The organism is Rhodococcus sp. 06-221-2 (assembly GCF_002258365.1).
GTDB classification, from domain to species: Bacteria; Actinomycetota; Actinomycetes; order Mycobacteriales; family Mycobacteriaceae; genus Rhodococcoides; species Rhodococcoides fascians.
This window is the reverse complement of sequence record NZ_NOYJ01000016.1, coordinates 1-57,671: the sequence shown is the minus strand read 5'-3', so window position 1 is coordinate 57,671 and position 57,671 is coordinate 1. Positions and strand designations below refer to the sequence as shown.

Annotated in this window: 54 protein-coding genes, 1 pseudogene and 1 riboswitch (1 of these 56 running past the window's edge); of the genes and pseudogenes, 43 read left to right on the top strand and 12 right to left on the bottom strand. The window is 65.6% G+C overall.

Annotated elements, in window-relative coordinates; all coding sequences use genetic code 11:
- The 3 genes from CH281_RS07770 to CH281_RS07760 form a co-directional block, all read left to right on the top strand.
- Positions 1-1,001, top strand: partial view of a hypothetical protein gene (locus tag CH281_RS07770; RefSeq protein WP_094693654.1) — the 3' portion only. It extends 253 nt beyond the left edge of the window; only the last 1,001 of its 1,254 coding nucleotides appear in the window; the start codon falls outside the window, past its left edge; its stop codon occupies positions 999-1,001.
- 23 nt (positions 1,002-1,024) lie between these two features.
- A complete protein-coding gene (locus tag CH281_RS07765; protein ID WP_094693652.1) occupies positions 1,025-2,029 on the top strand; it encodes an aldo/keto reductase family protein in 1,005 nt (334 codons plus the stop codon).
- 63 nt (positions 2,030-2,092) lie between these two features.
- The gene (locus tag CH281_RS07760; protein ID WP_052053288.1) at positions 2,093-3,454 is read left to right on the top strand and encodes an NAD(P)/FAD-dependent oxidoreductase; all 1,362 of its coding nucleotides are present in this window, start codon (positions 2,093-2,095) and stop codon (positions 3,452-3,454) included.
- 53 nt (positions 3,455-3,507) lie between these two features.
- On the opposite strand, the gene CH281_RS07755 is transcribed toward CH281_RS07760, so the two are convergent.
- Entirely contained in the window at positions 3,508-5,349 is a 1,842-nt protein-coding gene (locus tag CH281_RS07755; protein WP_032382166.1) for a flavin-containing monooxygenase, read from the bottom strand.
- 92 nt (positions 5,350-5,441) lie between these two features.
- Positions 5,442-6,557 carry a hypothetical protein gene (locus CH281_RS07750; RefSeq protein ID WP_094693650.1) on the bottom strand — a complete coding sequence of 372 codons (1,116 nt, stop codon included), beginning with the start codon at positions 6,555-6,557 and terminating at the stop codon, positions 5,442-5,444.
- 180 nt (positions 6,558-6,737) lie between these two features.
- On the opposite strand from CH281_RS07750, the gene CH281_RS07745 reads away from it, so the two are divergent.
- Genes CH281_RS07745 through CH281_RS07730 form a run of 4 tightly spaced genes read left to right on the top strand, consistent with a single transcriptional unit; the run spans position 6,738 to position 12,012 of the window.
- Positions 6,738-7,796 carry a 2,3-butanediol dehydrogenase gene (locus tag CH281_RS07745; protein WP_032364498.1) on the top strand — a complete coding sequence of 353 codons (1,059 nt, stop codon included), beginning with the start codon at positions 6,738-6,740 and terminating at the stop codon, positions 7,794-7,796.
- Entirely contained in the window at positions 7,793-8,560 is a 768-nt protein-coding gene (locus CH281_RS07740) for an acetoin reductase (protein ID WP_032406583.1), read from the top strand. Before CH281_RS07745 ends, CH281_RS07740 begins: the two co-directional genes overlap by 4 nt.
- A 44-nt stretch (positions 8,561-8,604) precedes the next feature.
- Positions 8,605-9,933, top strand: coding sequence for a GAF domain-containing protein (locus CH281_RS07735; RefSeq protein WP_094693648.1), 1,329 nt, complete (start codon positions 8,605-8,607; stop codon positions 9,931-9,933).
- Between the two features lie 21 nt (positions 9,934-9,954).
- On the top strand, positions 9,955-12,012 hold the full coding sequence (locus CH281_RS07730; RefSeq protein WP_094693646.1) for an FUSC family protein: 2,058 nt from the start codon (positions 9,955-9,957) through the stop codon (positions 12,010-12,012).
- Positions 12,013-12,078: 66 nt separating this feature from the next.
- Here the strand turns inward: CH281_RS07730 and CH281_RS07725 are convergent, their stop codons facing one another.
- Positions 12,079-13,161 (bottom strand): serine hydrolase domain-containing protein, encoded by a 1,083-nt coding sequence (locus CH281_RS07725; protein WP_230072944.1) that lies wholly within the window; start codon positions 13,159-13,161, stop codon positions 12,079-12,081.
- A 460-nt stretch (positions 13,162-13,621) separates the two neighbouring features.
- On the opposite strand from CH281_RS07725, the gene CH281_RS07720 reads away from it, so the two are divergent.
- The 9 genes and pseudogenes from CH281_RS07720 to CH281_RS07680 all read left to right on the top strand — a co-directional run bounded on the left by CH281_RS07720 (position 13,622) and on the right by CH281_RS07680 (position 20,304).
- A complete protein-coding gene (locus tag CH281_RS07720; RefSeq protein WP_052053279.1) occupies positions 13,622-14,803 on the top strand; it encodes a sensor histidine kinase in 1,182 nt (393 codons plus the stop codon).
- Positions 14,800-15,461, top strand: a pseudogene (locus CH281_RS07715) (response regulator). The gene CH281_RS07720 and the pseudogene CH281_RS07715 overlap by 4 nt, the downstream one beginning before the upstream one ends.
- Before the next feature lie 88 nt (positions 15,462-15,549).
- The gene (locus CH281_RS07710) at positions 15,550-16,176 is read left to right on the top strand and encodes a HEAT repeat domain-containing protein (protein WP_094693644.1); all 627 of its coding nucleotides are present in this window, start codon (positions 15,550-15,552) and stop codon (positions 16,174-16,176) included.
- Between the two features lie 9 nt (positions 16,177-16,185).
- Positions 16,186-17,187 (top strand): HEAT repeat domain-containing protein, encoded by a 1,002-nt coding sequence (locus tag CH281_RS07705; RefSeq protein WP_032391334.1) that lies wholly within the window; start codon positions 16,186-16,188, stop codon positions 17,185-17,187.
- A complete protein-coding gene (locus CH281_RS07700) occupies positions 17,184-17,531 on the top strand; it encodes a cupredoxin domain-containing protein (RefSeq protein ID WP_032369371.1) in 348 nt (115 codons plus the stop codon). The genes CH281_RS07705 and CH281_RS07700 overlap by 4 nt, the downstream gene beginning before the upstream one ends.
- 13 nt (positions 17,532-17,544) lie before the next feature.
- A complete protein-coding gene (locus tag CH281_RS07695) occupies positions 17,545-17,949 on the top strand; it encodes a DUF2752 domain-containing protein (RefSeq protein ID WP_032391335.1) in 405 nt (134 codons plus the stop codon).
- Positions 17,950-18,062: 113 nt separating this feature from the next.
- Positions 18,063-18,260: a hypothetical protein gene (locus CH281_RS07690; RefSeq protein WP_027494394.1), complete on the top strand. Its 198-nt coding sequence runs from the start codon at positions 18,063-18,065 to the stop codon at positions 18,258-18,260.
- 140 nt (positions 18,261-18,400) lie between these two features.
- On the top strand, positions 18,401-19,057 hold the full coding sequence (locus tag CH281_RS07685) for a GntR family transcriptional regulator (RefSeq protein ID WP_032369373.1): 657 nt from the start codon (positions 18,401-18,403) through the stop codon (positions 19,055-19,057).
- The gene (locus CH281_RS07680) at positions 19,054-20,304 is read left to right on the top strand and encodes an MFS transporter (RefSeq protein ID WP_052053281.1); all 1,251 of its coding nucleotides are present in this window, start codon (positions 19,054-19,056) and stop codon (positions 20,302-20,304) included. Before CH281_RS07685 ends, CH281_RS07680 begins: the two co-directional genes overlap by 4 nt.
- 23 nt (positions 20,305-20,327) lie before the next feature.
- Here CH281_RS07680 and CH281_RS07675 read toward each other — a convergent pair whose 3' ends face one another.
- Entirely contained in the window at positions 20,328-20,975 is a 648-nt protein-coding gene (locus CH281_RS07675) for a DUF6518 family protein (RefSeq protein WP_230591870.1), read from the bottom strand.
- A gap of 98 nt (positions 20,976-21,073) precedes the next feature.
- On the opposite strand from CH281_RS07675, the gene CH281_RS07670 reads away from it, so the two are divergent.
- On the top strand, positions 21,074-21,694 hold the full coding sequence (locus tag CH281_RS07670; RefSeq protein ID WP_032391336.1) for a hypothetical protein: 621 nt from the start codon (positions 21,074-21,076) through the stop codon (positions 21,692-21,694).
- Positions 21,695-21,777: 83 nt separating this feature from the next.
- Here the strand turns inward: CH281_RS07670 and CH281_RS07665 are convergent, their stop codons facing one another.
- Complete coding sequence (locus tag CH281_RS07665; protein WP_032391337.1) at positions 21,778-23,115, bottom strand: M1 family metallopeptidase; 1,338 nt, start codon at positions 23,113-23,115, stop codon at positions 21,778-21,780.
- 6 nt (positions 23,116-23,121) lie between these two features.
- Positions 23,122-27,066, bottom strand: coding sequence for a Pls/PosA family non-ribosomal peptide synthetase (locus CH281_RS07660; RefSeq protein ID WP_256983429.1), 3,945 nt, complete (start codon positions 27,064-27,066; stop codon positions 23,122-23,124).
- Positions 27,067-27,261: 195 nt separating this feature from the next.
- A riboswitch (SAM riboswitch) is annotated at positions 27,262-27,377 on the top strand.
- 54 nt (positions 27,378-27,431) lie between these two features.
- Here CH281_RS07660 and CH281_RS07655 point away from each other — a divergent pair.
- Both CH281_RS07655 and CH281_RS07650 read left to right on the top strand, forming a co-directional pair.
- Positions 27,432-28,763 carry an aminotransferase class V-fold PLP-dependent enzyme gene (locus CH281_RS07655; RefSeq protein ID WP_094693642.1) on the top strand — a complete coding sequence of 444 codons (1,332 nt, stop codon included), beginning with the start codon at positions 27,432-27,434 and terminating at the stop codon, positions 28,761-28,763.
- A 154-nt stretch (positions 28,764-28,917) separates the two neighbouring features.
- Positions 28,918-29,421 (top strand): hypothetical protein, encoded by a 504-nt coding sequence (locus CH281_RS07650; RefSeq protein ID WP_032391360.1) that lies wholly within the window; start codon positions 28,918-28,920, stop codon positions 29,419-29,421.
- Positions 29,422-29,432: 11 nt separating this feature from the next.
- On the opposite strand, the gene CH281_RS07645 is transcribed toward CH281_RS07650, so the two are convergent.
- The 3 genes from CH281_RS07645 to CH281_RS07635 all read right to left on the bottom strand — a co-directional run bounded on the left by CH281_RS07645 (position 29,433) and on the right by CH281_RS07635 (position 31,971).
- A complete protein-coding gene (locus tag CH281_RS07645; RefSeq protein WP_032369378.1) occupies positions 29,433-29,906 on the bottom strand; it encodes a YbaK/EbsC family protein in 474 nt (157 codons plus the stop codon).
- Between the two features lie 86 nt (positions 29,907-29,992).
- A complete protein-coding gene (alc, locus tag CH281_RS07640; protein WP_032391339.1) occupies positions 29,993-30,964 on the bottom strand; it encodes an allantoicase in 972 nt (323 codons plus the stop codon).
- A gap of 11 nt (positions 30,965-30,975) precedes the next feature.
- Positions 30,976-31,971, bottom strand: coding sequence for a hypothetical protein (locus CH281_RS07635; protein WP_032391340.1), 996 nt, complete (start codon positions 31,969-31,971; stop codon positions 30,976-30,978).
- Positions 31,972-32,109: 138 nt separating this feature from the next.
- On the opposite strand from CH281_RS07635, the gene CH281_RS07630 reads away from it, so the two are divergent.
- Positions 32,110-32,688 (top strand): TetR/AcrR family transcriptional regulator, encoded by a 579-nt coding sequence (locus tag CH281_RS07630; protein WP_032373887.1) that lies wholly within the window; start codon positions 32,110-32,112, stop codon positions 32,686-32,688.
- Between the two features lie 28 nt (positions 32,689-32,716).
- Positions 32,717-32,941, top strand: a complete 225-nt coding sequence (locus tag CH281_RS07625) for a DUF6480 family protein (protein WP_027494384.1) — start codon at positions 32,717-32,719, stop codon at positions 32,939-32,941.
- 10 nt (positions 32,942-32,951) lie between these two features.
- Here the strand turns inward: CH281_RS07625 and CH281_RS07620 are convergent, their stop codons facing one another.
- Positions 32,952-33,449, bottom strand: coding sequence for a 2-oxo-4-hydroxy-4-carboxy-5-ureidoimidazoline decarboxylase (locus tag CH281_RS07620; protein WP_094693640.1), 498 nt, complete (start codon positions 33,447-33,449; stop codon positions 32,952-32,954).
- A gap of 120 nt (positions 33,450-33,569) precedes the next feature.
- Between CH281_RS07620 and CH281_RS07615 the strand changes: the two genes are divergently transcribed.
- The 3 genes from CH281_RS07615 to CH281_RS07605 all read left to right on the top strand — a co-directional run bounded on the left by CH281_RS07615 (position 33,570) and on the right by CH281_RS07605 (position 36,070).
- A complete protein-coding gene (locus tag CH281_RS07615) occupies positions 33,570-34,397 on the top strand; it encodes a crotonase/enoyl-CoA hydratase family protein (protein WP_032369381.1) in 828 nt (275 codons plus the stop codon).
- 1 nt (position 34,398) lies between these two features.
- Positions 34,399-34,863: a MarR family winged helix-turn-helix transcriptional regulator gene (locus CH281_RS07610; protein WP_032391341.1), complete on the top strand. Its 465-nt coding sequence runs from the start codon at positions 34,399-34,401 to the stop codon at positions 34,861-34,863.
- A gap of 130 nt (positions 34,864-34,993) precedes the next feature.
- Positions 34,994-36,070, top strand: coding sequence for a GGDEF domain-containing protein (locus CH281_RS07605; RefSeq protein ID WP_032369418.1), 1,077 nt, complete (start codon positions 34,994-34,996; stop codon positions 36,068-36,070).
- A gap of 86 nt (positions 36,071-36,156) precedes the next feature.
- Here the strand turns inward: CH281_RS07605 and CH281_RS07600 are convergent, their stop codons facing one another.
- Together CH281_RS07600 and CH281_RS07595 are read right to left on the bottom strand one after the other, a co-directional pair.
- The gene (locus CH281_RS07600; protein WP_027494379.1) at positions 36,157-36,615 is read right to left on the bottom strand and encodes a PAS domain-containing protein; all 459 of its coding nucleotides are present in this window, start codon (positions 36,613-36,615) and stop codon (positions 36,157-36,159) included.
- A 64-nt stretch (positions 36,616-36,679) separates the two neighbouring features.
- A complete protein-coding gene (locus tag CH281_RS07595; RefSeq protein WP_027494378.1) occupies positions 36,680-37,171 on the bottom strand; it encodes an inorganic diphosphatase in 492 nt (163 codons plus the stop codon).
- Positions 37,172-37,349: 178 nt separating this feature from the next.
- Here CH281_RS07595 and dacB point away from each other — a divergent pair, with 178 nt between their 5' ends.
- The 19 genes from dacB to CH281_RS07495 all read left to right on the top strand — a co-directional run bounded on the left by dacB (position 37,350) and on the right by CH281_RS07495 (position 57,554).
- Entirely contained in the window at positions 37,350-38,720 is a 1,371-nt protein-coding gene (gene dacB, locus CH281_RS07590; RefSeq protein WP_052053284.1) for a D-alanyl-D-alanine carboxypeptidase/D-alanyl-D-alanine endopeptidase, read from the top strand.
- Positions 38,717-39,793 carry a zinc-dependent metalloprotease gene (locus tag CH281_RS07585; RefSeq protein WP_052053289.1) on the top strand — a complete coding sequence of 359 codons (1,077 nt, stop codon included), beginning with the start codon at positions 38,717-38,719 and terminating at the stop codon, positions 39,791-39,793. The genes dacB and CH281_RS07585 overlap by 4 nt, the downstream gene beginning before the upstream one ends.
- A gap of 16 nt (positions 39,794-39,809) precedes the next feature.
- The gene (tilS, locus tag CH281_RS07580; RefSeq protein WP_179274137.1) at positions 39,810-40,763 is read left to right on the top strand and encodes a tRNA lysidine(34) synthetase TilS; all 954 of its coding nucleotides are present in this window, start codon (positions 39,810-39,812) and stop codon (positions 40,761-40,763) included.
- Positions 40,764-40,774: 11 nt separating this feature from the next.
- Positions 40,775-41,326, top strand: a complete 552-nt coding sequence (gene hpt / locus CH281_RS07575) for a hypoxanthine phosphoribosyltransferase (RefSeq protein ID WP_027494374.1) — start codon at positions 40,775-40,777, stop codon at positions 41,324-41,326.
- 307 nt (positions 41,327-41,633) lie between these two features.
- Positions 41,634-44,459, top strand: coding sequence for an ATP-dependent zinc metalloprotease FtsH (gene ftsH / locus CH281_RS07570; RefSeq protein ID WP_052053285.1), 2,826 nt, complete (start codon positions 41,634-41,636; stop codon positions 44,457-44,459).
- A 207-nt stretch (positions 44,460-44,666) separates the two neighbouring features.
- Complete coding sequence (folE, locus tag CH281_RS07565; protein ID WP_080735587.1) at positions 44,667-45,293, top strand: GTP cyclohydrolase I FolE; 627 nt, start codon at positions 44,667-44,669, stop codon at positions 45,291-45,293.
- Between the two features lie 19 nt (positions 45,294-45,312).
- Positions 45,313-46,161, top strand: coding sequence for a dihydropteroate synthase (folP, locus tag CH281_RS07560; protein WP_230598181.1), 849 nt, complete (start codon positions 45,313-45,315; stop codon positions 46,159-46,161).
- On the top strand, positions 46,158-46,559 hold the full coding sequence (gene folB, locus CH281_RS07555; RefSeq protein ID WP_045841635.1) for a dihydroneopterin aldolase: 402 nt from the start codon (positions 46,158-46,160) through the stop codon (positions 46,557-46,559). The genes folP and folB overlap by 4 nt, the downstream gene beginning before the upstream one ends.
- Positions 46,556-47,065 carry a 2-amino-4-hydroxy-6-hydroxymethyldihydropteridine diphosphokinase gene (gene folK, locus CH281_RS07550; protein WP_032364478.1) on the top strand — a complete coding sequence of 170 codons (510 nt, stop codon included), beginning with the start codon at positions 46,556-46,558 and terminating at the stop codon, positions 47,063-47,065. Before folB ends, folK begins: the two co-directional genes overlap by 4 nt.
- Entirely contained in the window at positions 47,062-47,532 is a 471-nt protein-coding gene (locus CH281_RS07545) for a DUF3180 domain-containing protein (protein ID WP_032369421.1), read from the top strand. The genes folK and CH281_RS07545 overlap by 4 nt, the downstream gene beginning before the upstream one ends.
- A gap of 90 nt (positions 47,533-47,622) precedes the next feature.
- Entirely contained in the window at positions 47,623-48,855 is a 1,233-nt protein-coding gene (locus CH281_RS07540; RefSeq protein WP_080735588.1) for a DUF6779 domain-containing protein, read from the top strand.
- A 114-nt stretch (positions 48,856-48,969) separates the two neighbouring features.
- Complete coding sequence (locus CH281_RS07535; protein ID WP_032391344.1) at positions 48,970-49,884, top strand: Rossmann-like and DUF2520 domain-containing protein; 915 nt, start codon at positions 48,970-48,972, stop codon at positions 49,882-49,884.
- Positions 49,881-50,789, top strand: a complete 909-nt coding sequence (gene panC / locus CH281_RS07530; RefSeq protein WP_094693636.1) for a pantoate--beta-alanine ligase — start codon at positions 49,881-49,883, stop codon at positions 50,787-50,789. Before CH281_RS07535 ends, panC begins: the two co-directional genes overlap by 4 nt.
- Positions 50,790-50,793: 4 nt before the next feature.
- Positions 50,794-51,225, top strand: coding sequence for an aspartate 1-decarboxylase (gene panD / locus CH281_RS07525; protein ID WP_027494364.1), 432 nt, complete (start codon positions 50,794-50,796; stop codon positions 51,223-51,225).
- A 4-nt stretch (positions 51,226-51,229) separates the two neighbouring features.
- Entirely contained in the window at positions 51,230-52,030 is an 801-nt protein-coding gene (locus CH281_RS07520) for a type III pantothenate kinase (RefSeq protein ID WP_027494363.1), read from the top strand.
- A 161-nt stretch (positions 52,031-52,191) separates the two neighbouring features.
- Positions 52,192-52,761, top strand: a complete 570-nt coding sequence (locus tag CH281_RS07515) for a cysteine dioxygenase (RefSeq protein WP_080735589.1) — start codon at positions 52,192-52,194, stop codon at positions 52,759-52,761.
- Entirely contained in the window at positions 52,758-53,180 is a 423-nt protein-coding gene (locus CH281_RS07510) for a rhodanese-like domain-containing protein (RefSeq protein ID WP_032364474.1), read from the top strand. Before CH281_RS07515 ends, CH281_RS07510 begins: the two co-directional genes overlap by 4 nt.
- 36 nt (positions 53,181-53,216) lie before the next feature.
- On the top strand, positions 53,217-54,740 hold the full coding sequence (gene lysS, locus CH281_RS07505; protein ID WP_032391345.1) for a lysine--tRNA ligase: 1,524 nt from the start codon (positions 53,217-53,219) through the stop codon (positions 54,738-54,740).
- A gap of 273 nt (positions 54,741-55,013) precedes the next feature.
- Positions 55,014-57,554, top strand: a complete 2,541-nt coding sequence (locus CH281_RS07495; protein WP_032391346.1) for an ATP-dependent Clp protease ATP-binding subunit — start codon at positions 55,014-55,016, stop codon at positions 57,552-57,554.
- Positions 57,555-57,671 lie beyond the last annotated feature (117 nt).

The window sequence follows — 57,671 nt, the reverse complement described above, 5'->3', positions numbered from 1 at the left end:
CCGAGGTGGTGGCAGGCGGAGTTCTATTGGGATGCACTGCAGTACGGGCGAGCGGTGTACGAGTTCGACAAGCGTTGTTGATCGGGTCGTTCCTCGTCGGACTACTCAATGTAGGCGCGGTCGAGGCCTTGCAGCATCCGAGTATCCCGCGTCGCTACGCCGACTACCTCACCGAATCCGATATCGGCCCGCCGGTGGTCGTTCCGGTGCTGTGCGTACTGGTCGTAATTGCAGTGGCCTGGGCAGCTCTTGTCGACCGCAGCGACGACCATGCGCCACCGGAACGGAGCATCCGACCGATCGGGGCGATACTACTGATCTCGATCGGTGGCTTGCTGCTCAATATGTTGTTCGTGCAGATGCTGTTTCGAGCTGAAGACGGCTTCGGTGGAAGCTGGTACTTCGGCCTCGTCGTCGTACCGGTGTTGTTCGGTGCTGCCGCTCTGCTACCGGGTCGCGGAGGCATTCTTGTGCTCGCCGGGACAGCCGTGTTGCTCACCTCGACCACCACCGCTGGGGTGGGCGTCGATGTGTCGGACGGTATCTGGGTGCTCGGGCTCGTGGCAATCACGGCAGTTGCGGTGACAGTGGGCGCGGCACTCGGGCTGCGCTGGGGTCGACCGATCTTCGGCTTCGCGACCCTGGCGGTGGTGTGTACGACCGCGCTGTTCGAACGCCCCCCGTGGGACAACGTGCACTACGCGGCAAGTCTGGTGATCTTCCCGGCCGCTGCGGCCTACCTGTACGTGGCGTGCACGCCGGCTACTCACACTCCCTCGCCCCCCACGCCCTTGACCATCGGCCTCGCGGTACCGGTGGCAATCACGGTGCCGATGGTCGTCACCTACGGTTGGACGGCGTACACGCCGCTCACATCCGCCCTCCACCACTCGACGTGGCCCAGTGCCGAGCTGTGGCTCTCGACGGGCGCGGCAGTGCTAGCGGTGGTCCTCGCGGGTATTGGAACCCGGTTCCTCGGCCGTCGGCCACTTGTGAATTGATCACCGGAGTACCGTTTTCTTACATGGCTTACAGATACCTCGGAAACAGTGGACTGAAGATTTCGGAGATCACGTACGGCAATTGGTTGACCCATGGTTCGCAGGTGGAGAACGACATCGCGACCCAGTGCGTGCGTGCGGCTCTCGATGCAGGCATCACCACATTCGATACCGCCGATGTCTACGCCAACGGGGCTGCGGAAACGGTCCTCGGTGACGCATTGAAGGGCGAGCGCCGCGAATCGCTGGAGATCTTCACCAAGGTCTACTTCCCCGTCGGACCCAAGGGTCCCAACGACACCGGACTCTCACGCAAACACATCTTCGAAGGCATCGATGCCTCGCTGCGTCGCCTCGGTACCGACTACGTCGATCTCTACCAGGCCCACCGCTACGACGTCGAGACCCCGCTCGAAGAGACCATCGCCGCGTTCGGCGACGTCGTCCGCCAGGGCAAGGCCCTCTACATCGGAGTCTCGGAGTGGACGGCCGATCAGCTCCGCGCCGGCCAGGAACTGGCACGGCAGAACGGATTCTCGATCATCTCGAACCAGCCGCAGTACTCGGCCCTGTGGCGCGTCATCGAGGACCAGGTGATCCCGACGTCGAAGGAACTGGGCATCTCGCAGATCGTCTGGTCGCCCATCGCTCAGGGCGTTCTCACCGGCAAGTACCTACCCGGACAACCGCTGCCCGACGGTTCGCGCGCCAGGGACGACAAGGGCGGCGACAAGATGATCGCGCGCTACCTCGACGATCAGACGCTCACCCGGGTGCAGGCACTCAAGCCGATCGCCGACGATCTCGGAATCACCATGGCGCAGTTGGCCGTTGCTTGGGTTCTGGCCAACGACAACATTTCCGCCGCGCTGGTCGGGGCATCGCGGCCCGAGCAGATCGCCGAGAACATCAAGGCGTCCGAGGTCACCCTGGACGCGGATGTACTCGCCAAGATCGACGAAGCCCTCGGCGATTCGGTCGAGCGTGATGCGGGCAAGACCGGCTCCCCGGAAGCCCGGTTGGTCTAGAAATTCGTCGACCGGTCCACGTTTGACGGGGCGGAGCTGCGGTACTCGGCGTTAATGTGGACCATGCGCTCACCACTCCGTAATCGCAGCACCGCCCCGGCTCCCGCATCCCCAGCCCGGGTGGTGGTGGTCGGCGGCGGGTTCGGCGGCTTCTACGCACTGCGCAAGATGCAGAAGCTGTTGGGCCCGGACCGCGCCTCGTTTACCCTGGTTGCGCCCAACGACTACCTGCTCTACAGCCCGTTGCTGCCCGAGGTGGCGACCGGCGTGCTTGATCCGCGGGACATCGCGGTGTCGACACGACAGACGTTGCGGCGCACCAAGTTGGTGCTGGGACACGTCACGTCCGTCGACTTCGAGAATCGACGCGTTCGCGTCGCCGGTCCCGACGGTGATTCGGACCTGGCCTGGGACAAGCTGATTCTGGCCCCGGGTTCGGTGACGAGGCAGTTCGACATCCCCGGTGTCGCCGAGCACGCACACGGTCTCAAGACCCTGAGCGAAGCGGTGTTCATTCGCAACCACGTGTTGAAGCAGTTGGATGCAGCCGACGAACTGCCCGACACGCCGGAGGGCCGCGCCGAACGCAAGGAACGGCTCACCGTCGTCGCTGTGGGAGCCGGCTATACGGGCACCGAATTCGTTGCGCAGATGCAGAATTCGATTCGCGGTATCGCTACCCGGTGGGCGACGGTCGACCCGTCGGACATTCGGTGGTTGCTCATCGACCTCGCGCCGGCGGTGCTGCCGGAACTGGGCGAGCGACTCGGCAAGGAAGCAATGGAAGTCCTCGCGGCTCGCGGCGTCGAGGTGCGTCTCGGGGTGTCGGTGGAATCGGCCACGGCGAACGCGGTGACGCTGACGGACGGCGACGTCGTACCGACACGCACCCTTGTGTGGGGAGCGGGCGTGGCTGCGAGCCCCCTCATCGCGCAACTCGACCTGCCGACCGAAAAGGGGCGGCTTGTGGTCAACCCCGACCTCACGGTCCCCGGCGTGGACGACGTCTGGGCCATCGGTGACGCGGCCGCGGTGCCCGATATCGCCGCCGACCCGTCGAAGCCGACGCCGCCCACCGCTCAGCACGCGCAGCGGCAGGGCACAGCGGTGGCCAAGAACGTCGCCGCGTCCCTCGGTGTCGGCACTGCTCGACCGTACCGACACAAGGATCTGGGACTGGTCGCCGACCTGGGCGGATTCGACGGTGTGGCAAAGCCTTTGGGCGTGCCCCTCACCGGACCCGTCGCGAAGTTCGTCGCCCGCGGTTATCACCTCTATGCCCTGCCCACCGCCTCCGCCCGGGTGCGCGTGGCCACCGATTGGCTGTACTCGACGGTGCTGTCCACCCGCGTGGTCAACCTCGATCAGGTGCGCTCCGAGGACGCGTTGATCGCCAAGGCGCAGGGGACCGGCGTGTACGACTAGGCAGCCATGTGCGCGGAAACTCGTAGCCCACTACGAGTTTCCGCGCACGACCGTCACCGAAGGTGATGCACCTCCTGCAGCCCGTAGACCGGGGTGTCGATGCCCTCGTAACGCGCCTTGATCTGCAGCGCCAGGTACAGCGAATAGTGGCGTGACTGATGCAGATTGCCGCCGTGGAACCAGAAGTTCTCCTGCTGCGTCGGCTTCCACATGTTTCGCTGTTCGCCCTCCCACGGACCGGGATCCTTGGTGGTGTCCGAGCCCAGGCCCCAGCACTTGCCCACCTTGTCGGCGGTCTCCTGGTCGATGAGATCGGCGACCCAGCCGTTCATCGAGCCGTAGCCGGTGGCGTAGACGATGAGGTCCGCCGGTAGTTCGGTCCCGTCCTCGAGTACGACGCCGGTCTTGCTGATCCGCTCCACCTGTCCGGCAACCAGTTTGATCTTGCCGTCCGCGACCAGCTCGGATGCGCCGACGTCGATGTAGTAGCCCGAGCCGCGGCGCAGATACTTCATGAACAGGCCGGAACCGTCGTCACCGAAGTCGTGCTGGAAGCCCGCCTTCTCGAGGCGATCGTAGAAGTCCTTGTCCTGCTCCGCGATCTGCTGATACACCGGAATCTGGAACTCGTGCATGATCCGGTACGGCAGCGACGCGAACGTGAGATCGGCTTTGGCCGTGGTCATTCCGGACTCCACCGCGCGCTCCGAGTACAGATCGCCGAGAGCGATCTCGCACAACGAGTCCGACTTGACGATGTGTGTGGACGAGCGCTGCAGCATCGTGACGTCGACGCCCGTCTCGTACAGCGCCTTGCAGATGTCGTGCGCCGAGTTGTTGGAACCGACGACCACCACGCGCTTGCCGACATAGGCGTCGGGACCGGGGTGTTCGCTGGAATGGTGCTGCTCGCCCTCGAATTCGTCCATGCCGGGGAAGTTGGGCACGTTCTTCTTGCCGGACATTCCGGTGGCCATCACCAACTGCTTGGGCCGCAGGATCACTTCCTCGCCGTCGCGGTCGACGACGACGGTCCACTCCTTCGCGGTCTCGTCGTAGGTCGCGGACTTTGCGGTCGTCTTGCTCCAGTACGGAACTTCCATGACCTTGGTGTACATCTCGAGCCAGTCGCCGATCTTGTCCTTCGGTGCGAACACCGGCCAGTTCGGCGGGAACGGCAGGTAGGGCAGATGGTCGTACCAGACCGGGTCGTGCAGGCACAGTGACTTGTATCGGCCACGCCACTGATCTCCGGGGCGCTCGGCACGGTCGACGACGATCGCCGGTACGCCGAGTTGACGGAACCGAGCACCGAGAGCGATGCCGCCCTGCCCGCCCCCGACGACGAGGACGTACGGCTGAACGCTGTAGCCGAGCTCCTTCTCCTCCATCTCCTTCTTCTCGGCCCAGTTCTGGGTATCCGCATTCGAGCCGTGCACGGCACCCTTGATGCGGGACTTGCCCTGCCGCTCCTCGTATCCCTTGAGTTCTTGCATCGTCGTCAGCAGCGTCCACGCCACGTCGTCACCGGTCTCGGCGTCCGTCGTCAAACGCAGATGTCCCTTGCCGCGGCTCGTCGCCGTCTCGAATGCGATCCACGCCGAGACGACGCCGTCTGCTTCGTCGGGGGTCTCGGTGGTGTGAAATCCCGTCGGGTCGGTATCGGCGAGCCTTTCACCGAGCATGTCGGCGACGCCGTCCCGGCCCTCGACCGTCTTGAGGTTCCAGGTGAACGTGACGAGATCGCGCCAGAAGCTGCTGACGGCGAACATGCCGGCAACACGAGGAATGTCCCGGGCGACCAGGGCGTCCTCGAACTTCGACAACCAGGCGTCGACCCGTTCCTGCGGGGTGTGCGTGCGGGTGATCGAGTCGGGCTCGATGGTCTGGGTCATGAAAACTCCTTGCGATGAAGAGGTGCCGTGTATGTGACCCAGCACACTCTCTTCGGAGAGCCGGGTCGAGAGTTGCAATGCGTTGCAGCGGCTCATGCCGGTGACAATTTCCTCAACCCCAACGACTGGAATCCGACGACGTAGATCAACGTCCACAGCACCAGCCAGTCGACGAAGCCCAGTGCGTTGCCGGAGATGCCGGCCGCGACGACGGGTTCGTGGAGCACGTGCTCGGCAAGAACGTAGTAGTAGGCCAGGAACGTGCCGATGGCCAGCGCGAAAGTCAGTACTGCGCGTCCCGCCGCCGGGAAGCGATTACCGAAGCCGTTCGCCCAAAAGATCATCCAGAATGCCCAGCAGACTCCGATCTGTGCCGGGAACTGGTTGATCACCGTTCCGAGTTCTGCGGTGGCTTCCGAGCCGACGAGTAGCTTCGCGAGCGGAACCATCAGGAAGTAGATCGCGGTACCGAGCACCGCGTTGCCGACGGTGGCCGCCAGTGCGGTCCGTCCGCCGCCACCGGCCAATTTCCAGGGCCAGTTGTCGAGGGTCTGGCCGGTCAGGATCACCGAGACGACGATCGAGTAGAACCAGCCGAGTGCGGTGTCCACGGACATCAGGGGATCGGTGGCCGAGAGCGAGACCGACGGCAGTCCGAACACGAAGTACAACGCGAGGGTCGGGACGGCGACGAATGCGATCTCGCACAGCCCGATCAGCGGTTGCCTCATGCGCAGCACGGTCCACGGCCAGTGCTGCCAGTTGAGGACCACCATGACCCAGGTGCCGAATCCGAACAGCACGAACAGCGCTCCGGCGAAGTAGCCGAGCCCGCCCTCGCGAGAACCGGCGAAATCCGGGTACAACGCCCCGAGGCCGCTGCCGAGGATCCAGGTGACGGCAACGGCGAACACCGCCGTCGAAGTCAGGATCGCGAGGCCGCGCATCGGTTGCTTCAGAGAGTCGAATCCGGCGAATTCACAATCGAATCCGATGAACACGATGAAGAGAATGGCCCAGAACAGCGCGGCGTTGAACGGCAGCGGATAGAAGTTCCAGGGACTGGTGGTGGGATCGGCGAGCACATACCAGGTCGCCAGCGACACGGCCGTGGCCACGGCGAGGTTGGCCAGTCCGAATATGAGCCAGTTGCCCTGTGCTGATGCCGTTTTCGGCTCGTCGAGGGGTCGGTCTGCGGTTGCGGTCATGGGGGTCTCTTCTCGGTGGGTCGACAGGGTCGCCGTCACTATGAGCTGAATCACAGCCCACCGTCAGGGTTGCGGGAGGTTGCAGTGCGGCCGATTCGATGCAACGCACTGCAACCCTGTCGGAAGTGGTCGTCGTCACATAAACCTGTGTGCATCCAATTCAGTCAGGAGTGAGAACCGATGCGTGCAGCTGTGTATTACGGCCCGAACAAGGTGGAGATCACCGACGTACCCGAGCCGAATCCCGGTGCGGGGCAGGTCAAGGTCAAGGTCGGGTTCAACGGAATCTGCGGAACCGACCTACACGAGTACTACGCCGGCCCCATTTTCATCCCCACCTCGCCGCATCCGCTGACCGGCCAGGAAATGCCCCTGGTGCTCGGACACGAGTTCTCGGGCACGGTCACCGAGCTCGGCACGGGTGTCACCGGCATCTCGGTCGGCGATCGCGTGGCCATCGAACCGCTCTACCGCTGTGGACACTGCGGACCCTGCCGGGCAGGTAACTACAACATCTGCGCGCAGATCGGCTTCCACGGACTGATGTCCGACGGCGGAATGGCCGAATACACCGTGGTCCCCACGGACATGATTCACGCCCTACCCGACAACGTCTCCCTCGAACTCGGTGCCCTCGTCGAACCGATGTCGGTTGCCTATCATGCTGCGACACTGGGTGATCCGAAGCCCGAGGACACCGCGATGGTGTTCGGAGCCGGCCCCATCGGCATCGGCCTGTGGTTCGCGTTGCGCGGCAAGGGACTCGACAACGTCTACGTCGTCGAACCGTCGCCGACGCGTCGCGCCTCGATCGAAGCGCTCGGTGCCAAGACCCTTGACCCGACGGCAGTGGACGTGCCCGCGTTCATCGCCGATCTGACCGACGGCAACGGGGCCGACGCCATCTACGACGCGGCCGGTGTGCAACCGGCCGTCGAGACCGCGTTGGGCTGCATCGGTGCTCGCAAACCGCTCGTCAGCGTCGCGATCTACGAAAAGCCGCTCACCACACCGCTGCAGAAGCTCGTCATGAACGAATCCCGCATCCAGGGATCGCTCTGCTACACCTCCGCCGATTACGAGGCCGTCATCGACCTGATGAGCCAGGGCCACTACGACACGACGGGCTGGGTGGACAAGATCACGCTCGACGGCGTCATCGACGACGGATTCGAGGCGCTGCATGCAGGCACGAAGATGAAAGTTCTGGTCGACCCCTCGACGGGTGCACCCGCATGAGCGCCGTGTTGGTGACGGGAGCCGGTCAGGGAATCGGACGGGCGATCGCGTTGCGGTTGGCCAACGACGGGCACGACATCGCGTTGGTCGACCTGGCCGAGGACAAGATCACCGGCGTGGCCGACGAGGTGCGTCGAACAGGCTCGAAGGCAACGACATTCGTCGCCGACGTCAGTGATCGCGATCAAGTGTTCGCGGCCGTCGAACATACCCAGCAAGCGCTCGGCGGATTCGACGTCATCGTCAACAATGCCGGTATCGCACAGGTCGCGCCGCTCGACGACGTCCGCCCGGAAGACACGAAGAAGATCTGGGCCGTCAACGTCGACGGGGTGCTGTGGGGAATTCAAGCTGCGGCAGCCACATTCAAGGCGCTCGGCCAGAAGGGCAAGATCATCAACGCTTCCTCGATCGCAGGCCACGACGGGTTCGCGATGCTCGGGGTCTACAGCGCAACGAAATTCGCAGTCCGGGCATTGACCCAGGCTGCGGCCAAGGAGTACGCCTCGGACGGCATCACCGTCAACGCGTACTGCCCCGGCGTTGTCGGCACCGACATGTGGGTGACCATCGACAAACGATTCGCCGAGCTGACCGGTGCCGCGGAAGGCGAGACCTACGACAAGTTCGTCGGCGGTATCGCTCTCGGTCGGGCGCAGACTCCCGAGGACGTCGCCGCGTTCGTCTCGTATCTCGCCGGACCCGACTCGGACTACATGACCGGCCAGGCACCGCTGATCGATGGTGGCTTGGTCTACCGGTGACCCCGCATAAACCCGCTTTGTGAGCTGGAGCACAATTGACAGCGATGACGCAGTCGACAGGCCCCGAACCTGCGCTGGCGGCCGGCGAAGACCCGCGCCGCTACGCGCAGATTCTCACTGCCGTGTACGACGCGACCATGACCGGCGGGAAGTCTCCCGCGCGGCCCCGCGAGGTCATCGGTGACTCCTGGCGGCGGTTGCAGACCCTCGGTATCGACCCGGAACTGGGCAACCCTGCCGAGAGACAGATGGACGCGTCCGATCTCGAGTTCAGTCGACGGGAATCGGGGTTGTTCGACATTCTGGACGACCTCGCCCGTGGCCTGGAATCGGTGGTGCAGGACGGCGACAACATTCTCGTCGTCGCCGATCGGAACGGTCGAGTGCTGTGGCGCAGCGGATCGACGTCGGTGCTCGACCGCGCCGACGGCCTCGGATTCGTCGAAGGGGCCAACTGGGCCGAGGATTCGGTGGGCACCAATGCCATCGGGACAGCATTGGTCTCACGCCGCGCTGTGCAAATCTTCTCGGCCGAACACTATGTGCGCAGCCATCATTCGTGGACCTGCGCCGGAGCGCCCATTCGCGATCCGCGTACCGGCCAGGTGCTCGGAGCCATCGACGTCAGCGGGCCGGCCAAAACGGTGCACCCCACCACCATCGCCCTGGTCGACGCCGTGGCGAGGTTGGCGGAATCGCAGCTGCGCGAGATTCACCGAACCACCCTGGATCGACTGCGTTCGGTGGCCGCACCGATGCTGGCGCGCCTGCAGTCCCCGGCGCTGGCCGTCGACGCGAACGGGTGGGTCGCGGCCGTCGAATCGGTGGCACTGCGCAATCGCATCCTGCTGCCCGAGGACCTCGCGACGGGACGCTTCTGGCTGCCGAGCCTCGGCGTGTGCGACTTCGAACCCCTGCCCGGTGGATGGCTGGTCCGCCCGACTTCCTACGGTCGTTCCGCCGGCTCCACTCCTGGCGAATCGGCGGACTCGTTCGTCGCGGAGTCCGGTAACACGACGACGATTCGCATCGACCTGCGCGATTCGCAGAAGCCTCGTATCGAGGTGCGGAGCGAGGTGGGAGAGTGGACCCACGAGCCGACGCCCCGGCACGCCGAGATTCTGTACCTGCTGGCTATCCACCGGCAGGGACGTACCGCGTCGCAGATGGCTGCCGACCTCTTCGGCGACGACGGCCGCGCGATCACCGTGCGGGCCGAGATGTCGCGCCTGCGCAAGCACCTCGCCGGCATCATCTCCACCCAGCCCTATCGGCTGGACGAGTCGGCGACGGTCGACGTGATCACGCCGGCGGACATGAACAGGCTGCTACCGCATTCGTCGGCCCCCGCTATCCGGGCCGCACGGGGCTGAGCCGTAGCGCAGAATCGGGGAATGAACCGCCTCGCCCGCATCCTCGACGCGTCGGATCCCGGGCAGTTACGGCTGCGCGGTGCCTCGGCGACGACGCTGACGGTGTTGCTCGCGATGGTGGTCCTGCTGCTCGGTACTCGCGCCATCGGCCAGCCGGTCACCGTGGCGATGCTCGGCACCGTGGTGGCGATGCAGGCGTCGGCGTCGGTCAAGGACAAAGACCAGCACAGCCGGCTCGTCACCACCGCCCTGATGGTGCTGCCCGCCTCGGCGACAGTGACGGTCGCGGCGCTGCTCTCGCGGCTCGGCGCGGTGGCCGACGTCGGATTCATCGCGGTGTTGTTCGCGGCCGTATGGGTGCGCAGATTCGGACCCCGTGGCACCGCGCTCGGCATGGTCGCGTTCATCTCGTACTTCTTCGCGTTGTTCCTTCAGGCGACCCCGGGGCAAGTGCCGATGCTGATCGCGGCGATCGTCGGCGGAGTGCTCATCGCTCTGTTCGTACGGGCGGTGGTCTTTCCGGACCGACCGATCGTGGAGGTGCGGCGGCTGCTGTACGCCATGCGAGCGGTATCGGAATCGGTGCTCGCGGCGGCATCGGCGCGTGAGGACCGTGATCTGGAACTGTTGCGGCGCAGGCTCGATCGGCTCGGAAACACCGCCCTGATGATCGACGACTGGCTCGACCGTCACGACGCGGGACAACTGCTCAGCGTGACGAGTACCGATCTGTCGCTTCGTGTGTTCGACGCCCAGATCGCCACCGAACAACTCGTCAGCTCACTGTGGGCTCTCGATCCGGCCAAGCCGTGGCCGACCGCGCTGGGGCAAGCGACCACCGCACTGGGATCGTGCCTGCAGAACGCCCCGTCCGCCGAGCAACTCAAGGCCGCCCGACGGTTGGCCGCCACGGCGGCCGAGCGCGCCGACCCGTCGACCCCGGCCGGTATCGCGACGGTGTCCGCCCAACGAGCGGTGCAGGCACACATCGCCATTCATCACATCACCACCAATGCGGTGGCTGTCACGTCGAGCCCTCGACAGGCTGCTGTCGAGCCGGCGGACAAGGGCGAGCCTGCCGGCCTGAACCCCAGCACCAAGGCGGCAATCCAGGTTACTGTCGCGACCAGCGCGGCAACGGTATTGGGGGAGCTGGTCTCACCGGACCGCTGGTACTGGGCCGTGCTGACGGCGTTCCTGGTGTTCACCGGGGCGTCGACGCGCGGCGAGATTCTGACCAGAGCCGGCCAACGCATCCTCGGCACGATGGCGGGAGTGCTTGCGGGAGTGGTGATCGCGGCACTCGTCGGCAATCACCAATCCGTTCAGCTGGTGCTCATCGTCGTCTGTGTGTTCTTTGCGTTCTACCTGGTGACCGTCGCGTATGCGCTGCTGTCGTTCTTCGTGACCATTCTGCTCGCGATGCTCTACGGGCTGCTCGGCACGTTCAGCATCGAGGTTCTGGAACTACGGATCATCGAGACTGCAGTCGGCGGAGCCGTCGGTATTGCGTCCGCCTATTTCATCTTCTCGACCGGGACGCGAAAGACATTGGTGGACAAAGTCGATACGTATCTCGATCAACTGGACGCCCTGATCGACACCAGCGTCGAATCGGTGATCACTCCGGGAAATGCCACCGACCTCGTGGCGTCGACGCGCACGCTCGACAACGCGCTGAAGGAGGTCGTGACGGCGGGGAAGCCGCTCGTGCTCGGGCCGACGACCCGCAGCCGGCGAGGGGCGAAGCGATTACTGCGGGTGCTGACCGTCAGCGGCCGATCCGCACACGGCCTGGCGCGAGCGGGTGTAATCGCCTCGCGCGCCGATCCCGCATCGATGCCCTCGCCCGAGACGGCCCAGGCTTTGCGTGAGGCCGCAACCCTGGTGCGTGACACCGCCCGGCAAGTGCAGGCGGCGATCGCGGGAAAGCGCGTCGATCAGCCCGAGAAGGTGACCGACACAACGGTATTGGATGTGTTGCTCACCAGCGCCAACTCACCCGGACCGGTGCGGATCGCGGTGCGAGCCCTGAACACTATGAATCGGACCCTGGCCGATGTCCTCAGTCGGGGCTGACCTCGGCGCGGTGTCAGGGAAATGGCTCGACCGCATCGTCGACGGTTCTCTGCGTGAGGGTCTCGATCAGCTGTAGACATTTTCGGGGCTGAGAATTTCCGTGATCGGAGTCATCAAAGCGCTCACGAGGTCACTCGGTCCGTCGATATCGGTGTTGACGAAAACCACGAGGGTAGTGTCCTTTTCGGGTAGGTACACGGCGACGGTTTTGTACCCTGGCAAGCTGCCGTTGTGGCCGATCCAGCCGTGAACGTTGAACAGCCCCAGACCGTATCCGCTCATAGGATCCTGCGGGTCGAGGCTGTGGGTCTCCAGACGCTGGTGCTGAGTGCCTGGTGCGAGCAAGTCGCCCTTGGCGAGGGCGGGTACCCACACGCGCAGGTCGTCCAGGGTCGAGATCATCGCACCTGCCGCCCAACCCCATGAGGGATTCCAGTCGGTGGCGTCGGCAGTGGCTCCGTCCAGTGTTTGCTCCGTGTAGCCCCGTGCGTGCGGCTCGGGAAACTCGTTAGCGGTAGGGAACACCGTGTGCGTCAGTTTCAGCGGAGTCAGAATTCCGGTACCGATGACATCGGCGAGCGGTCGTCCGGTGACCTTTTCGATCACCATGCCCAGAAGAATCAAGTTCGTATTGGAGTACTCCACGTCGGTCCCAGGTTCGACATGGAGGGGATGGCCGGCCGTGTAGGCGAGTAGTTGCTCCGGAGTCAACGACTGCTCCGGGTTGCTCAGGACATCGGTCACGAACTGCTCGTTGGATGTGTATGGGTCCAGCCCACTGCGCATACCGGCCAACTGCCGCAGCGTGATTCGACCTCCCTCGGTGACTCCACCGACATATTTCGCGATCGGATCGTCCAGACCGATCTTCCCCTGGTCCACCAGCTGCAGCAGGGCTGTGACAGTGAAGGTCTTCGTCACGCTGCCGATTCTGCTGTAGAAGCCGGGCTCCATCGGAGCTTTGGTGGCAGTGTCGGCAACGCCACGCGCTCCGACATAGCTACCGCCCGGGCCCCAGATTCCCACAAGAGCGCCCGGCAGACCGGCCTTTTTTACCGCTGAATCGATTACCGCATCCAGGCGCGCGGACAGCGCGGCATCCACTGGTCGATCAGCGGGGTTCACAGCCGACGTGGGTGAAGTGTCCACAGGCGAATTCGGTCGGTCTCCGTTACTGCAGGAGGTCGCGGTAGCTGCAAGCCCCACGGTCAATACGGAACAGATCATCGTTTTAACAAGAGTGGTTCTGATCATCGATCGGTCCTTTCGAGAGTTGTTCACTGCGATGTCCGGCAGCAGTCAACCATGATCACGTTGAATCACGTTTTCTCGCTTGATATCTCGAATGCAGCTGACCATGAGAAATGGAACGAAGTGATATTCGCCCGAGGCAAAGATCATCCTTTCGGACGATGCCGACCTCGAGATGGTCGGTCGCTAGGCGTACAACGCGCCGGTAGAAGGCGTAGTAGGGCGCGAAACTTCGAGCCGATCTGGCGATACCCATATCGACTCCTGGGGCATAGGGTTCGGCCAAGTCGAAGATTTCGACGGTTTCGGACAAAAATCTCACGGTCGGAGTTGCCATGCCGAGCAAGTGTTTTCCACAGTGACGTGGCTGGTACGTGGCGAGCGATCGGTCGGTCGTCCCTGGCGTCGGTGGATCTTCGATGGCACCGCGACGATGGTGGCCTTCGCTGTCGCCTCTCCCTACGTCTTCTACGACGACCGACACAACGTTGCACCGGCGATGATCGCGTTGGTTGCCGTACATGCACCATTGCTGCTCAGGCGGGTGTATCCCGTTCCCGTGTTCGCATGGGTGTTCGTCGCCGCTTCGGCTGCAGTCCTGTGGAACGATCATGTGATCGGCGGCTTGGGTGTTCTGGTTGCCCTCTATACCGTTGTCGCGACGCAACCACGCCGAACAGCAAGTGCTGCTACGGCACTGGTGGAGGTTGCCGCCTTGTCGGCGGCGCTGACGTCTTCGAGCGAGTCGCGGACGGTCGACGCACTGTTGCTGTCCGGCCTCGTCGGGTTGGCGACAGGTCTAGGAATTCACTCATGGACCCGCCGAGCGTATCTGGCCGAATTGATTTCTCGAGCTGTACATCTCGAGATCGAACGTGATCAGCAAGGCGCGTTGGCTGCTGCTGCCGAGCGCGACCGCATCAGTCGCGAGATGCACGACATCGTCGCCCATCACCTCACCGTCATGGTCGCTCTCAGCGATGGCGCTGCGGCGGCTACGGCGTCGTCGCCGGAAAGGGGTATCGAGGTGATGCGCGTGGTGTCCGAGACGGGCCGTTCGGCGCTCGCCGATACCCGTCGACTACTCGGAGTACTTCATCGGCAGCGTGATTCAGCACTCGATGGTTGCAATCCGACACCCGTCCGGGCCGATCTGGAGTCGTTGATCGAGCGGGTCTGCAATGCCGGGGTTCCCACCACGCTGACGGTGTCCGGTGCCGGATCCGAGGCGACCCGGCCGATGCATCTTGCAGTGTTTCGAATAGTTCAGGAGGCCCTGACAAACACTCTCAAGCATGGTGGATCTGGAACGTGTGCGGAGGTCGATGTTCGATACGGACCGGAGGCTGTGGACGTGTCGGTACGCGACAACGGCGCGGGCGTTCGTGCGAAGGCCACCGACGGATCCGGGATCGGTTTGATCGGCATGCGCGAACGGGCCCTCGTCCACGGCGGAACATTCACCGCGGGTCCTCATCCGACTGGCGGATGGGCAGTCGCGGCAACCTTGTATGTCGGTGACGCTGTCGGCGCTCGATGATCACCGTCTTGTTGGCCGACGACCAGAGCTTGTTGAGGCTGGGCTATCGCCTCATCCTCGAAGCCGAAGACGATATCGAAGTCATCGGGGAAGCAGGCGACGGAGCCGATGCGGTGTCCATGGCGGTCGCTCTTCGGCCCGATGTCGTACTGATGGACGTTCGGATGCCCAACGTGGACGGGATTACTGCGACTGCAGCCATCGAATCTCGTTGCCGACTGCATCGGTTCTCATTCTGACGACATTCGATCTCGATTCCTACATCCATGCAGGCCTGCGTGCCGGAGCCAAAGGCTTTCTGCTCAAAGATGCTGCACCGGTCGACTTGCTGACAGCTATCAGGGCCGTGGCCGACGGGAACGTAGTCTTGGCTCCGCGCGCGACAAAGCATCTTGTGGAACAGTTCACCCGCTCGCTGCCTCCGGCGGAACGGCAGACGCGCCACGACACCGTGGTGAGTGCACTGTCCGATCGCGAACTGTCCGTTCTGCGTTCGCTGGCCAACGGTAGGTCCAACAAGGAGATCGGAGTCGATCTGGGTATCTCCGAGGGGACCGTCAAAGTTCATGTCAGTCGGATTTTGAAAGCACTGTCCTTGAGGGATCGAGTGCAGGCCGTCGTACTCGCATACGAATCCGGAATCTGCCAGGGCGGGTGAGCGGTGGCCCGGCTGAATGTTCGGACTTACGCGTACGCCCTGACCCGGGCTTGACCTTCACACGGTGACAAGGTCTTGGCTGACGGCCATGATCGACTCACTTCGGCACCAGAACTCTTCTGTGCGGCTTCGGGCTGCGCTCGACATCGGAATATCGAAGAACCCAGAACTCCTCGACGCGCTGCTCGAGCGTTGCGCCGCCGAACCGGATTTTCAGGTTCGAGAGATGTTGACGTGGGCATTGATTCATCTCCCCGCTGCGTCGACGGTGCCCAGGCTGATGCATGAAGCGCGCACCGGCGGCGCACAGGCTCGCAGTCAGGCGTTGCACACGTTGTCGAAGGTCAAGGACCGGTCGGCCTGGCCGGTGATCACCGAGCCGCTCATCACCGACTCCGACGACGAGGTGGCCCGAAGCGCGTGGCGGGCGGCGGTCGTCCTGGTCCCCGACGGCAGCGAGCAGTGGTTGGCGACGACGCTGTCCACTCAGCTGGGGCGAGGCGGGCGGGAAATGCAGCGCAGCCTCAGCCGCGCACTGGTGGAACTCGGGTCGGTGATCGAGCCGATGGTGCGCGAGGCCGCGTCGAGCAAGGATGTTGCTGTTCGCGCGCACGCGCTGGCGACGGAGTCGCTGCTGCGAGACCCCGACAGCGGATTTGCGTTGTTCGAGGCCCAGCGCGTCGATGTAGTTGGCGCAGCCGACCCGACGGGGTGAGATAGGCAGATGTTGATCGGTGAGGTGGCGCGGCGGTCCGGAGTCAGCGCGCGCATGCTTCGGCACTACGACCGGCTCGGGCTCGTGCAGCCGACCTCGCGGACTGGCACCGGCTACCGCGAATACTCCCCGGCCGACGTTCGTCGCCTGTTCCACGTCGAATCCCTGCGATCGCTCGGGTTGTCGCTCAACGACGTCGGGCGTGCACTGGACGATCCGAGTTTTGCGGCGACGGGACTCGTCGACGAGCTGGCTACCCGAGCCGAAGAGCGCATCGCGCGAGATACCGAGCTACTGACACGGTTGCGCCGCATCGGAAGCGCCCGACCGGAGGACTGGGAGGACGTCCTCGGTGTCATCGGCATGCTCGGAGACCTGGACTCGGTGAGCGCGGGGAAGCGACAGTCGGCAGCGTTGGCATCCGTCGGGGATCGCCCCATCCCGGCCGAGGCTCTGGCCGAGGCGGTGCTGCGCGAGCCCGCGACCAACGTCGCCGGCGCGCTGCGATGGGCACTCGCGCAGACCGGGAGCGACGCCGTCGCGGCGCTGCGGGAGGGCCTCGACTCACCGGATCCCGAGGTGCGTCGCCGCGCCGTCGATACCGTCGTCGAGATTCCGCATCCCGACGCCACCGAGGTGCTGCGGGAGGCGCTGGGCCACGAGGACGGGCAGATCAGACGCGTCGCTGCACTGGAACTGGCGGCCCGAGGAATCGTCGACGCGATTGCGGTGCTGATCGACATGGTCCACGAGGGTACGAACGATGTGGACGCGGCGGACGTGCTCGGTGAGCTCGGATATGCAGACTCCACGGTCGCGGCCCTCATGGACGGCCCGAGTGAGATTGCGGCGCGCCTACGGGTGACCCAGGCGCTGGCCAGCATTCCGGGTCCGGCGGCGGCGCAGGCTCTGCGCGAGCTCACTCAGGATGAGGACCGCTCGATCGCGCTGACGGCGACCTACCTGCTGGATCGGAGAGAACGAGCCGCTTCGGTACCGTCGGAGTCATGAAGGCACTCGGATTGCTCGCGGCACTGTCGATCACATTGGCCGCGACTGCCTGCTCCACCTCGACCACCCCGGCCGCACCCGCCGAGCCCGCTGCCGAGAACCAGGTGACCGTCGCCGACCGGATGTTCACACCGCAGTCTCTGACGATCACGGCGGGCGAGACCGTGACCTGGGTGTTCGCCGACCGCGCGATGGCACACAACGTCGTCGCCGACGACAAGTCGTTCCGCAGCGAACTGATGCAGTCGGGGCAGTTCACCCACACCTTCGACACCGCGGGCACCTACACCTACCACTGCACCCCGCACCCCGATATGACCGCGACGATTATCGTCGAACCGTGATGGACCGATAGTCATGGCAACCCGGACGCGCGGCATCGCCGCTCCTCTCGGCGTCGGCCTGGCCGCAGTCGGCGGTGCTGTGCTGCTGCACGTCCGCGATCCCCGAACCTCGACGTACCTGCCGTGCCCGTTCCACGCCCTGACCGGATTGTGGTGTCCGGGTTGCGGTGCGACCAGGGCTTTCGGCGACCTCACTCGCGGAGACATCGCGGCTGCCGCGTCGAGCAACGTCGTGGCGGTGCTGCTCGGTGTCGTCGCGATCGGTGTCTGGGCCGCGTGGCTTCGAGCACGATGGACCCAGACGCCACTGACGCTGCCTCGTCCCAATCGCCCGACCGTCGTCGTCGGGGTTGCCCTATTGGTCTTGTTCACCGTGGTGCGCAACACTGCGTGGGGCACCGCCCTCGCCCCGACCTGACATCCCTAGGAGGCTGCTGTGCTGCTGCAAATCTTCTCGATCATCGTGCTGCTGGGCGTGCTCATCGCGCTCATCCCCACGGCCCGACGCGTCTTCAAGAAGGGTGACGACGAATGAGCGACTCACTGCGAGATCGGGTGCGAGCGAAACTGCTCGCCCAGATCGCCGACGACGGAGGCACGGCCGCCGAGCAGGCCGAGGGGGACGACCCACGCCTGAACGCGCTGCGCGACGACCTCGAAGCACTGGACGCAGCCCCCGACGGAGACCCGGTGATCGACGACATCGCCGCCAGGCACTGGGTGCCCTGACCGCTGTCTCCCCCTCTGGACTCCCCTCGGGGAGTCAATGTGACATGTGGTGGACTTTTCGACGGTCAATGTCACGTTGAGTGGACCGTCGGGATAGGTCGAGTTGGGTGGACTGCTGAGGCGCATCTAGTATCTATGTTGTGTCCGAGACGAGATCCGCAGCCGATACGGCGTACCTGACTGTCAAGGAGCTCGTCATTTCGGGGGAACTTCCTGGTGGTGAGCTCGTCAGTGAAGGGGAGATCGCGACGCGGCTCGAGATCAGCCGCACACCGGTCCGCGAGGCGTTCCTTCGCCTCCAGGTCGAGGGATGGATGCGCCTCTATCCCAAGCGGGGGGCGCTGGTCGTCCCCATCGCGGTGGGTGAGGCGGAGAGCGTCGTCGACGCGAGGCGATTGGTCGAGGCCGGCAGTGTTCGCGCCTTCGTCGGCGATGCGGATGCCCGCGCACGAGTGGTCGAGGCGCTACGCGACAACCTGCGAATCCAGGACAAGCTCGCAGTCGACGGCACCGCAGCGGAGTTCAGTGCCGCCGACGCAGATTTCCATCGGACCGTCGTCCGCGCCGGCAACAACCCGTTGCTCGACGCGTTCTACGACGGACTTCGCGAGCGACAGCGGCGGATGACAGCGGCATCCCTGACCCGTGATCCGGGTCAGATCTCCCGCATCGTCGACGACCATCGCAGACTCGCCGACCTGATCGAAGCCGGGGACGCAGACGAATTCGAGCGAGCCGTCGAACAACACATGCTCAGGGTGCACGGCTTGCGCACAGACAGAGGGGGAACACGATGACCGAGGCCATGATCGACGACGACGTCCGACAGACGACGGCCAGACGCTGGCTGTTGGTTGCCGTCGGCATGTTCGCCGTCGCCTGGGGCGGCAACGAATTCACACCGCTTTTGGTGATGTATCGACTCGACCACGGCTTCTCTGCCGTAGTGGTCGACACGTTCCTGTTCGCATACGTTCTGGGCATCATTCCGGCGATGCTGATCTGTGGTCCGTTGTCCGATCGACTCGGCCGACGCCCGATCATGTTGCCCGCGCCTGCAATTGCCGCGGCCGGGTCCATTCTGATCGCCCTCGGACCCGACAACGCCTACATGCTCTTCGGCGGGCGGGTGCTCAGCGGCATCGCGCTCGGAATCGGTATGGCCGTCGGCGGTAGCTGGGTCAAAGAACTCTCCAGTCGCGACGCCACCGCCAAGCCCGGTGCCGGAGCGCGCCGCGCCGCGATGTCGTTGACGGCGGGCTTCGCCCTGGGAGCCGGCGTCGCCGGTGTGCTCGCGCAGTGGGCACCCTGGCCGACGCACCTCGCGTACAGCGTGCATGTGCTGATCTGCATCGCCGCGTTCGTCGGCATGCTGTCGGTCCCCGAGACACGCAGCGCCGCAGCATCATCGGGAAGGAAGAGCCTCGTCGACGATCTCAAAATCCCGTCGGCGTCGCATCGACGCTTCCTGTTCGTCGTGTTGCCCTTGGCCCCATGGGTTTTCGGAGCGGCCAGCGTCGCCTATGCGGTGCTGCCATCTCTGATGGCCGACGCGTTGGCCGACGAGCCCGGTGGCGGTTACCCCGTCGCACTGTCCGCTGCGATGGCGGTGATCGCACTCGGCTCCGGATTCGCGATCCAGGCTGTCGGGCGTCGGATCGACACACCCGCCAATGCGCGCGGCGCTCTCGTCGCACTGTCTCTGTTGGTGGCCGGTATGGCTGTCGCGGCGTGGGCAGCGTCGGTGCTCACCATCGCCGCGGCATTGATCGCGGCAGCGGTTCTCGGGTGCGGATACGGCATGGCGCTGGTTTCGGGTCTGCAAGAGGTGCAACGCATTGCGGGCCCCGACGATCTCGCCGGCCTCACCGCTGTGTTCTATTCGCTGACGTATCTCGGCTTTGCGGTGCCCGCTGTGCTGTCGGCGCTGACCGAGACCTGGCCAGGGGTGGTCACGTATCCCATCATCTTCGGATTCGGCGCGGTGATGGCGGCACTGTGTGGCCTGGTAGTGCGATCGAAGACGTCCGCTCACCTGCCCTAGGGGTCGTGCGCGTCGCCGTGGTCCTAGCGGACGATGTCGTTGGGGTGCGGTCGATCCGCGCCCGGATGCTGGGACTTCCTGTGCGCTACGTGTTGCTTTCGTCGTTGGCGGATCAGCACCGCGGATCCCACTATTCCGGTGGCCACGAGAACTACGCCTGCGGCGACACTGGCGACACGCTCGGGCCACGGCAGTAGCGTCGGCACGCTGAACATGCCCCGAAAGAACGGCTCGATGATCGCGCCGGCGGGGACGACGAGCCGCGCGATCGATCCCGGGAGGCCACCGGCTCGCGCTACGACCCCGACCACGCCCAACGGGCCGCCCATGACAACGGCGAGAGCGAACCATATCCGGTTCCCCGCCCACACGGTCTCGTCGAACATCCCGAACAACTGCCCGACACCGTAGTGCACCACCAACGCCAGCAGACTGGCGACGATCCCCGCCGCGAATGCGTGCAGCGGCCGTCGGACCAGCCAGCCGGACAGGATAGGCAGGCCGGCCCACACGGCACCGGAATTCAGCAGTTTGCTGAAGGTCGAGCGCACGGCCAGCAACGTGTTCGCCTGAGCGGACAACTGGCTTTCGCTCGTGACATTCGAGGCGAGCGACAACAGAGCCACGGCAACCGCGGCTGCAATGACAAGTCCCCACCACCGTTTCGCCATCAGGGGATGGTACGCAGGCGTGGTGCATTCTCCGAACAGACGGGGCACCGCGCGAGTGGGTGCGCGCTGACCGGTTCGGCCCTAGGATCAGCGCCATCATGGTGCAGTCCTCGCGCACGGTCCCGCCGTATCGGGTGCCCCCGACAGTCTTGATCGCTGCTGCCACGGTCTGGAATCGACGCGAAGCGTACTGGTTTCTCGTCGCGGTGATCGTGCCTGCTGCCTGCTGGTCCAGGTATCCCGCGCTGGTGCCCTACATGTTCGCGATCGTTCTGTTCGGGGCTCTGGTGTTTCGCTACCGACGGATCGCCTCGTGGGTGTCGATGTTGCGCTGGGGAGTGATCGCACACGTCGAGACCGTGGACACGGCACTACGCGGCGATCGCAACCTCCGACTCGCACACGCCACCGGGTGGAACGTCCAACGGCGTTGGTACACAGGACCATTGACGGAATCCACGGTGCGCTATCGAGCGGGGGATGCGCGTGGTCACCTGTTCGTTCGGGGACTGCCGTTCACCACCGGTGTGGTGCTCGCACACTCGAAACAACCGGCTTCGGCGATGGTCATCAGCGACTTCCCCTGCGATCTGCAACTGGACGGCACGGGACGCTGGGCGGCGTCGTTCCCGACGGGCTTCTGGCGACAGGCATCTGCGACGGTCGCGCTGTACGGCTACGCCGTGTCAGGCCTCGCGGTCTCGCTCGCGTATCGCTGACGACAATCGGCTCCCCAGACTTGGAAATATGCCTCCGATCGGAGGAACATTTCCGAAACCGGGGAGCCGATTGCCCGCTGAATCTACGGCAACGACGGCAATTGCGTGTCCACAAGCCATGCGTCCCACAGGGTTCGGGGACAACCGAAGCGAGAGGCGAGGTCGGTGAAGTCGGCGGTCGCCACGGTGGAGTAGCGGTATTTGGAGGTCCATTCCTGGATCAGGCCGAAGAATCGTTCGTCGCCGATGGTGCGTCGCAGTGCGTGCAAGGCCAGCGCGCCCCGCTTGTAGACGCGGTCGTCGAAGATGCGGGCGGGCCCGGGATCGGTGAGCTGCAGATCCATCGCGAGCCCTCGCTGGATGGTGTGAGCTCGCTTGGCCTTGTCGTGAGCCGTTGCGCCGCCGGAGTTCTCGGCCCAGATCCATTCCGAGTAGCAGGCGAATCCTTCGTGCAGCCAGATGTCTGCCCACTTGCCGAGGGTCAGGGAATTGCCGAACCACTGGTGCGCCAATTCGTGTGCAACCAGACGCTCGTAGTACCGGGAACCCGAACAGTGGTTGGCACCGAAGATGGACAGGCCCTGCGCCTCGACCGGGATTTCGAGATCGTCGTCGGTCACCACCACGGTGTACGCCGCGAAAGGGTATGGGCCGTAGAGCCGTACGAAGGTGTCCATCATCTGGGGTTGACGGCCGAAGTCGTGGTCGAACTGAGCTCGTAGCCGCGGGGGCGTGATCGCGTTCATCGGCACCGGTCCCGGGCTGACGACGCGATGCTCGTACGGTCCGACCTGAATGGTCGCGAGATAACTCGCCATGGGCTCGGGCTGCTCGTACACCCACGTGGTCCGGCTGGCCCGAGTCTGCTTGCGTACCAACGTGCCGTTGGCCACCGCGTAGTACGGCGAGTCGGTGGTGATGGTGATGCCGTAGCTGGCCTTGGACACCGGGTGGTCGTCACACGGAAACCACGATGCGGCACCGTTCGGCTGACTTGCGACGATCGATCCCTCGGTGAGCTCTTCCCAGCCGACCTCACCCCAGAAACCGTTGATGGGCTTGGGTGTTCCGCCGTACGCCACCGTGACCACCAGTGCCGCTCCGGACGCGATGGGCTTGGCGGGAGTGATCTTCAGCTTGCCCCGCTGGTGGCTGAACTTCACCGAACGTGACCCGTTGACCGACACCTTCGACACGTTCATCGCCGGGCCGAGATCCAACGCGAATTTCGACACCGTCGCCGTGGTGACCGCGGTGATCTTCGCTTTGCCCGTCAATCGGTTGCTCTCGACCTTGTACTCGAGGTCGAGTTCGTAGCGCGAGACGCGATAGCCGCGATTGCCGTTCTGCGGAAGATACGTATCGATCGGATTGTCACTGGAGTCGACGTCGAACACCGGTGCCACGAGCCTGTCCGGCATTGAAGATCACCCCTCGTTTCGGTCGTCGCGAATCCGCGGAAAGGGATCACCCTTGGCCCACGGCGCGATCGGATTGCCCTGCCAACGAGTATGCGCGGGAACCGTATCGCCGCGCATCACCAGAGAGGCAGGCCCCACCGTCGCACCATCACCTATACCCGATGCAGGCAAAGCGACACAGTGCGGTCCCAGGGTTGCGCCTCTGCCGAGATCGACGGTGTCCATGGACATGATCCGATCATGGAACAGGTGCGTCTGCACAACGCACCCTCGGTTGACCGTCGCACCGTCGGCCAACGTCACGAGGTCTGCCTCGGGGAGCCAGTACGTCTCGCACCACACACCTCGACCGATGTCCGCCCCGAGCCACCGCAGCCACATGTTGAGCACCGCGGTGCCCTCGGCAGCGCGCGCGAACCACGGTGCGGCGACGGTCTCGACGAACGTGTCGGCCACCTCGTTGCGCCAGACGAACGAACTCCACAGCGGATGATCGGTCTTGCCGATCCGGCCGACCCACAGCCACTTCGCGGCCGCCGACACAGCTGCAGCCACGAAGCCGGCGACGAGCAACACGACACCGCTGAGCGCGGCAGCGAGCCAGTAGCCGATCGAGTCGGCAATCGCGGTCAGTCCGAACAACACGCCGAGCCCGATACCGAACGTCACGACGACGGGAATCAGCCGGCACGTCTCTACGAGTGAACGGGCGATCTTCAACTTCCGAGGCGGGTCGAACGTGCGCGACGAGTCGGCGCTGCCTGCCGCGCGGCGCAACCGGACCGGTGGACTACCGAGCCATGACGAGCCCGACTTCGCCTTGTCCGGAGTTGCCGACAGCACGGCAACGAGACCGTTCTTCGGGACGGTCCGCCCCGGTCCCGTCATGCCGGAGTTTCCGAGGAACGCCCGCTTGCCCACCTTGGCGTCGCCGAGGTGCATCCAGCCGCCGCCGAGTTCGTAGCTCGCAACCATGGTGTCGTCGGCGAGGAACGCGCCGTCGGCGACCGTGGTGAACTTGGGAATCATCAGCACTGTCGACGCCTCGACGTCCTTGCCGATCTTCGCGCCCAGCAACCGGAGCCAATGCGGTGTCAGCAGCGACGCGTAGAGCGGGAACAGGAAGGTGCGCGCCGAATCCATCAGGCGTTCGGTGGCCCACACCTGCCAGCCGATGCGGCTGCGCACGGGGTGGTAGCCGCCGACGAGACCGATGCCGAGCAACCGGACCGCGACGACGGTGATCAGCGCGAACACCGCCAGCGACACCAGAGTGGCGACGGGCAGCATCACCAAGCCGCGCTCGAAGGCCCCCAGCACGGAGTCCGCGGTGTGAATCCACCAGCCCATCAGCACCAGGCTGACGCCGATGGAGAACAGGGCCATGCCGGAGAGGAACAGCGACGCGACGCCGTAGGCGAACACCCACTTGGTGGCGCGCGGCGGGGTCTCCGCCGGCCACGGATGATCGGCCTTGCCCACTTTCTGCGCGGGCGAGCCGGACCACATCTGGCCGGCCTTGACTCGTCCGACGACGGCGGAGCCGGCCGTCACGACCGCGTTCTTGCCGACCTTGGTGCCGGGCAGCAGCGTGGAGCGGGCACCGACAGTGGCACCCGCACCGATCTCGATGCCGCCGATGTAGACGAGGTCGCCGTCGATCCAATGACCGGACAGGTCGACCTCGGGTTCGATGGAGCAGCCGTCGCCGAGTTCGAGCATGCCGGTGACGGGCGGCAGGGTGTGCAGGTCGACGCCCTTGCCGATCTTCGAGCCGAGAGCGCGCGCGTAATAGACCATCCACGGTGCGCCCGACAGGTTGGACGCGCCACTGGCATCGGTCAATCTCGTTGCCGCCCAAAGCCTTATGTGCATGCTGCCGCCGCGTCGATATGCGCCGGGTTTCAACCCCGCCAGCAGTATTCGCGAGCCGATCACCGAGATGGCCATGCGCCCGACCGGGGTGATGAACAGGACGAACGCGAGAAGAATCCACCACCACGACACCGTCGGAGCCCACGGCACGTCGTCGAACCATGCCATGACGTTGAACAGCAGGCCGAGCCAGGTGACCCACTGCAACCCGGTCAGCGTCGTCAACGGCACGGTCGCCAGAATCTGCGCCCACTGCGCGGTGCGGGACGTCGGTGCGACGTCGCGGGGGATTGCCTCCACGACGGGCTTCAGGTCGTCCAGATACTGTGCCAGAGAACCCAATCGCGGGTGATCGTAGAGCTGCGCGACGGTGATCTCGGGGAACCGCTCGCGCAGTGCCGTCACCAGCTGAGCGGCCGACAGCGAACCGCCGCCGTTGGCGAAGAAGTCGGCGTTCTCGTCGTTGACCTGAGCGCCGAGGATGTTGGTCCACAACTCGGCCACCCACCCCGCGGTACCTCCGAGCGCCGACGCGCCCGCCATGCCGGGCAGCGGCCACGGGAGCGCATTGCGGTCGACCTTGCCCGAGGTACGTGTGGGCATCTCGTCGACCAGCGCGAGCCGCGGTACGAGCGCCGACGGCAACTGCTCGGCCAACAAGGCGCGCGCGGCCTCCAGGTCGAAGTCGGGATTGGTACTGGCGAGATATCCCACCAGAACCGAGTTGCCCGCAGCGGTCTTGCGGACTGCCGCGGCCGCACCGCCGACGCCCGGAAGTGCTTGCAGCGCATTGTCTATCTCGCCCAGCTCGATGCGTCGGCCGCCGAGCTTGACCTGGTCGTCGGCGCGGCCCTGGAACAGCAGTCCTTCGAGCTCGAGCTTCACCAGATCGCCGCTGCGATACGCCCGGTCCCACCCGAGAGAGGGCATGGGTGCGTACTTCTCGGCGTCCTTGGCCGGATCGAGATACCGGGCGAGGCCGACGCCGCCGATGACGAGCTCGCCCACTTCGCCGACCGCCACCGGAGTGCCCGAGGCGTCGACGACCGCCAGATCCCAACCGTCCAGCGGTAATCCGATGCGGACCGGACCTTTACCGTCCATGATGGACGCGCACGCGACAACCGTCGCCTCGGTGGGGCCGTAGGTGTTCCAGACTTCGCGGCCTTCGACGGCGAGCCGCTCGGCCAGCTCGGGTGGGCATGCTTCGCCGCCGAAGATCAACAGCCGCACCGCTTCCAGTGCCACGGCGGGCCACAGTGACGCCAGCGTAGGCACCGTCGAGACGACGCTGATGTCTCGGGAGACGAGCCACGGACCGAGGTCGAAGCCGGATCGCACCAGAGAGCGCGGGGCGGGTACCAGGCAGGCACCGTGCCGCCACGCAAGCCACATCTCCTCGCAGGAGGCGTCGAACGCGACCGACAGGCCGGCGAGCACTCGGTCGCCTGGTCCCAGCGGATCCTTCTGCAGGAACATCCGCGCCTCGGCGTCGACGAATGCCGCGGCGTTACGGTGGCTGACTGCAACACCTTTGGGGGTTCCGGTCGAACCCGAGGTGAAGATCACCCACGCGTCGTCCTCGGGTGTGGGCAGCTCGGGCACCGGAGTACCGGCACCCAGTTCGGGCGCATTCTGTTTCGGCGCGGTGCCGGCAGCGATTCCGCCCGCAGTGACGATGGCCGTCACCTGCGCCTCACCGAAGACCAATTCGGCGCGCTCTTCCGGATCGTCGGCGTCGACGGGTACGTACGCAGCCCCGACGTCGAGGATCGACAGAATTGCGACATAGAGCGAGAAGGACCCCGACGGCATTCTGATGCCGACGCGGTCGCCGCGCCGGACACCGGCGTCGGCGAGCCACTGGGCGCCCTCGGCGATGTCGTCCAGCAGTTCGGCGTAGCTGACCGACACCGTCCCGTCGTCGATCGCGGGTGCATCCGGGAAGCGATCGGCGGTCTCCTGCAGTACGTCGATCAGTGTGCGGGCCGGCGGGGCAAGGGGCGAGCGGAGAAACGCGGCCGGAGCAGGTGCGATATCCGTGCTCGAACCCGGCAGATCGTTCTCTTGGTGCACAGGCAACCGGGTGTCCTTCTCGTTCGTTGGCACATGACTCTTGTGGTGCTGGGGAAAGCAGCGCCGTTGGTTATCTCACGTTCTGTTTGCCAGCAGGTGAACGAGCGCGCCTTCCCACCGCGGAAATCCTACTGCTGTGTGGGAGCGATCCCCGGCTTGACAAAACCGTGGCGGGTTTGCCAGTGTCTTGACCACGGTCACGAGTACCAGCATCGAGCCCCGGCTTGCTGGTCGGCAACCCTCCTTCGCGGTGGGGTGCTCCGGGTGACGACCAGGCTGACACCGAAAAATCGGTGCGGCAAGCGCGGACTCGTTCACGAATATCTTCCGTTGCGGGTCCCTCGAACGTGAGGGCTTGATCTGTCATGACGTCTGTACTTTCCCGTCCCTGCACTCCTTTTGCCCCTGTTTCCGGCACGGAGTTGCAGGTTCCGTTGGTTCACGGCGGCACGTGCACCTACGCCAATTTCGATTACGCGGCCAGCGCGCCTGCGCTGTCCGCAGTGACCGATCGGATCGCGGAATTGCTGCCGTTCTATTCGAGCGTGCACCGCGGGGCCGGCTACGCGTCTCGGGTGTGCACCGCGGCGTACGAGAAGGCGCGCGAGACCGTGGCTGGTTTCGTTGGTGCACAAACGAATTCAGTGGTCGTGTTCACGCGCAACACCACCGATTCGCTCAATCTGTTGGCCGCGTGCGTGCCGGGGGAGACCGTGGTGCTCGATATCGAACACCACGCCAACCTTTTGCCGTGGCGCAATCGCCGAGTGGTGGTCGCAGCATCGACGCTGGCCGAAACGCTCGCCCGGCTCGACGCCGAACTGGCTGCGAAACCCGCTGCGCTACTGGCCATCACGGGTGCATCGAACGTCACCGGCGAAGTGCTCCCCATCGAGCAATTGGCCGATCTCGCGCATCGCCACGGTGCCCGGATCGTCGTCGACGGCGCACAGCTCGTTCCGCACCGTCGAGTGGACATCGCCGCACTCGGTGTGGACTATCTGGCGTTCTCCGGTCACAAGCTCTACGCCCCGTTCGGCGCGGGTGTGCTTGTGGGAAGCCGTGATTGGCTCGACGCGGGCGAGCCCCACCTGGCCGGCGGCGGTGCCGTGCGCAGTGTGACGATCGAGCACACCGACTGGGCTCCCGCACCGCAGCGTCACGAGGCGGGAACACCCAACGTGCTCGGAGTCGCCGCGCTGGCGGCGGCGTGCGAGGCCATCGCGTCGTTCGACGAGGACGCCGCGACGACACACGAGCGGGAATTGTCCACCCGATTGCGGGACGGGTTGGGCGCACTGAAGGGTGTCGAACTGCTGCAGGTGTGGGCCGACGCGCCCGACGTCGTCGGCATCGTCACGTTCACTGTCGCCGGCCACGACCCCGGTGAAGTGGCGGCGTACCTGTCGGCCGAACACGGCATCGGAGTGCGCGACGGAAAGTTCTGCGCCCACCCGCTGCTGCGCCGGCTGGGTCACGCCGACGGTGCCGTGCGGGCCAGTATCGGTCTCGGCAGTTCCTCGGCCGACGTGGACCGACTCGTCGACGCCGTGGCAGCGTTCGTCGAGTCCGGGCCGACGTGGGATTACGCCGAAGAAGCCGGGTGGTGGAACCCCGTACCGGACCCTCGTCCCTTCCCCGCCCTGGCCGACGGGGCCGCCGGGGTTGGATCCCCGTGCAGCCCCACAGGCAGTTAGCATGGCGTCATGACCGTGAGTGTCGTGTCGCGTGGCAATCGCCACTGGTGCAACAGGTATGTCGATCTGTGCCGCACTGCGTCCGGGTCGTGTTCGAGTTCGGCTCCGCTCCGACCGCATGCGCATCCCGACCGACGAATCAGGACCACCACTCATGTCGCACAATCACACCCGCATAGCCATCGAATCCGCTGACGTCTGGACCGAGCTGACCGTCGGGCCCGAGGTGAACACCGTCAGAATCGTTGCCTCGGACCTGCGAGAAGCTCAGCAGCAACGCGCCCGGTTGCACGCGGAAGCCGTCGACCGCGGTGAATCGGCCGACAATCTCGCGGTCTTCCTCGATCTCGAGATCTACATCGCTGCCGACGCCAGGACGGCCCGTCGGGAATTCGCCGCACTCGACGCGCCGGCAAGCCCGTCGTCCATCCGCTACGTCGGTACCCCGTCGGGACTGGCGAGTTTGATCTCCGACGTCACCGCGGCCGACGTCGCCGACGGCGTGACGCTGCAGGTACACGGCGAGATCGAGCGGCAGTCGACGTTCCTGGCCGCGGGAGTGTTGCCGCTCCTCGAATCGCGCGGCACCCGCCTCGACACCGACGTCGTCGACGCGATCCTCGGCGCCACCCGAATTGCCCCGACCCTTGCTTCCTAGGTCGTTCGAGCTCAGGTGACGTCGATCGCCAGACCTGCGGTGATGCGCAGCAACTCGGTGTACGACGAGCGGAAGATCGTGTCGATGTGCCCGGCCGCGGCCCACAGTTCGGGGTGGGCCGCAAGGTCCTGATCGACGAACGTATCCAAATTCGTCGGATGGCCCACCGGAGCGATTCCCCCGATCGGCTGGCCGGTGGCGTGCTTGGCGGTACGCAGATCGGCCCGGGCGAGCGTGCCGCCGAGACGCTCACCGGTGTGTTCGAGATGAACATTGTGAGCCCCGGACACCAGGAGCAACACCGGCTCGTCGTCGAGCAGAAACACCATCGACTTCACGATCGCACCCACCTCGACGCCCAACGCAGCTGCGGCATCGGCGGCGGTGTGGGTGCCCTCGGGACTGTTCACCACCACCCCGTGATGACCACGAGAAATCAGGGTGTCGGCAACATGGGCTGCATTCGGATGAAGTAGCCGGGACATGCCCCAACCCTATTGCCACACGACCGTTTACGCAGACAGCTTGCCCAACTGGGTCATTCCGCAGGCTCCACTCCCGCCTCCTTGGGTCATTCCGCAGGCTCCACTCCCGCGAGATCACCGAACAGTCTCAATCGCGCCATCCCGCCGTCGGGGAAGATGTCCATTCGCACCTCCGACACCGGGGCGTCGTGGTCGAGGACGAAGCGATGCCGAGTGTCGGGCTGCAGTGTCGTTCGCGGTAGCAGTTCGATCCAGTCGCCGTCGCCCAGTCGCCCTTGCAGGGACGCGGCGCCGGGGGCGTTGCCCAGGAAGCAACTGGTGTCCAGCTCGGCCAGCCGGATTCGGCCCGTGCCGGCGAGCTGCACCTGCACCCAGTCGTTGGCGTCGTTGCGTCGACGCGAGGTCTCCCAGCCTTCGCCCATCGAGCGCGGCGGGCCGGGGAACAGCAGATTGTTGGGGGAGCTGTAGAACATGTTGGAGCAGGCCGAGACGTATGCGCCGTTCTCGAGCGCGGCCAGGTCGACGGGCCCGACGGCGAGGAACTTCGGGTCCGGGACGCCGCGTCCCAGTACTCGCAGCCGAGCGACGCCGCCGTCCGGGTAGATGGACAGCTTGACGTGCGTCCACCGGGCGTCGGACGCGACCTCGAATCGGTTCTCGCTGTCGCCGTCGACGGCACTACGGGCGACGATGGTCGTCCATTCGGTGTCGTACAGCTCGGTCGGTGACGGGAATCCGGTCACCTCGGCGGCCTCGATCGAAATTTCCGGCGGGTAGTTGCCGGTGAACCACGACGTGTCGACGATGACGGCCGACACGACGCCGGCAGCTCCGAGTCGCACGATCGCCTCGTCGTAGCCGGCCTCGCGTCGGCGCCGCGTCTCCCACCCGTCGTAGATCTGCCCCTTGTGCCCGAACGTCGCGGTCGAGTAGTCGGCTTTGCCCGGTGTGATCAGATTTTCCTTCTCGGCGAACGTCTCGTCGTTCGCCCACACCACTGCGCCACCGAGTGTGCGGACAGCGAGATCGGGCATCGGCAGAGGGAAGGTGGCAGTCATGGGATGCCACTTTACTGGCTCGGCATCGATTCACCGGCGCTGCGACGACGGCGCAGAACCGCTGCCGCAGCCATCAGCAGCACGCCGGTCAGGATGTAGAGACCCAGTCCGAGTGCCGGCTGCCCGACCCCCGCACCCGAGAAGTACACGATGCTGCGCACTCCTTCGGTGCCGATGCCCGGGGTGATCCACCGGCCGATCGACGCGTACACATGCGGCAGTACGTTGGCCCCGAAAGCGCCTCCAGCGCTGGGGTTTCCGAGGATGACGAACAGCACGATCGCCGCCGGTACCGCGGCCACTCCGATCAGGGCTCGCAGGCCCATCGTGAACAGTCCGGTGGCGAAGACGACCCCGGTGCCCAGCACGGTGAGCGGAAACCAGTGTCCGGCAAAGGTTCCGAGTACGTGGGTGGTCAGCAGAGCTCCCAGTGCGCCCGAGGCAATCGAGTACGCGGCGAGAATGCCGACGTGGACACAGGTTTCGCGTCGGGTCGTCGGTGCCCCGATGAGCAGACCGAAGGCGGCCGCGAGGAGGTAGCCGCCGACGACCCAGCCCACCGACAGGTAGAAGCCGGACAATCCACGGTTGTCATGCACGCCGACCGGGATTTCGTCACGCACCACGAATTGGCGTCCCTGAGCGGCATCGACCTCGGTGAAGATCGATTCGAGGGCGGTCGCCACCGAGCTGCCGGCAGCGCTCGCGGTGATCAGTGTGTCGGTGCCGCTCGAGCCGACGACGTAGGCGCCGAGGATGTCCCGATCGCGGAGCAGGGTGCGAACCTCGGCGGTATCCGCTGCCGTACGCGCGTCGAGCGGCGCACCGTCGAGGGCGTCGAGGCGGTCGGCGGTCTGCTGGTCCAGGCCGGCGGGGAGCCCGGCCTCGGTCACCACGGCGATCGGAATCGCGTGGGGAGTCGGCTGATGGAACGCCGACACGTAGCTGAGGATGAAGCCGAGTTGCAGCACCAGCACTGCGGCGGCGAGTAGTGACATCTTGCGCATGAGAAGTGCTCCTGAACATGTCGAGACTCGAAGACCTTGTCGATACCCGAGGTATTCAATACTCTAGGTATCGTGAATGCCGAGCAGCAAGAAGAGTGGCGATCGACACAGCCACAGCGCAGGCCGCAGCGCACCGATGTGCGAGAGAGACTGCTCGCCGCAGCGGCCGACGAGTTCACCGAGCGCGGATACGCGGCGGCCAAGCTCACCGACATTGCCGATCGGGCCGGCTTCACGAAGGGGGCCGTGTATTCCAACTTCGATTCCAAGCAAGGGCTGTTCGCCGAACTGCTGGCACAGCGCTCACTCGACCTCGCCGCCCGAGTACTCGCTCACGTGTCCGACCTGGACCCACAGGCGGCTGCGGGAGCCGGCGGCGGCGAAATCGCGTCCTGGGTGGTCGCCGAGCCGCGGTGGCCACTACTGACCGTCGAATTCGGGATTCTCGCGGGCCGTGACCCGGTGATTGCCGAGCGCTACCGCACCGACCGTCGTGCCCTCCGCTCCGAGCTCGAACGACTCATCGCCGATCGAGCGGTGCAGTGGGGTGTGGGGGAGGCGTTCGATGCTCGACGCCTCGCGATGTCCTTGGCTGCGTTGATCTCCGGATTGGCCGTGGAACATTCGGTGGATCCGGAGGAGATCGACCGGTCCGTCATCGCCGATGCCGTGTCGGAACTGTTCGCCGGAGCGATAGCCAGAGCACAGCTCGATTGAGGGCTGCGCTACCGGGTACTCCGGGTTCATGACTGCTCAGAATCCAGAACCCGATGAGACTGCCGGCCTCGAAGCGGGCGGTAGCGTGACGCCGGGCGATACTCCTCCAGCCGAGACAGCAGTCGGTGGGCCCAACCACGAACCGCCGCAGCGCAGTCGCGTGATGCCGATCGTCGTCATCGTTCTGGTGGCATTGTTGGCAATCGTGATCGCCGGTGGCCTGATCGGCCGAGTCGTCGGCCTCTTCGGCTGACCTCGCGGTATCAGTACGGCGGCCAGCCGCCTTCGGGACCCAACAGTCGGCCGAGGCGACGGTGATCGATCTCGACCAACTCCCTGCGCATGACCAGCCGTTCGGTCGGTTCGTCGTTGTCGAGTCGATGGCCGAGCTCCATCAGCACGTCCCTGGGTTCGAAACCGTCGGGAGTCATCATCAGGTTCGAGACGTACCGCCAGCCGAATTTCGACTCGTACGCGCGCGCTGCGGTGCCCAGGGCGCTACGTGATTCTGCGTCCATGGTCGTGCACATCTTGTTCGGCTCGGGCAGCGTCGCGGCCAAGGCGTCGATGACGTTCTCGGACAACTCGTTCAGCTCGGCGGCCGCCGCGGTGAACAACTCGTCCCGCGACCGGTACGGGCGGCCGTCGGCGAGACGTGAGGCCCAGGCAACCGAGCAACAGCACTCGTAGAGCGCGTGTACCGCCTTGCGACGCGGCAGATCGTTGAATGTCTCGAGACCCAACCCCTGATGCATCAACATGCATGAATGATGGGGGACCGCAGTCGGCCATTGCCATAGCTGAGCAGGCTCTTAGCGCAGACGTTACTCGGCGTAACACGCCCTGTGGGTACTGCTGCGTCTGCCGCTAGGCTCGCAGGCATGACCGAACGGAACTGGACCGCATTCTCTGTGGAGATCGCAGACCACATCGCGCACGTGACACTTCTCGGGCCGAACAAGGGCAACGCCATGGGCCCTGATTTCTGGAGCGAATGCCCAGAACTGTTCGCCCGACTCGATGCCGATCCAGAGGTACGGGCCGTGGTTCTCGCGGGCTCCGGAAGGAACTTCACCTACGGTCTCGACCTGCCGGCCATGGCCGGAACGTTCGGGCCGCTGATGGCCGACCAAGCACTCGCCGGACCCAGGACCACGTTCCACGACACCATCAAGACGATGCAGAAGGCCGTCAACGCCGTGGCGGACTGCCGCAAGCCCGTCGTCGCCGCAGTGCAGGGTTGGTGCATCGGTGGCGGCGTCGACCTCATCACCGCCGCCGACGTGCGATATGCCAGCGCCGACGCGAAGTTCAGCGTCCGCGAGGTGCGTGTCGCGATCGTCGCCGACATGGGATCTCTCGCTCGACTCCCCGCGATCATCGGCGACGGCCACATGCGTGAGCTCGCGTTGACCGGCAAGGACATCGACGCGGCGCGCGCCGAGAAGATCGGCCTGGTCAACGACGTGTTCGAGGACCACGATGCCGTCCTCGCGGCCGCCCGCGAGTGCGCCGCGGCCATTGCTGCGAACCCGCCCCTGGTGGTGCAGGGCATCAAGACCGTCCTCGACCATTCCCGGTCGGCGAGCGTCGACGACTCGCTGAGATTCGTCGCGGCCTGGAACGCGGCTTTCCTCGCCTCGCACGATCTCACCGAGGCCATCACCTCGGTATTCGAGAAGCGTCCGGCCCAATTCACCGGTAGCTGACGTGGTCGAATTCGCCGAAGAGCTGGGTACACAGCTGGTTCGGCTGCAGCGGATTCGGGAGCGCAACATCGCGCAGATCTCGTCCTCGGGCGGCGTCGACGGTGCCGCCTACGTATGCCTGTTCCGCCTGCTGCGCGACGGACCGATGCGGTCCAGCGAGCTCGCCGCGATGGTCAACTCGGACCCGTCCACGGTCAGCAGGCAGGTAGGCCAGCTGGTCGAGCGAGGACACGTCGCTCGGGTACCCGACGAACGTGACGGGCGGGCATTCGTTCTGGCCGTCACCCCGTCCGGTGAGGAAGCTGCAGCCGCCATCCAGCAACGCCGCACCGAGAACCTCGGACGAGTCATCGAAGGATGGGCCGAGGAGGATCGGGCGACGCTGGTCGGACTGCTGGACCGATTCTTGACCGATTACGAGACCATCAGACCGGACCTGCCCACTCAACGCCCGGGTAACGTCTGAGCCTCGGACTCCGAGAACTCGGTGACGACGGTCGAGTCGTTTCGTACGCTCGAGCCCTGCCTCGACGGCCGGGGCGCGACGCCGTCGTACGCGGATGCTCGGACTGCTCGAAACGGACGGAGGGGACGCGATGCCAACCGATCACGACCTACCCTCCCCGTCGTCCGAGATCGGACCCCGATCGGGCTCGATCCGGCTCGAGCGTCGCGTGGCCAGGGGTATCGCAGTGCTCGTCCCGTCGTTCGGCGTGATCGGCGCGATCATCATGCTGTCGGACGACGGTCCGGTGGGCACGACGGCCGTGCTGATCTGCACGATCGTGCTGCTCTCCACCCTGCCGGTGGGAGCGTGGTGGTGGTTACGGTCGGTGGACGCCTCGCACATGCCCGGATGGTTCGTGATCTATGCGGACGTGGGGGTGTCGGGGCTACTGCTGACCTTTGCGGACCGGGACCTGGCTCTGTACGGGGCTGCCCTGTTCTCGGTGATCGGCACCTACATCGCGTACTTCTCCCGCCGCAACGTACTGAAATTTCACACGGCGTTTGTCAACGCCGTCATTCTGCTGCTCGCGGTACTGGCCGTCCTCGAACGCCCGGACGACCCGGCCTCGATCGTCGCGCGCGCTCTCGTCACGGTGCTCGTGGTCAACTCGGTGCTCGCCTTTCGCGCAGTCATCCAACGCCAGCTCGACCTCGCCAACACCGACTCCTTGACGGGCCTGCTCAATCGGCGCGGTCTGGAACTGCGGCTCGAGCGGATGCTGGGCAGATTGGCCGACACTGAATCCGTGGCGTTGATGGTGGTCGATCTGGACCAGTTCAAGCGGGTCAACGACACCTTCGGCCACGCGATGGGTGACCGGGTTCTTCGCCGGACAGCGCGGCGGCTGAGCGCTGTCACCGGTAGACGTCCGTGCGTGGCGCGGACCGGAGGTGAAGAGTTCACGATTGCCGTTCCGGTCGACGCCGACTCCGCGAAACACCTGGCCGACGACATTCGCGAGGCGGTGCACGATCCAGGCGACGACGTGCCGGTGACGGTCAGCATCGGGGTCGCGATACTCGATGCCGGCCGGTGGCGGTCGGCCGATTCGTCCTACGAGTCTGCCGAGTTGATGCACAACGGACTGCTAGACGCCGACGCAGCGATGTACGAGTCGAAACACGCGGGTGGAAACAAAGCAACGGTGTACACCGGCACCTGACATGCCGGTGTACACCGTTGGTCGTTCCCGGGAAACGTTCTGGGGAGAACGATTCGAACCGTCAGCGCAGAGCGCTCTTCGAACTGTCAGCGCAGAGCGCTCTTCGGGTCGTTCCACAGCTGGTCGGTGAAATCCTCCAACGCGACGAGCACGATGGTGTCCTCGGTGCGCCTGAGAATCGACTTGCTGGCCCGCACCTGAACGATGTCGCCGGTCTTGTCGGTCATCCGCCACAGGGAGTCCGCACGGGTGGCGACGGTGGTCAGGAACATCTCTGCGACGTTCACGCCCTCCGGAGCTCGATCCGGGAAGATGTCGTGCAGGTGGAAGTCCTCTCGTTCTGTGCGGTCGAGTCCGAACAGATCGTCGAAGGCCTCGTTCGCGAAAACGATGGCACCGGTGGGATCGACAGCCAGAATCGGTACCGGGATCCGGTCGAGAACGACGGTCACCGGCAGATCGGGGAACTGGGTCGGGTCCGATATCGGCCGCGACTCCAGATTGCGCCGATCACCGGCGGTGCCGTTGGAAGTGCTGTCGGTCATACGTCTCCCCAAACTGTGGTTCGTCGGCTCACGGCCGAAACGAGGTGTTGTGATGCCGAAAGGATCAGTGACCCGGATTGTCCGTCAAACGCTTGAAGGACGCAGCGATTTCGGCCTCGGCTTCTGCGCGACCCACCCAGTCTGCACCGGTGACGTGCTTGTTGGGTTCGAGATCCTTGTAATGGACGAAGAAATGCTTGATCGCGTCGAGCTCGAAGGTCGAGACGTCGCTCAGATCCTGGATGTGATCCCAGCGGGTGTCCCCGGCCGGCACACACAGCACCTTGTCGTCGCCGCCTGCTTCGTCGACCATCTTGAACATGGCCACCGGGCGGGCCTCGACGATGACACCGGGGTACACCGACTCGGGCAGCAGCACCAGCGCGTCGAGCGGGTCGCCGTCCTCGCCCAGGGTGTTCTCGATGAAGCCGTAGTCGGCCGGATACGCCATCGCGGTGTAGAGGTAGCGGTCGAGGCGAACACGTCCGGTGACGTGGTCGACCTCGTACTTGTTGCGCTGCCCCTTGGGGATCTCGATGGTGACGTCGAACGACACGTGCAGTCCTCACTGTCTTGGTTCGAGCCCGAGCGGGCTCGAGTGGTTTGCGAATGTCTCTATGGTGGCGGCGCAAGGCTACCGGACCCGAGGATACTGTTGACTCGATGATCATGGGTACGACCACGGCAATGACGGAGGAACGGTGGCGGGGCTGACACGGCGATTCCTCGGTCCCATGGCGGGGCGCAGACGCAGGAAGAAGCGGTTGATCCTCACGCTGTGCGCGGTGTTCGTCGTGGTCCTCGCCGTCACGACCGCCGCTCTGGTGCTGCCCAGGGTCTCCGAGAGTGCCGACGCCGCGATCGCACCCCCACCCGAGACGGTGCTGCCGAACCCGTCGATCACCGCGTTCCCCGACTCCGCCCCGGTGCCGAGCGCAGCCGGTCTCGCGGGCGCGTTGGCACCCGTGGTGGACGACGCCGCGCTCGGCACCTTCACCGGAACCGTGGCCGACGCGCAGACCGGCCAGATCCTGTGGTCGCAGAATCCCGACACGCCCATGACTCCCGCATCGACGACCAAGGTGCTCACCGCAGCGGCCGCGATGCTCGCGCTTCCGTCCGATCATCGCGTCGCGACCCGGGTGGTCCAGGGCAGCGGCGAGGGCAACATCGTGCTGATCGCCGGCGGCGACCCCACGCTCACCGCCCTGCCGGTGGGTACGACCGGGTTCTATCCGGGAGCGGCGCGTATCGACGACCTGGTGGAGCAGATCCGTCGCAGCGGAACCGCAGTGCGCAGCATCAGCGTCGACACGTCCATCTACTCCGGCGACACGATGGCCCAGGGCTGGTTCCCGGCCGACATCGCCGCCGGATCGATCACCCCGATCGAACCGATCATGCTCGACGGCGGCCGCTCGAACCCCCTCGTCGACGAATCGCCGCGCAGCACCACGCCTGCCCTCGATGCCGGCCGCGCCCTCGCCGCGGGACTCGGCGTCGACCCCGCTGCGGTGACGACGGGCAAGGCGGCGGAGGGTGCCGATCAGATCGCATCGGTGCAGTCGGCCCCGTTGCGAGATCGGCTGCAGCAGATGATCTATCGGTCCGACAACGTGCTGGCCGAAGCGGTGGGCCGAGAACTCTCGCTCGAGATGAACACGGCGGCAAGCTTTTCCGGGGCGGTGGCGTCCATCGGCCAGACCCTGTTCTCGGCCGGCTTCGACATGGCGGGTCTGGCGTTGCAGGACGCGAGCGGACTGTCGGTCGACGGCAGGATTCCCGCGCGCCTGCTCGATCAGGTGCTGACGTCGGCAGCCGGGAGCGGTCAACCGGCACTGCGGCCGATGCTCGACTACCTACCGGTCGCCGGTGCCACCGGAACGCTGTCCGATCGGTACGCCTCGGGTGATCGCACCGGTGCCGGCTGGGTTCGCGCGAAGACCGGAACCCTCTCCGCTGCAAGCGCTCTGGCGGGATACGTCGTCGACGTAGACGGTCGGATCCTGACGTTCGCCCTGATGTCCAACGACCGGCCACCCGATGTCAGTCGACCCGCCCTCGATGCCGTCGCATCGACCCTGAGAATGTGTGGTTGCCGATGAGCACCGAAACAGCAACCGCCGACGACAACGACGCCACGTCCGGGTTCGCCGGCGCAGTCGACTGGGCGGTGGCCGCGAAGGCCGGAGCGAGATTGGCCCGCCCGGGGCCGGCCACCTCTCGATACACCGCCGACGCGGCCGTGGAAGAGCTTGCCGCAGCATCGATTCGGGCCGAAGGCCCGGTGCGGGAGACGACAGGCCTGGCCGACGGTCTGCCGGTGCCCGACGCCCAGGTGGTCGATCGAGCAGGATGGATCGCAGCGGCGGCTGCGTCGATGAAGCACCTCACCGGGGACGAGAACGAGGCACCCCCGACCGGTCTGCTCGGTGGTAAGCCCGCCGGGTTGCAGGCCGGTGCCATGCTCGCGTTCCTGTCCAGTGCCATTCTGGGACAGTACGATCCGTTCACCGGTGAGAGCGGCACCCTGCTGCTGGTCGCACCCAACGTAATCGCCGTCGAACGTGCACTTCGCGTCTCACCCAGCGATTTTCGACTCTGGGTATGCCTGCACGAAGTGACCCACCGAGTGCAGTTCTCCTCCGCGCCGTGGCTCGGGCAGTACATGCGGGACAACGTCGGATTGCTCTCCGACGGCACCGACGAGCCGATGTCCGATGTCCTCACTCGGCTGAGCGGCGCTCTGAAGGCCAGGAAGAACCCCGGCGGCTCCGCCGAGGACGCCGGCATCATCGGTCTGCTCCGCGCGACCCAGCCCGAGCCGCAGCGGCAGGCGATCGACCGGCTTCTCGTTCTCGGAACACTGCTCGAAGGTCACGCCGACCACGTCATGGACGCCGTCGGACCGGCCGTCGTGCCGTCGGTGGTGCAGATCCGCCGCGCGTTCGATCGGCGACGCCAACGCAAGGTCAACCCCGTGCAACGCGTCGTGCGCACGCTGCTCGGGATGGACGCGAAGATGGCGCAATACGTACGCGGCAAGGCATTCGTCGATCACGTCGTCGGCTCGGTGGGAATGGAACGCTTCAACACGGTGTGGACCGGGCCGGACACTCTGCCGTTGCTGTCGGAGATCGAGGACCCGGATGCGTGGGTCGCGCGAGTCATTGGCTGAGCCTGCGGAACGACCCATGCTGCCCGAGTCTCCGGCGTTGCTGGAGGTTCGGCGAGCGGTGCGGGGTTGGTTGGCGGCGCATCCCGGCCCGGTAGCGGTGGCGTTGTCCGGTGGTGCGGATTCACTGGCGCTCACTGCGGCGACGGCAGCCGAGGCTTCGAACGTGACGGCGCTGATCGTCGATCATGGGCTTCAGGCGGGATCGGCCGAGGTGGCTGCCGTCGCCGCCGAGCGTGCCCGGTTGCTGGGCGTCGACGACGCCCGAGTGCTGACGGTGACCGTGGCCGGTTCGGGCGGGATGGAAGCTGCCGCTCGCCGAGCCCGGTACGACGCATTGGACGGCGCGCGCGGCGAAGCCTCGGTACTGGTGGCGCACACTCTCGACGACCAGGCGGAGACGGTGCTGCTGGGCCTCGGTCGCGGCTCGGGGCCGCGGTCCATCGCCGGAATGGCAGCGTTCGACGACCCGTGGGGTCGGCCGCTCCTCGGGGTGCGACGCGCTGTGACGCGGGCCGCGTGCGCGGAGCTGGGACTCGAACCGTTCGAGGATCCGCACAACTTCGATCCCGACTTCACCCGGGTGCGACTACGCCACGAGGTGTTGCCGTTGCTCGAGGACGTGCTCGGTGGGGGCGTCGCTCCGGCTCTGGCCCGCACGGCCGAGCAGCTGCAGGACGACGGCCGGGTGCTCGACGCCATCGCCGCGGCCGTCGTCGATACGAACACGCGCGAGTTGGACGTCTCGGCGATCGAATCGTCCGACCCTGCGATCCGCCGCCGAGTGGTGCGCCGCTGGCTCCTCGGCCGGGGTGTGACGTCGTTGTCGGACCGTCAGATCCGGGCTGTCGATGCGCTCGTCGTGCGCTGGACCGGGCAGGGCGGAGTTGCGCTGCCTGGGGGAACGCCGGAGGCGAGGTTGGTGTGCTCGCGTCGGCATGGCAGGCTGAGCGTCGGCCTGGAGAACGAATGAAGGGAAACCCCGTGTACGAGGGCGACATCGAATCGGTTCTCATTTCCGAGGAACAGATCAAAACACGGACCGCGGAACTCGCAGAGGAAATTGCCAAGCGGTATCCCGAGGGTGCTCCCGAAGGCGACTTGCTGCTGGTCGGCGTTCTCAAGGGCGCGATCATGTTCATGACCGACTTCGCGCGGGCCCTGCCCATCCCGGCGCAGCTCGAGTTCATGGCGGTGAGCTCCTACGGCTCGTCGACGTCGTCCTCCGGCGTCGTCCGGATTCTCAAGGACCTCGACCGCGACATCACCGGACGCCACGTGCTGATCGTCGAAGACATCATCGACTCCGGTCTGACGCTGAGCTGGCTCAAGCGCAACCTGGCGACCCGGTCGCCCGCCTCGCTGTCGGTGGTGACGTTGCTGCGTAAGCCCGACGCGATCAAGGTCGACGTCGAGGTCGCGAACGTGGGCTTCGACATCCCCAACGAGTTCGTCGTCGGCTACGGCCTCGATTACAACGAGCGATACCGCGATCTGCCGTACATCGGTCTGCTGGACCCGAAGGTGTACAGCTGATCCGAGTTCTTTCGGTTCCGCCCGTGTCGCTGCGCTGGACCGTCCGTCAATGGACCGTTGCCGCGCCGAGACGTATGCAATGGTCCATCGATCCGGATAGTGTGCGGCGATACACGGGGAACTGCCGGGGGAGTGCAGTCGTTGGAGGGGAAGAAGCGTCGACGCCGACAGGCGCGTGGACGCAGAGCGCCAGGTAAGAGCGAGTCCGATGTCCGAGTCTCGCGGTAGCCTGGAGTATCCGGCGGGCAGGGAGCAGCCAGCGCGCGGGAGCGGACTGAAAGGACACGGCCGAGTCGGCTGAAGCTGTATGAATCGGAAGACAGTAATACGAAATCTCGCCATCGTTTTCGGCATTCTGTTGGTGATCTATGCCTTCAGCTACTTCGGTAACGACACGCGGAACTGGACGTCGGTCGACACCTCGGTGGCGATCGCCCAGCTCGACGACCGCAATGTCGAGTCCGCGCAGATCGACGACCGTGAGCAGCAGATTCGGCTGACCCTCAAAGAGGCCTCCGACGCCACGGAGAACGAGAAGCAGATCATCGCGAAGTATCCGGACTCGGCGTCCGAGCAGATCTTCGACAAGGTCGACTCGCAGGGCTTGAACAGCTACAACACCACCGTCACCCAGGAGAGCTGGTTCAGCTCGTTCCTGCTGCTCATCCTCCCGATGGTGTTGATCCTCGGCGTGATCATCTTCGTGATGAGCCGTATGCAGGGCGGCGGCCGCGGCGGTGTCATGGGCTTCGGCAAATCCAAGGCCAAGCAGCTGACGAAAGATATGCCGAAGACCACGTTCGCCGATGTCGCGGGCGCGGACGAGGCCGTCGAAGAGCTCTACGAGATCAAGGACTTCCTGCAGAACCCGGCGCGCTACCAGGCCCTCGGTGCCAAGATTCCGCGCGGCGTCCTGCTGTACGGCCCTCCCGGAACCGGCAAGACGCTGCTGGCGCGCGCCGTCGCAGGCGAGGCGGGCGTCCCGTTCTTCACCATCTCCGGCTCCGACTTCGTCGAGATGTTCGTCGGCGTCGGTGCATCCCGCGTGCGCGACCTGTTCGAACAGGCGAAGCAGAACAGCCCCTGCATCATTTTCGTCGACGAGATCGACGCCGTCGGCCGCCAGCGCGGCGCAGGCATGGGCGGCGGACACGACGAGCGCGAGCAGACGCTCAACCAGCTGCTCGTCGAAATGGACGGCTTCGGTGAGCGCACCGGCGTCATCCTCATCGCCGCCACCAACCGTCCCGACATCCTCGACCCGGCCCTGCTGCGTCCGGGCCGCTTCGACCGTCAGATCCCGGTCGGCGCCCCCGACCTGGCCGGCCGTCGAGCGATCCTGAAGGTGCACTCGGCCGGCAAGCCCGTCGCGCAGGATGCCGACCTCGAAGGTCTGGCCAAGCGAACCGTCGGAATGTCGGGTGCAGACCTGGCCAACGTCATCAACGAAGCGGCACTGCTCACCGCTCGTGAGAACGGCACCGTCATCACCGAGGCGTCGCTCGAAGAATCCGTCGACCGCGTCGTCGGTGGTCCGCGCCGCAAGAGCCGCATCATCAGCGAGCACGAGCGCAAGATCACCGCGTACCACGAGGGTGGCCACACTCTCGCGGCATGGGCGATGCCCGACATCGAGCCCGTGTACAAGGTGACCATCCTCGCGCGCGGTCGCACCGGCGGTCACGCGATGACGGTCCCGGAGGACGACAAGGGCCTGATGACGCGGTCGGAGATGATCGCGCGCCTGGTGATGGCCATGGGTGGACGTGCCGCGGAAGAGCTCGTGTTCCACGAGCCGACCACCGGAGCGTCCTCGGACATCGACCAGGCCACCAAGATCGCCCGCGCTATGGTCACCGAGTACGGCATGAGCAGCAAGCTCGGTGCCGTTCGCTACGGACAGGAACAGGGCGACCCGTTCCTCGGTCGTTCGATGGGACAGCAGTCCGACTTCTCGCACGAGGTCGCCCGCGAAATCGACGAGGAGGTGCGCAAGCTCATCGAAGCCGCGCACACCGAGGCGTGGGCCATCCTCAACGAGTACCGCGACCTGCTCGACACCCTTGCCTCCGAGCTGCTCGAACGTGAGACGCTGACCCGCAAGGACCTCGAGAAGATCTTCCACAGCGTCACCAAGCGCCCGCGCATCACGCTGTTCAACGACTTCGGTGACCGTAAGCCGTCGGACAAGCCGCCGGTCAAGACTCCTCGCGAGCTCGCAGCCGAGCGCGGCGAGCCGTGGCCTCCGGTGCCACCGGCACCGAAACAGCTTCCACCGCAACAGTTTCCGCAGCCCAGCTACGCCGGGTCGCCGCAGCTGACCAAGGGTGGGCAGCAGAACGGCAGCAACGGTTACAACGGCGCACCGGGCACCGGCGAGCTCGGACCGAACACGGGTTCCGGTCGACGTAGCGCGCCAGCCCCCGGCGACTACAACGGCGGTAGCAACAACGGCGGCGGCTACAACGGGGCTACCAACGGTGGCGGCTACAACGGCGCTACCAACGGCGGTCCTGCCAACGGAAGCTACGGCGGGCCGACCACAGGCGGCGGATACTCCGAGGGCTATCGCCGGCCCGAGCCCCGATCGGGTCCCAATGGTTCGGGCCCCGATTACGGCGCTCCCGCCGGCTGGTCGGCACCCGGCTGGCCGCCGCGCGATCAGCCACAGGTGCCGCGCTACCAAGGCCCGTCCACGCCGCCGGCTCAGTACCAGCCTCCGCGTGAGCAGGACTCGGATCAGGGCTACCGTCAGCATCCGACGTATCAGCAGCCGCAGTCCTACCAGCCGCCCCAGCCGCAGCAGTCGTACGACCCGCAGCAACCGCAGCAGTCGTATCAGCCGCCGCAGTACCAGCCGGATCCGTTCCGGCCGGACGCCGGGGAGCACGGTCGCACGTCCCGGCACGAGCCTCCCTACGGCGAGAATTCCGAGGGCGCGCCGGAGTCGACTCCCACATGGGAGGTTCCGGAAAGCTCGCACAACTACCCGCTGCCCGGAGACGATCGACCCGCTCATGGTTCGTCGGAGGAGTCGCAGCAGGGTGAGCACGGCGACCGTCACGGAAACGACGACGGCGACGCCGGCCCACGCACCCAACGGTGGGAAGGACCGGGCGGCTCACACCGCTAGTCCGATCATTAGGCTGACTGGGTCGACCGTGACGGTCGACCCAGTGCGTCGTTTCGAACCCGTGCTGTTGTTCGTCGGCGAGCCGTTCACACCGAGCAGCACGCCCGCCCAGCTGCCACATTCGCGGAGCCCAACCGGAGGTACGTTCTCGTGTCAGTCAACAGGACCGACGAGTCGACAGGCGACTCGGCAGAAGTCCCAGCAGCCGTGCAATCCGCCGCCCCGCAGCAGGGAATCGCGGAGACGGTGGCCTTTGCCACGGGCGCGGTGTTCGACCAGCCCCGCGCGGAGGCTGCGGTACGCGAGTTGCTCATTGCCGTCGGTGAGGATCCCGACCGCCAGGGCCTGCTCGATACCCCGGCTCGTGTCGCCCGGTCCTACCGAGAGATCTTCGCCGGCCTCTACACCGATCCGGACACCGCGCTGAACACGACCTTCGACGAAGGCCATCAAGAACTGGTTCTGGTTCGCGACATCCCCATGTACTCCACGTGCGAGCACCACCTGGTCTCGTTCCACGGCGTCGCCCACGTGGGATACATCCCCGGCAAGAGCGGCAAGGTGACCGGTCTGTCGAAGCTGGCCCGCGTGGTGGACATGTACGCCAAGCGTCCCCAGGTGCAGGAGCGGTTGACCAGCCAAATCGCCGACGCGTTGATGCGCAAGCTCGACCCGCGCGGTGCGATCGTCGTGATCGAGGCCGAGCATCTCTGCATGGCGATGCGCGGTATCCGCAAGCCCGGTGCCAGCACCACCACCTCGGCGGTCCGGGGTCTGCTGCAGTCCAGCGCGGCATCGCGTTCGGAAGCCTTGGACCTGATCCTCCGGAAATGACGGTTCCGGTCCGATCACGATGATTCTCGCGCGCTCCGTTCCCGCTGCGCCCATCGTCATGGGCGTTCTCAACGTGACGGCCGATTCGTTCTCCGACGGCGGTCGCTACCTCGACGTCGACGCGGCTGTCGAACACGGCCTGGCGATGCATCGGCTGGGAGTCGACATCGTCGACGTCGGCGGGGAGTCCACGCGCCCCGGGGCGGACCGCGTCGACCCGTCGGTCGAGGCACAGCGCGTCGTACCGGTCATCTCGGCGTTGGCCGCCGGAGGCGTGAGCACCAGCGTCGACACGATGCGCGCACACGTCGCCGCTGCGGCGATCGAGGCCGGGGTGTCGATCGTCAACGACGTCTCGGGCGGTCGAGCCGACCCCGCGATGGCCGGCGTGGTCGCGCAAGGCGGGCTGCCGTGGATCCTGATGCATTGGCGGGCCGCCGACTCGACGTTCCGGCACACCGGTCCGGCCGATCACTACGACGACGTGGTCGCCGACGTCCGCCGCGAACTGCTCGAGCAGGTCGACCACGCAGTGAGCGCCGGGGTCGACGCGTCGCGGATCGTGCTGGACCCGGGCCTCGGATTCGCCAAGAACGCAGAGCACAACTGGCAGCTGCTGCGCGGACTGCCCACCCTGGTGGAATCCGGTTTCCCGGTTCTGGTGGGTGCGTCCCGGAAACGTTTTCTGGGCTCGCTCCTCGCCGAACCCGACGGGTCACCGCGTCCACCGGACGGCCGGGAGATCGCGACGGCCGTCGTCTCGGCCCTCGCCGTCGCCGGCGGCGCGTGGGGAGTGCGGGTGCACGACGTCCGGTCGTCACTCGACGCGGTGGCCGTCGTGCGGGCATGGCAGGGTGGTCGCGCATGAGCGAGATCAACAGTGCCGCTGCAGGGACTCGTCGCGGTGACCGCATCGAATTGCGCGGGCTGACCGTCCGCGGCAATCACGGGGTCTTCGACTTCGAGAAGCGAGACGGCCAGGACTTCGTCGTCGACATCACCGTCTGGATGGATCTCTCGCCCGCGGCCGAGACCGACGATCTGACTCGGACGTTGCACTACGGCGAGCTGGCCGAACATGCCGCGGCGGTCGTAGCGGGCCCGTCCCGGGATCTGATCGAGACGGTCTCCGCCGAGATCGCCGAGGTGGTGCTCGGTTACGACTCCCGAGTCGACGCGGTGGAGGTGGTGCTGCACAAGCCGTCGGCTCCCATTCCCCTGACGTTCGGCGACGTTGCCGTGGTGGCCTATCGGGAGCGAAAGTGAGCCGTGCAGTGCTGTCGATCGGCAGCAACATCGGCGACTCGATGAGCCACTTGCGTTCTGTCACAACGGAATTGGGTTCGCGCGTGGTGGCGTGCTCGGCCGTGCATCGATCTGCTCCGTGGGGTGGCGTCGAGCAACAGGACTTCCTCAACGCGATCGTGGTGGCCGAGGACGATGCCTACGGCCCGTGGGACTGGTTGCGTCTGGCGCAGCAACTCGAGGAGGCAGCGGACCGCGTTCGAGTGCAGCGTTGGGGACCCCGCAGCCTCGACGTCGACGTGATCGTGTGCGACGACGTCATCAGTGACGACCCGCGCCTGATTCTTCCCCATCCCCGTGCACACGAGCGCGCGTTCGTGCTGCTGCCGTGGCTGGACGTCGAGCCCGACGCCACGCTTCGGGTCGACGGGGCGGACGTGCCGATATCCGAGCTGCTCGAGCGTCTGAGTACGGACGAGCGAGCGGGAGTCGTCCGTCTCGACGGCGACGGTGATCGACTGTGGTGACCAATCCCACGAAGATCTGGGATGTCTTGGGTTTGTTTCTGATCGCCGCAGTGGGCACGTGGCTGCTGGTGCGGGTTTTCTACGGTTCGTTTCCGCCGATCCCGGTGTACGCCGGAGCGTCGCTGTATCTGGTCGCGGTAGTGGAAGTGGTGACCGCGGTGATCGTCCGCAATCGCATCGCCGAGCATCGAGTGGGTACCGGTCTGCACGACCTGCATCCGTTGACGGTCTTCCGGGCGCTGGTGTTGGCGAAGGCGTCGTTGCTGGTGGGAACCGCTCTGGTGGGGGTGTGCGTCGGCTTCCTGGTGTACGTATTGCCACGAGCGGCAACGGTGCGAGCGGCGTCGGCGGACCGAGCCGGAGCGATCGTGGCCCTCGTCGCGGGCCTTGCTGTCGTCGCCGCCGCGGTGTGGCTGGAGCAGTGCTGCCGCACCCCGGAAGATCGGGACGACGAGCGCTCCCGATAACGTATCCGTCCCTCGATCGTTACCTTTGTTGTGTACGTGATCGGTCGGGGATGACCAGATGCGACCGACAGGCCGGTTACCCTTGAGAACATGACAGATCAGACTCGCGCCAAGAAGGGACGCCGAAAGCGGCGTAGTGCGAGCCAGCTGTTCCTCGCGGCGCTCGTCGTGTTCGGCATCGTCGCCAGTGTGCTGTTGTTGTTCAGCGAAAGCGTTCAGTGGATGCGCGTCGGGGTGCTCTCGGCGCTGTGGGCCGCGGTGATCGGTGCGTTCGCGATGACGAAGTACCGCAGGGAAGCGGCCGCGGATCAGACCAAGGCCAAGGACTTACAGACCGTCTACGAACTGCAGCTCGCCCGCGAGATCTCGGCCCGACGCGAGTACGAGATGAGCGTCGAAGCCCGGGTGCGCAACGAGACGCGGTTGGAATCGGACGAGGTCGCTGCGCTGCGTAACGAACTGGCCGCGCTGCGCCAGAACCTGCAGGTGCTCTTCGAGGGCAATCTACCGACCGAACGGGTCGCACTGCGCGCCGAGGCGATGCGGATGCAGGAACTCGGTGGCCGTGGCTACGACAGCTATCAGCCCGCACCGTCCGGGTTGTACGTACGAGGTGGCGGCAACGGCAACGGACCCGGCTTCAACGGCGTGGGTACGCCCTACGACGAGCCGGTCACCGCCGAGACGTCGGTGGTCTATCCCGAGGATCCCGACGAAATGCCCCGCGCGACGGCGGCACCGGACACCGATTCCGGGTACGCACAGGACGCGTCCGCCGAGCAAGGTTCTGTGCCCGAGGGTTCCGACGACGTCACCGACGCCGGGCAGAACGACCGCACCGAGCCGCCGGCCGCGCAGTCCCGCCCCTACGGGGCACCGAGGCCGGCCGGTCGGGTGAGCCCGCCCACCTCGCCGTTCACCGCATACAACTTCGAGCAGACGCGTCGACCCGCGGCCGAATCCGAACCGGCCGAATCAGCAGCGGTCGAGGACGCCGAACCTGTGGAGGAGGCACAGGCTCAGCAGGCCCCCGAGCCCGAATCGGCCGAAGAAGAGGCCACGTACCCGGAGTCCCGCCGCTCGCTGCGCGATTCGGCCGATGCGTTCTTCGCAGCCGACCGCGTCGACGACACGCCTGCCGAGGAGACGGCGGATGCACCGCGACGCGGACGCAGGCGCGCCGAATCCCCCGAGGAGGCGTCCGGCGCGCACTCCAACGGCCGTTCCGTGGCCGAGATCATGGCCGGGCTGGCAGGCGGCGATTCGGCCGACACGACGACCACCGACGCAGGCACGCGTCGCCGTCGCCGTCGCGCAGACTGAGAACCAGATCACACCGGTTTCCCATGGCACGTTCGGTGCCGCTGTCGCTATTGTTCCCTGCAGGACGTCTGGTACCCGCCGAGCGGGACTGGAACGAACGAGAGGAAAATTTCGGTGACCTCATCAGGGTTCACTGGTGGTCTGTCTCCGGCTCGCTTGACCGTGGGTGTCGTCTCCGCCGGTCGGGTCGGTACGGCATTCGGTGAGGCGCTCGAACGCGTCGGACACGTTGTCGTCGGTGCCGCCGCGGTATCGGACGCATCCATCGCGCGAGTACGTGATCGATTGCCCGAGTCGCAGATTCTGCCTGTCGACGAGGTTGCCCGTCGCGCCGAACTGCTGATTCTGGCGGTACCGGATTACGAACTGGCCTCGATCGTCGCCGGTCTCGCCGCGACCGGGGCGGTCGCGCCGGGCAAGTTGGTGGCGCACACCTCCGGCGCGAACGGCGTCGCGGTACTGGAGCCGTTGGCTGCCCTTGGCGCGGTTCCGTTGGCGATACATCCGGCCATGACATTCAGCGGCGGACCCGAGGACACCGACCGGATGACGGCCGCGTGCTTCGGCATCACTGCGGGCGACGAGATCGGTTACGCGGTAGCCCAAGCCCTCGTCCTCGAGATCGGTGGCGAGCCGGTGCACGTGCCCGAGAACAACCGGGCGCTCTACCACGCGGCGTTGGCTCACGGCAGCAATCACCTCGTGACGTTGGTCGTCGACGCGGTCGAGGCACTGCGAGTTGCGTTGGCCGGTCCGGGTTTTCCTGGATCCGATGCCGAACGTGGTGTGCCCGAGCGCGTTCTGGCTCCGCTGCTCGAAGCTGCACTGGACAATGCGCTGCGCAACGGACAATCCGCACTGACCGGCCCGGTGGCCCGAGGCGATACCGCGGCTGTCGGCAAACACCTCGAAGTGCTCGAGGCCGTCGATCCACGGATCGCCGCCGGTTATCGTGCGCTGTCGCTGCGGTCCGCCCAACGTATCGGTGCCGCAGCCGATCTGATCGAGATTCTGGAAGGGAAGCGATGACCCTCGCGGGTAGCTACACGAAGGGGCAGTTGACGGTTCATCACGATCCCGCGGTGATCACGTCGGTGTCCAAGGCCCTACGTGGCGTCGGCAAGCAGGTCGCTCTGGTGCCGACCATGGGCGCATTGCATGCCGGCCACCTGCAGTTGGTGCGCCAGGCGAAGCTCACCGGCGCGGTCGTGATCGTGTCGATCTTCGTCAATCCTCTGCAGTTCGGCGTGGGGGAGGACCTCGACGCCTATCCGCGGACCCTCGACGCCGATGTCGAACTGCTCCGCGGTGAGGGCGTGGAATTGGTATTCGCACCGTCCGCGTCGGACATGTACCCGTCCGGGCCGCGCACCACGGTCCATCCCGGTCCGCTCGGTAGTGAACTCGAAGGTGCCAGCAGGCCAACGCATTTCGCGGGAATGCTCACCGTCGTGGCCAAGCTGCTGCAGATAGCCGCTCCGCATCGGGCGTACTTCGGGGAGAAGGACTACCAGCAGCTGACGTTGATCCGGCAGATGGTGCGGGACCTGAACTTCGACGTCGCGGTCATCGGAGTCCCGACGGTTCGCGAGCAGGACGGTCTGGCGCTGTCCTCGCGCAACAGGTATCTCGATGCAGAACAGCGTGATGCTGCAATGGCGTTGTCCGCTGCACTCGCGGCCGGGGCGCACGCCGCTGCCGGTGGTCCGGAGGCGATCATCGCCACCGCGCGTGCCGTACTCGACCAGGTGCCGTTGGTCCAGGTCGACTACCTCGAAGTGCGCGACCCGCATCTCGGCCCGGCTCCCGAACGCGGGGACGGCAGACTGCTCGTGGCGGCCAAGGTGGGTACCACGAGATTGATCGACAACGTCGGTGTCGCCGTCGGCACCGGTTTCTTGGAGTACCCGGACGATCCGAAAAGTGGAGAGTGACACGATGTTTCGTACCATGATGAAGTCCAAGATCCATCGCGCCACCGTCACGCACGCGGACCTGCACTACGTGGGCTCGGTGACCGTCGATCAGGAACTGATGGAAGCAGCCGATCTGCTCGAAGGCGAGCAGGTCACCATCGTCGACATCGACAACGGTGCGCGGCTGGAGACCTACGTGATCACCGGTGAGCGGGGCAGTGGTGTGATCGGAATCAATGGGGCCGCAGCGCATCTGGTGAACCCGGGTGACCTGGTCATCCTGATCGCCTACGGGGTCATGAACGAGCAGGAGGTTGCCGACTACGCACCCCGGGTGGTGTTCGTCGACGACAAGAACCGGCCGGTCGAGCTCGGCAGCGACCCGGCTCATGCGCCCGCCGGTTCGGGTCTGATCACGCCGCGCGATCTGCGGGCCGACTCCGTGCTGGTCTGACTCGATGCTTCTCGCAATCGATGTACGCAACACCAGCACGGTGGTCGGGCTCTTCACCGGCACCGGGGATCACTCGAAACTGCTGCGCGATTGGCGTATTCGCACCGATCCCCATGTGACGGCCGACGAGCTGGCGTTCATGTTGCGGGGGTTGTTGGGCGAACAGGCCGAGCAGATCACCGGGGTGACGGCTCTGTCCACGGTGCCGTCCGTGCTGCGCGAGATGCGGACGATGCTCGTGCGCTACTGGGATCACGTGGTGCACGTGGTGGTCGAACCCGGTGTGCGGACCGGGGTTCCGCTGCTGGTCGACAATCCCAAAGAGGTCGGGGCCGATCGCATCGTCAATACCCTTGCCGCACATGATCTGTACGACTCGGCGTGCATCGTGGTGGATTTCGGCACCACCACGTGTGTCGACGTCGTCTCGGCCAAGGGCGAGTTCCTCGGCGGAGCGATCGCGCCCGGTCTCGAAATTTCGGCCTCGGCCATGTCGACTCGCACCGCGACGCTGCGTGAGGTCGAGATGGTGCGGCCGCGATCGGTCCTGGGAAAGAACACCGTCGAGTGCATCCAGGCGGGCACCATCTTCGGTTTCGCCGGCCTGGTGGACGGGCTCGTCGGACGCATCAGACGTGAGGTGCCGGAGGTCAAAGGCGCCGACGTCGCGGTCATCGGTACCGGAGACATCGCTGCGCTGATCCTGCCCGAGTCGACGACCATCGAGCATCACGAACCCGACCTGACGCTGGAGGGTCTGCGACTGGTCTACGAACGCAACATGGCAAAGCGGCGGCCACGCTGAGTGTTTCAGCGGCGCCCGCGCTGAGTGTTTCGGCGAAGCGGGGTAGCGCGTCGGGCGTTCGTGTGTCAGAATTCTCGGCGTGATGACGTGCATGGCCACCCAGGAGTGTTGTCGAGGCTGACCGCTGCCTCGTTCGTTACACACCCCTGGAGTAGAGCTTCATGCTTTCCACACCTGTATTTTCTGCACCCACCCGACCCCGTTCGACCTCGCGGTCGGTCTCGACATTGCCGACTCGGCTGCGTCCTCCCGACCTGCTTCGGATCACCGATCAGGGCGCATCGGACGTCCTCGAGGGTCGCTTCGACCACCTGCTTCCCGGCGGTGGACAGTGGCCTACCGACGAGCGTTGGGCCACTCGCCTGCACTCCGACGACGATCTCGACGTCTGGTTGATCAGCTGGGTTCCCGAGCGATCCACCGAACTGCACGATCACGCCGGATCGCTCGGTGCATTGACCGTCCTGAGCGGTTCCTTGCTCGAATACCGTTGGGCGGGAACTGAACTGAAAGAGCGTCACCTCGACGCCGGAGATCAGGCAGCCTTTCCGCTGGGTTGGGTGCACGACGTGATGCACGATCCGGCGTCGGCCACGACCGGGCCCACCCTCAGCGTGCACGCCTACTCACCGCCGCTGACGGCGATGTCGTACTACGAAGTGACCGAGCGTGCCACGCTGCGCCGTACCCGCAGTGAGCTCACCGCCGAACCCGAGAAGGCCACGAGATGACCATCGTCGAAATGCTCGAATCCGCTCGCGAGACCATCGATCGCATGACCGTCTTCGAGCTCCGTGATGCTGTCGACCGCGGCGCGGTCGTCGTCGACATTCGCCCGCAGGCACAGCGCGCTGTCGAGGGCACCCTGCCCGGTGCGTTGGCCATCGAACGCAACGTCCTCGAATGGCGTCTCGATCCCACCAGTGACGCGCGTCTGGCGATTGCCACCGACCACGACGTCGAGTGGATCGTCATCTGCTCCGAGGGCTACACCTCCTCGCTCGCGGCCGCGTCGCTCAAGCTGCTGGGTCTGCACAAGGCCACCGATCTGGTCGGCGGCTATCAGGCACTGAAGTCGGCCGGGCTGCTCGGGGTGTTGACGCAGGCCAAGCACTGCGTTCGCGAGGCTGAGGCCGTCGCAGCGCACTGATCGTCCTGACAGTCCTGGACTGTAAAGTGTGTGCGCGTGAGTGATACAGCTTCTACCCAGCCGGCCGACGACACCCCGGAGCAGCTACGGATTCGTCGCGCCAAGCGCGCTGCGTTGCTCGAGCGCGGGGTCGAGGCGTATCCGGTGTCGGTTCCGCGGACCCATTCGCTGCTCGAGATCCGCACCCAGTTTCCCGAGCTCGACGCCGACACGACGACCGGCCTGATCGTCGGCGTCGTCGGCCGCGTGATCTTCGTCCGTAACACCGGCAAGCTGTGCTTCGCCACCCTGCAGGAGGGCGACGGCACCCAGCTCCAAGCCATGATCAGCCTGGCAGGTGTCGGCGAGGACGCCCTCGCAGCGTGGAAGGCCGACGTCGACCTGGGCGACTTCGTGTTCGTACACGGCGAGGTCATCAGCTCCCGTCGAGGTGAGCTCTCGGTGATGGCCGACGCCTGGCAGATCGCGTCGAAGTCGTTGCGGCCCTTGCCCGTCGCGCACAAGGAACTCAGCGAAGAGACGCGTATTCGGCAGCGCTACCTGGATCTGATCACGCGTCCGGAGGCCCGAGAGACCGCCCGCAAGCGCATCGCCGTCGTTCGTGAACTGCGTAACGCACTCGAGCGTCGCGGCTTCCTCGAGGTCGAGACGCCGATGCTGCAGACGCTGCACGGCGGCGCCGCGGCCCGGCCGTTCGTCACCCATTCCAATGCGATGGACACGGACCTGTACCTGCGCATCGCGCCGGAGCTGTTCCTCAAGCGCTGCGTCGTCGGCGGCATCGAGAAGGTCTTCGAGATCAACCGCAACTTCCGCAACGAAGGTGCCGACTCCTCGCACTCGCCGGAGTTCGCGATGCTCGAGACCTACGAGGCCTACGGCACGTACGACGACTCGGCGAAGATGACGCGGGAACTCGTCCAGGAAGTGGCGGTGGCCGCACTCGGATCCACCGTGGTCACCCTGCCCGACGGCACCTCCTACGATCTCGGCGGCGAATGGACGACGCTCGAGATGTACCCGTCGCTGTCGGAGTCGCTCGGATTCGACGTCACCCCCGACACCACCGTCGACGAACTGCTCGCGATCGCCGACAAGGTCGGGCTGGACGTGCCGCGCAAGGACGGCGTCTCGATCTATGGCCACGGCAAGCTCGTCGAGGAACTGTGGGAACACCAGGTGGGTGACGCGTTGACCGAACCGACGTTCGTTCGTGATTTCCCCGTCGAGACGTCGCCGTTGACGCGTCAGCACCGCAGCAAACCGGGCGTCACCGAGAAGTGGGATCTCTACGTCCGCGGATTCGAGCTGGCAACCGGCTACTCGGAGCTGATCGACCCGATCATCCAGCGCGAGCGCTTCGAGGACCAGGCGCGTCAGGCTGCCGCAGGCGACGACGAGGCGATGGTGCTCGACGAGGACTTCCTCGCGGCCATGGAACAGGGCATGCCGCCGACCACCGGAACCGGTATGGGAATCGACCGTCTGCTGATGGCGTTGACCGGGCTGGGTATCCGAGAAACGATCCTGTTTCCGATCGTCAAGCCGTCGCAGGCCTGATCGGAGGCCAGAAAGCTGTTCGCCAGCAGCGGACAGCGATCGGGAAACGTTTTGCAAAGTGCCTGCGTTATGAACAGTAAGCACACGAGGCGGTCCGTCTCGTTGCCGGATACGCAGTATTTCAGGGGTGGAGGGTCGGCGTTCGTCACGTCGGCCAACTACAGTGAGACACAGTCTTACCTTCGAATGCACAAGCGACCGAGTGTTCAGGACACTGCGGCGCTGGAAGAACTGGTGGGCGAGCTACCACCCACCGAGAAGTGAGGGAGAGCGATGTTCGAGAGGTTCACCGATCGCGCGCGGCGTGTTGTCGTCCTGGCTCAAGAAGAAGCCCGGATGCTCAACCACAACTACATCGGCACGGAGCACATTCTGCTGGGCCTCATCCACGAGGGTGAAGGTGTTGCAGCAAAGTCTCTCGAGTCGCTGGGCATCTCCCTCGAAGGAGTTCGCAGCCAGGTAGAGGAAATCATCGGCCAGGGCCAGCAGGCTCCGTCCGGTCACATTCCGTTCACTCCGCGCGCCAAGAAAGTACTCGAGCTCAGCCTGCGTGAAGCACTGCAGCTCGGCCACAACTACATCGGCACCGAGCACATCCTGCTGGGCCTGATCCGCGAAGGCGAAGGCGTCGCAGCTCAGGTTCTGGTCAAGCTGGGAGCCGACCTCAACCGCGTGCGCCAGCAGGTCATCCAGCTGCTGTCGGGCTACCAGGGCAAGGAGCCGTCCGAGAGCGGCAGCGGCCGCGGCGAGGCGGGCACCCCGTCGACGTCACTGGTTCTCGACCAGTTCGGACGCAACCTCACCCAGGCCGCGCTCGAAGGCAAGCTCGACCCGGTCATCGGTCGCGCGAAGGAAATCGAGCGCGTCATGCAGGTGCTGTCGCGTCGTACCAAGAACAACCCGGTTCTCATCGGCGAGCCCGGTGTCGGTAAGACCGCAGTCGTCGAAGGCCTGGCTCAGGCCATCGTCAACGGCGAGGTTCCCGAGACGCTCAAGGACAAGCAGCTCTACACCCTCGACCTCGGCTCGCTCGTGGCCGGCAGCCGTTACCGCGGTGACTTCGAGGAGCGCCTGAAGAAGGTGCTCAAGGAGATCAACACCCGCGGCGACATCATCCTGTTCATCGACGAGCTGCACACGCTCGTCGGCGCAGGTGCCGCCGAAGGTGCCATCGACGCAGCGTCGATCCTCAAGCCGAAGCTGGCTCGTGGCGAACTGCAGACCATCGGTGCCACCACGCTCGACGAGTACCGCAAGTACATCGAGAAGGACGCCGCGCTCGAGCGTCGTTTCCAGCCCGTCCAGGTCGGCGAGCCGACCGTCGAGCACACCATCGAGATCCTCAAGGGTCTGCGCGATCGCTACGAGGCACACCACCGCGTCTCGATCACCGACGGTGCACTCGTTGCTGCCGCCACTCTGGCCGACCGGTACATCAACGATCGGTTCTTGCCCGACAAGGCAATCGACCTCATCGACGAGGCGGGCGCGCGGATGCGCATCCGCCGGATGACCGCGCCGCCAGACCTGCGTGAGTTCGACGACAAGATCGCCGACGCACGCCGGGAGAAGGAATCGGCCATCGACGCACAGGACTTCGAGAAGGCTGCGAACCTGCGCGACAAGGAGAAGACCCTCGTCGGTCAGCGTGCCGAGCGGGAGAAGCAGTGGCGTTCCGGTGATCTCGACGTCATCGCCGAGGTCGACGACGAGCAGATCGCCGAGGTCCTCGGAAACTGGACCGGCATCCCCGTCTTCAAGCTCACCGAGGAAGAGACCACGCGTCTGCTCCGCATGGAAGACGAGCTGCACAAGCGGATCATCGGCCAGGTCGAGGCAGTCAAGGCCGTCTCGAAGGCGATCCGTCGTACCCGTGCAGGTCTGAAGGACCCGAAGCGCCCGTCGGGCTCGTTCATCTTCGCCGGCCCGTCCGGTGTCGGTAAGACCGAGCTGTCGAAGGCACTCGCCAACTTCCTCTTCGGCGAGGACGACGCGCTCATCCAGATCGACATGGGCGAGTTCCACGACCGCTTCACCGCGTCTCGTCTGTTCGGTGCTCCTCCCGGGTACGTCGGCTACGAAGAGGGTGGCCAGCTCACCGAGAAGGTCCGCCGCAAGCCGTTCTCCGTCGTGCTGTTCGACGAGATCGAGAAGGCCCACTCGGAGATCTACAACACTCTGTTGCAGGTCCTCGAAGACGGTCGCCTGACCGATGGACAGGGACGCACGGTCGACTTCAAGAACACCGTGCTGATCTTCACCTCGAACCTCGGTACCTCGGACATCTCGAAGGCAGTCGGACTCGGCTTCTCCTCGGGTGAAGGCACCGGCTCGAACTACGAGCGGATGAAGCTCAAGGTCAACGACGAGCTGAAGAAGCACTTCCGCCCCGAGTTCCTGAACCGCATCGACGACATCGTCGTGTTCCACCAGCTCACGCGAGACGAGATCATCCAGATGGTCGATCTCATGCTCAACCGAGTCGAAGGTGCGCTCAAGAACAAGGACATGGCGATCGAGGTCACCGAGAAGGCCAAGTCGTTGCTGGCCAAGCGTGGATTCGACCCCGTCCTGGGTGCGCGGCCACTGCGTCGCACCATCCAGCGCGAGATCGAGGACGCGTTGTCGGAGAAGATCCTCTTCGGCGAAATCGAAGCCGGCCAGATCATCCTGGTCGACGTCGAGAACTGGGACGGCGAAGGCGCTGGCGAGGACGCGAAGTTCACGTTCCGCGGCGAGAAGAAAGCCATCATCGTCCCCGACGAGGTTCCGGTCGATCTGGCCAAGGCCGCCGGAGACAGCGACAGCGAGTAAGTTTCACCAGTTCCAACACAACGGGCGATCCTCTTCGGAGGGTCGCCCGTTGTCGTATGCCCACCTGCCCCGCCCGCGCACCCAGGACGGGGTCGAATCCACGCTTGGCCAGCAACG

Coding starts and splice junctions, on each gene's coding strand:
- CH281_RS07765 (WP_094693652.1), top strand. CDS start 1,025: ATGGCTTACAGATACCTCGGAAACAGTGGACTGAAGATTTCGGAGATC.
- CH281_RS07760 (WP_052053288.1), top strand. CDS start 2,093: ATGCGCTCACCACTCCGTAATCGCAGCACCGCCCCGGCTCCCGCATCC.
- CH281_RS07755 (WP_032382166.1), bottom strand. CDS start 5,349: ATGACCCAGACCATCGAGCCCGACTCGATCACCCGCACGCACACCCCG.
- CH281_RS07750 (WP_094693650.1), bottom strand. CDS start 6,557: ATGACCGCAACCGCAGACCGACCCCTCGACGAGCCGAAAACGGCATCA.
- CH281_RS07745 (WP_032364498.1), top strand. CDS start 6,738: ATGCGTGCAGCTGTGTATTACGGCCCGAACAAGGTGGAGATCACCGAC.
- CH281_RS07740 (WP_032406583.1), top strand. CDS start 7,793: ATGAGCGCCGTGTTGGTGACGGGAGCCGGTCAGGGAATCGGACGGGCG.
- CH281_RS07735 (WP_094693648.1), top strand. CDS start 8,605: ATGACGCAGTCGACAGGCCCCGAACCTGCGCTGGCGGCCGGCGAAGAC.
- CH281_RS07730 (WP_094693646.1), top strand. CDS start 9,955: ATGAACCGCCTCGCCCGCATCCTCGACGCGTCGGATCCCGGGCAGTTA.
- CH281_RS07710 (WP_094693644.1), top strand. CDS start 15,550: ATGATCGACTCACTTCGGCACCAGAACTCTTCTGTGCGGCTTCGGGCT.
- CH281_RS07705 (WP_032391334.1), top strand. CDS start 16,186: ATGTTGATCGGTGAGGTGGCGCGGCGGTCCGGAGTCAGCGCGCGCATG.
- CH281_RS07700 (WP_032369371.1), top strand. CDS start 17,184: ATGAAGGCACTCGGATTGCTCGCGGCACTGTCGATCACATTGGCCGCG.
- CH281_RS07695 (WP_032391335.1), top strand. CDS start 17,545: ATGGCAACCCGGACGCGCGGCATCGCCGCTCCTCTCGGCGTCGGCCTG.
- CH281_RS07690 (WP_027494394.1), top strand. CDS start 18,063: ATGAGCGACTCACTGCGAGATCGGGTGCGAGCGAAACTGCTCGCCCAG.
- CH281_RS07680 (WP_052053281.1), top strand. CDS start 19,054: ATGACCGAGGCCATGATCGACGACGACGTCCGACAGACGACGGCCAGA.
- CH281_RS07675 (WP_230591870.1), bottom strand. CDS start 20,975: ATGGCGAAACGGTGGTGGGGACTTGTCATTGCAGCCGCGGTTGCCGTG.
- CH281_RS07670 (WP_032391336.1), top strand. CDS start 21,074: ATGGTGCAGTCCTCGCGCACGGTCCCGCCGTATCGGGTGCCCCCGACA.
- CH281_RS07665 (WP_032391337.1), bottom strand. CDS start 23,115: ATGCCGGACAGGCTCGTGGCACCGGTGTTCGACGTCGACTCCAGTGAC.
- CH281_RS07655 (WP_094693642.1), top strand. CDS start 27,432: ATGACGTCTGTACTTTCCCGTCCCTGCACTCCTTTTGCCCCTGTTTCC.
- CH281_RS07650 (WP_032391360.1), top strand. CDS start 28,918: ATGTCGCACAATCACACCCGCATAGCCATCGAATCCGCTGACGTCTGG.
- CH281_RS07645 (WP_032369378.1), bottom strand. CDS start 29,906: ATGTCCCGGCTACTTCATCCGAATGCAGCCCATGTTGCCGACACCCTG.
- alc (WP_032391339.1), bottom strand. CDS start 30,964: ATGACTGCCACCTTCCCTCTGCCGATGCCCGATCTCGCTGTCCGCACA.
- CH281_RS07635 (WP_032391340.1), bottom strand. CDS start 31,971: ATGCGCAAGATGTCACTACTCGCCGCCGCAGTGCTGGTGCTGCAACTC.
- CH281_RS07625 (WP_027494384.1), top strand. CDS start 32,717: ATGACTGCTCAGAATCCAGAACCCGATGAGACTGCCGGCCTCGAAGCG.
- CH281_RS07620 (WP_094693640.1), bottom strand. CDS start 33,449: ATGTTGATGCATCAGGGGTTGGGTCTCGAGACATTCAACGATCTGCCG.
- CH281_RS07615 (WP_032369381.1), top strand. CDS start 33,570: ATGACCGAACGGAACTGGACCGCATTCTCTGTGGAGATCGCAGACCAC.
- CH281_RS07605 (WP_032369418.1), top strand. CDS start 34,994: ATGCCAACCGATCACGACCTACCCTCCCCGTCGTCCGAGATCGGACCC.
- CH281_RS07600 (WP_027494379.1), bottom strand. CDS start 36,615: ATGACCGACAGCACTTCCAACGGCACCGCCGGTGATCGGCGCAATCTG.
- dacB (WP_052053284.1), top strand. CDS start 37,350: ATGGCGGGGCGCAGACGCAGGAAGAAGCGGTTGATCCTCACGCTGTGC.
- CH281_RS07585 (WP_052053289.1), top strand. CDS start 38,717: ATGAGCACCGAAACAGCAACCGCCGACGACAACGACGCCACGTCCGGG.
- tilS (WP_179274137.1), top strand. CDS start 39,810: ATGCTGCCCGAGTCTCCGGCGTTGCTGGAGGTTCGGCGAGCGGTGCGG.
- ftsH (WP_052053285.1), top strand. CDS start 41,634: ATGAATCGGAAGACAGTAATACGAAATCTCGCCATCGTTTTCGGCATT.
- folP (WP_230598181.1), top strand. CDS start 45,313: ATGATTCTCGCGCGCTCCGTTCCCGCTGCGCCCATCGTCATGGGCGTT.
- folB (WP_045841635.1), top strand. CDS start 46,158: ATGAGCGAGATCAACAGTGCCGCTGCAGGGACTCGTCGCGGTGACCGC.
- CH281_RS07540 (WP_080735588.1), top strand. CDS start 47,623: ATGACAGATCAGACTCGCGCCAAGAAGGGACGCCGAAAGCGGCGTAGT.
- panC (WP_094693636.1), top strand. CDS start 49,881: ATGACCCTCGCGGGTAGCTACACGAAGGGGCAGTTGACGGTTCATCAC.
- panD (WP_027494364.1), top strand. CDS start 50,794: ATGTTTCGTACCATGATGAAGTCCAAGATCCATCGCGCCACCGTCACG.
- CH281_RS07520 (WP_027494363.1), top strand. CDS start 51,230: ATGCTTCTCGCAATCGATGTACGCAACACCAGCACGGTGGTCGGGCTC.
- CH281_RS07515 (WP_080735589.1), top strand. CDS start 52,192: ATGCTTTCCACACCTGTATTTTCTGCACCCACCCGACCCCGTTCGACC.
- CH281_RS07510 (WP_032364474.1), top strand. CDS start 52,758: ATGACCATCGTCGAAATGCTCGAATCCGCTCGCGAGACCATCGATCGC.
- CH281_RS07495 (WP_032391346.1), top strand. CDS start 55,014: ATGTTCGAGAGGTTCACCGATCGCGCGCGGCGTGTTGTCGTCCTGGCT.